Annotated in this window: 38 protein-coding genes and 5 pseudogenes (1 of these 43 running past the window's edge); 29 read left to right on the top strand and 14 right to left on the bottom strand. The window is 69.2% G+C overall.

What is annotated here, in order from left to right; all coding sequences use genetic code 11:
- Both ACFYWX_RS36720 and ACFYWX_RS36715 read left to right on the top strand, forming a co-directional pair.
- Positions 1-219: pseudogene (locus ACFYWX_RS36720) on the top strand (alkaline shock response membrane anchor protein AmaP); the annotation flags it as partial.
- 109 nt (positions 220-328) lie between these two features.
- On the top strand, positions 329-706 hold the full coding sequence (locus ACFYWX_RS36715) for a low affinity iron permease family protein (RefSeq protein WP_389429183.1): 378 nt from the start codon (positions 329-331) through the stop codon (positions 704-706).
- Positions 707-2187: 1481 nt separating this feature from the next.
- Here the strand turns inward: ACFYWX_RS36715 and ACFYWX_RS36710 are convergent.
- Positions 2188-3288, bottom strand: coding sequence for a hypothetical protein (locus ACFYWX_RS36710; RefSeq protein ID WP_389429182.1), 1101 nt, complete (start codon positions 3286-3288; stop codon positions 2188-2190).
- A 172-nt stretch (positions 3289-3460) separates the two neighbouring features.
- On the opposite strand from ACFYWX_RS36710, the gene ACFYWX_RS36705 reads away from it, so the two are divergent.
- Positions 3461-3802 carry a hypothetical protein gene (locus ACFYWX_RS36705; protein WP_389429181.1) on the top strand — a complete coding sequence of 114 codons (342 nt, stop codon included), beginning with the start codon at positions 3461-3463 and terminating at the stop codon, positions 3800-3802.
- A gap of 75 nt (positions 3803-3877) precedes the next feature.
- Here the strand turns inward: ACFYWX_RS36705 and ACFYWX_RS36700 are convergent, their stop codons facing one another.
- Positions 3878-5170, bottom strand: a complete 1293-nt coding sequence (locus ACFYWX_RS36700; RefSeq protein ID WP_389429180.1) for a cellulase-like family protein — start codon at positions 5168-5170, stop codon at positions 3878-3880.
- 159 nt (positions 5171-5329) lie between these two features.
- Between ACFYWX_RS36700 and ACFYWX_RS36695 the strand changes: the two genes are divergently transcribed.
- Entirely contained in the window at positions 5330-7372 is a 2043-nt protein-coding gene (locus ACFYWX_RS36695; RefSeq protein WP_389429179.1) for a glycoside hydrolase family 2 protein, read from the top strand.
- Positions 7373-7980: 608 nt separating this feature from the next.
- Here the strand turns inward: ACFYWX_RS36695 and ACFYWX_RS36690 are convergent.
- The 3 genes from ACFYWX_RS36690 to ACFYWX_RS36680 form a co-directional block, all read right to left on the bottom strand.
- Positions 7981-8910: a carbohydrate ABC transporter permease gene (locus tag ACFYWX_RS36690; RefSeq protein WP_389429178.1), complete on the bottom strand. Its 930-nt coding sequence runs from the start codon at positions 8908-8910 to the stop codon at positions 7981-7983.
- Entirely contained in the window at positions 8907-9812 is a 906-nt protein-coding gene (locus ACFYWX_RS36685) for a carbohydrate ABC transporter permease (protein WP_389429177.1), read from the bottom strand. Before ACFYWX_RS36685 ends, ACFYWX_RS36690 begins: the two co-directional genes overlap by 4 nt.
- Before the next feature lie 64 nt (positions 9813-9876).
- Positions 9877-11223, bottom strand: coding sequence for an ABC transporter substrate-binding protein (locus ACFYWX_RS36680; RefSeq protein WP_389429176.1), 1347 nt, complete (start codon positions 11221-11223; stop codon positions 9877-9879).
- Between the two features lie 168 nt (positions 11224-11391).
- On the opposite strand from ACFYWX_RS36680, the gene ACFYWX_RS36675 reads away from it, so the two are divergent.
- From ACFYWX_RS36675 to ACFYWX_RS36650, 6 genes are all read left to right on the top strand, one after another.
- The gene (locus tag ACFYWX_RS36675) at positions 11392-12135 is read left to right on the top strand and encodes an SDR family NAD(P)-dependent oxidoreductase (protein WP_389429175.1); all 744 of its coding nucleotides are present in this window, start codon (positions 11392-11394) and stop codon (positions 12133-12135) included.
- A gap of 70 nt (positions 12136-12205) precedes the next feature.
- Positions 12206-12961: a FadR/GntR family transcriptional regulator gene (locus ACFYWX_RS36670; RefSeq protein WP_389429174.1), complete on the top strand. Its 756-nt coding sequence runs from the start codon at positions 12206-12208 to the stop codon at positions 12959-12961.
- Positions 12958-14103, top strand: a complete 1146-nt coding sequence (dgoD, locus tag ACFYWX_RS36665; RefSeq protein WP_389429173.1) for a galactonate dehydratase — start codon at positions 12958-12960, stop codon at positions 14101-14103. Before ACFYWX_RS36670 ends, dgoD begins: the two co-directional genes overlap by 4 nt.
- Positions 14104-14144: 41 nt before the next feature.
- Positions 14145-14765, top strand: a complete 621-nt coding sequence (locus ACFYWX_RS36660; protein WP_389429172.1) for a bifunctional 4-hydroxy-2-oxoglutarate aldolase/2-dehydro-3-deoxy-phosphogluconate aldolase — start codon at positions 14145-14147, stop codon at positions 14763-14765.
- A gap of 32 nt (positions 14766-14797) precedes the next feature.
- The gene (locus tag ACFYWX_RS36655) at positions 14798-15718 is read left to right on the top strand and encodes a sugar kinase (RefSeq protein ID WP_389429191.1); all 921 of its coding nucleotides are present in this window, start codon (positions 14798-14800) and stop codon (positions 15716-15718) included.
- A gap of 15 nt (positions 15719-15733) precedes the next feature.
- On the top strand, positions 15734-16621 hold the full coding sequence (locus tag ACFYWX_RS36650; protein WP_389429171.1) for an SMP-30/gluconolactonase/LRE family protein: 888 nt from the start codon (positions 15734-15736) through the stop codon (positions 16619-16621).
- A gap of 73 nt (positions 16622-16694) precedes the next feature.
- Here the strand turns inward: ACFYWX_RS36650 and ACFYWX_RS36645 are convergent, their stop codons facing one another.
- The 4 genes and pseudogenes from ACFYWX_RS36645 to ACFYWX_RS36630 form a co-directional block, all read right to left on the bottom strand.
- Entirely contained in the window at positions 16695-17213 is a 519-nt protein-coding gene (locus ACFYWX_RS36645) for a beta-galactosidase (protein WP_389429170.1), read from the bottom strand.
- Positions 17214-17286: 73 nt separating this feature from the next.
- Positions 17287-17376, bottom strand: a pseudogene (locus ACFYWX_RS36640) (beta-galactosidase); the annotation flags it as partial.
- Positions 17377-17488: 112 nt separating this feature from the next.
- Positions 17489-18085 (bottom strand): annotated as a pseudogene (locus ACFYWX_RS36635) (helix-turn-helix domain-containing protein); the annotation flags it as partial.
- A 71-nt stretch (positions 18086-18156) separates the two neighbouring features.
- Positions 18157-18522, bottom strand: coding sequence for a VOC family protein (locus tag ACFYWX_RS36630; RefSeq protein ID WP_389429169.1), 366 nt, complete (start codon positions 18520-18522; stop codon positions 18157-18159).
- A gap of 92 nt (positions 18523-18614) precedes the next feature.
- Here ACFYWX_RS36630 and ACFYWX_RS36625 point away from each other — a divergent pair, with 92 nt between their 5' ends.
- Positions 18615-19580, top strand: coding sequence for a helix-turn-helix transcriptional regulator (locus ACFYWX_RS36625; RefSeq protein ID WP_389429168.1), 966 nt, complete (start codon positions 18615-18617; stop codon positions 19578-19580).
- A gap of 131 nt (positions 19581-19711) precedes the next feature.
- Here ACFYWX_RS36625 and ACFYWX_RS36620 read toward each other — a convergent pair whose 3' ends face one another.
- Entirely contained in the window at positions 19712-20215 is a 504-nt protein-coding gene (locus tag ACFYWX_RS36620; protein WP_389429167.1) for a hypothetical protein, read from the bottom strand.
- Positions 20216-20333: 118 nt separating this feature from the next.
- Positions 20334-21116, bottom strand: a pseudogene (locus tag ACFYWX_RS36615) (IS5 family transposase).
- Between the two features lie 91 nt (positions 21117-21207).
- Here ACFYWX_RS36615 and ACFYWX_RS36610 point away from each other — a divergent pair.
- Positions 21208-21447 carry a hypothetical protein gene (locus tag ACFYWX_RS36610; RefSeq protein ID WP_389429166.1) on the top strand — a complete coding sequence of 80 codons (240 nt, stop codon included), beginning with the start codon at positions 21208-21210 and terminating at the stop codon, positions 21445-21447.
- A 318-nt stretch (positions 21448-21765) separates the two neighbouring features.
- A complete protein-coding gene (locus ACFYWX_RS36605) occupies positions 21766-23781 on the top strand; it encodes an RICIN domain-containing protein (RefSeq protein WP_389429165.1) in 2016 nt (671 codons plus the stop codon).
- A gap of 115 nt (positions 23782-23896) precedes the next feature.
- On the opposite strand, the gene ACFYWX_RS36600 is transcribed toward ACFYWX_RS36605, so the two are convergent.
- Complete coding sequence (locus ACFYWX_RS36600; protein ID WP_389429164.1) at positions 23897-24952, bottom strand: LacI family DNA-binding transcriptional regulator; 1056 nt, start codon at positions 24950-24952, stop codon at positions 23897-23899.
- A gap of 449 nt (positions 24953-25401) precedes the next feature.
- Between ACFYWX_RS36600 and ACFYWX_RS36595 the strand changes: the two genes are divergently transcribed.
- The 9 genes and pseudogenes from ACFYWX_RS36595 to ACFYWX_RS36555 all read left to right on the top strand — a co-directional run bounded on the left by ACFYWX_RS36595 (position 25402) and on the right by ACFYWX_RS36555 (position 35427).
- Positions 25402-26811: an ABC transporter substrate-binding protein gene (locus ACFYWX_RS36595; protein WP_389429163.1), complete on the top strand. Its 1410-nt coding sequence runs from the start codon at positions 25402-25404 to the stop codon at positions 26809-26811.
- 5 nt (positions 26812-26816) lie between these two features.
- Positions 26817-27794, top strand: a complete 978-nt coding sequence (locus ACFYWX_RS36590) for a carbohydrate ABC transporter permease (protein WP_389429162.1) — start codon at positions 26817-26819, stop codon at positions 27792-27794.
- A gap of 4 nt (positions 27795-27798) precedes the next feature.
- The gene (locus ACFYWX_RS36585) at positions 27799-28707 is read left to right on the top strand and encodes a carbohydrate ABC transporter permease (RefSeq protein ID WP_389429161.1); all 909 of its coding nucleotides are present in this window, start codon (positions 27799-27801) and stop codon (positions 28705-28707) included.
- Positions 28708-28786: 79 nt separating this feature from the next.
- Positions 28787-30292, top strand: a complete 1506-nt coding sequence (locus ACFYWX_RS36580; protein WP_389429160.1) for an alpha-N-arabinofuranosidase — start codon at positions 28787-28789, stop codon at positions 30290-30292.
- A gap of 69 nt (positions 30293-30361) precedes the next feature.
- Positions 30362-31903 (top strand): alpha-N-arabinofuranosidase, encoded by a 1542-nt coding sequence (locus tag ACFYWX_RS36575; RefSeq protein WP_389429159.1) that lies wholly within the window; start codon positions 30362-30364, stop codon positions 31901-31903.
- Between the two features lie 75 nt (positions 31904-31978).
- Positions 31979-32182, top strand: a pseudogene (locus ACFYWX_RS36570) (transporter); the annotation flags it as partial.
- A 653-nt stretch (positions 32183-32835) separates the two neighbouring features.
- A complete protein-coding gene (locus ACFYWX_RS36565) occupies positions 32836-34464 on the top strand; it encodes an MFS transporter (RefSeq protein ID WP_389429158.1) in 1629 nt (542 codons plus the stop codon).
- 118 nt (positions 34465-34582) lie between these two features.
- Positions 34583-35104: a hypothetical protein gene (locus ACFYWX_RS36560; RefSeq protein ID WP_389429157.1), complete on the top strand. Its 522-nt coding sequence runs from the start codon at positions 34583-34585 to the stop codon at positions 35102-35104.
- Between the two features lie 125 nt (positions 35105-35229).
- Positions 35230-35427, top strand: a complete 198-nt coding sequence (locus ACFYWX_RS36555; protein ID WP_389429156.1) for a hypothetical protein — start codon at positions 35230-35232, stop codon at positions 35425-35427.
- 124 nt (positions 35428-35551) lie between these two features.
- Here ACFYWX_RS36555 and ACFYWX_RS36550 read toward each other — a convergent pair whose 3' ends face one another.
- A complete protein-coding gene (locus ACFYWX_RS36550; RefSeq protein ID WP_389429155.1) occupies positions 35552-36028 on the bottom strand; it encodes a potassium channel family protein in 477 nt (158 codons plus the stop codon).
- A 397-nt stretch (positions 36029-36425) separates the two neighbouring features.
- Between ACFYWX_RS36550 and ACFYWX_RS36545 the strand changes: the two genes are divergently transcribed.
- The 6 genes from ACFYWX_RS36545 to ACFYWX_RS36520 all read left to right on the top strand — a co-directional run bounded on the left by ACFYWX_RS36545 (position 36426) and on the right by ACFYWX_RS36520 (position 43750).
- Positions 36426-37781, top strand: coding sequence for a hypothetical protein (locus tag ACFYWX_RS36545; protein ID WP_389429190.1), 1356 nt, complete (start codon positions 36426-36428; stop codon positions 37779-37781).
- 117 nt (positions 37782-37898) lie between these two features.
- Positions 37899-38321, top strand: a complete 423-nt coding sequence (locus tag ACFYWX_RS36540; RefSeq protein WP_389429154.1) for an SHOCT domain-containing protein — start codon at positions 37899-37901, stop codon at positions 38319-38321.
- 14 nt (positions 38322-38335) lie between these two features.
- Positions 38336-38824 carry a hypothetical protein gene (locus ACFYWX_RS36535; RefSeq protein ID WP_389429153.1) on the top strand — a complete coding sequence of 163 codons (489 nt, stop codon included), beginning with the start codon at positions 38336-38338 and terminating at the stop codon, positions 38822-38824.
- A gap of 2 nt (positions 38825-38826) precedes the next feature.
- A complete protein-coding gene (locus tag ACFYWX_RS36530) occupies positions 38827-39660 on the top strand; it encodes a class II glutamine amidotransferase (protein WP_389429152.1) in 834 nt (277 codons plus the stop codon).
- A 70-nt stretch (positions 39661-39730) separates the two neighbouring features.
- On the top strand, positions 39731-41719 hold the full coding sequence (locus ACFYWX_RS36525; RefSeq protein ID WP_389429151.1) for a CHAT domain-containing protein: 1989 nt from the start codon (positions 39731-39733) through the stop codon (positions 41717-41719).
- 69 nt (positions 41720-41788) lie between these two features.
- The gene (locus tag ACFYWX_RS36520) at positions 41789-43750 is read left to right on the top strand and encodes a CHAT domain-containing protein (protein ID WP_389429150.1); all 1962 of its coding nucleotides are present in this window, start codon (positions 41789-41791) and stop codon (positions 43748-43750) included.
- Between the two features lie 3 nt (positions 43751-43753).
- Here ACFYWX_RS36520 and ACFYWX_RS36515 read toward each other — a convergent pair whose 3' ends face one another.
- Positions 43754-44548: a hypothetical protein gene (locus ACFYWX_RS36515; protein WP_389429149.1), complete on the bottom strand. Its 795-nt coding sequence runs from the start codon at positions 44546-44548 to the stop codon at positions 43754-43756.
- 347 nt (positions 44549-44895) lie between these two features.
- Here ACFYWX_RS36515 and ACFYWX_RS36510 point away from each other — a divergent pair, with 347 nt between their 5' ends.
- Positions 44896-45456, top strand: partial view of a HesA/MoeB/ThiF family protein gene (locus ACFYWX_RS36510; RefSeq protein ID WP_389429148.1) — the 5' portion only. The gene runs 540 nt beyond the window's last position; only the first 561 of its 1101 coding nucleotides appear in the window; its start codon is at positions 44896-44898; the stop codon falls past the right edge of the window.

The raw sequence follows: 45456 nt of genomic DNA, 5'->3' as shown, positions 1-45456 counted from the left end.
GACGGGGTCTCGCGGGCTCATGTCCGGCTGACGGGCCGACGTACGGCTCCGACCGCACGCGTGCGGCTGCTGCTGGAGCCTCACGCGGATCCAGCACGGACTCTGGAGAAACTGAGCCGGGAAACGCTCGCACACGCACGGGACTCGGCCGGCCTGGACCGCCTCCCGTCGAACGTTCGTCTCCGGGAAGTCCGTCATGGCGCCGATCGCGTCGACTAGAACCCTTCGCCGCACACCAGGACGGAATCTCGCCGAACCCGCGGGGAGGAGAGTCCGCAGCCTGGCCGGGCGTGGCAGCCCTCGGGCATGCCACCGTCCGCTGTAGAGAATGAGCATGATTCTCAAGCATCCGTCCGACCGCGGGGGCTCACGGAGTCAGCCGTTTGAGAGGCTGGCCGAGAATGCCTCACGGTTCACCAGTTCAGCAATGTTCTTCGGGATCTGCCTGATCCTGGTTGCCGTGGCTGTCACGTTGCACGTGATCGGTCTGCCGATTACATGGCTTCTGTTCATGGGCGAGGCAATGTCGGCGGTGACCCTGCTCCTGGTGGCGCTGCTGAAGAACTCTGAGCTGCGGGCCGAACGCGCCGTCGAGCGCAAGCTAGACGCCATCGCAGCTGCCCTGCTGGAAGGGCAGGAGGGCAGCGGTCCTGGAGAAGCACACCAGAAGCTGCGGTCCGCCCTCGGCAGGGAAGAGAACTCCTGATCGCCTGGTTCCCGCTAGCGCCCCTCCATGGCCCGTGAAGTGGCCAATATGACCGTCGCTGACCGATCCGCCTAGAGCCACGGATCAGATGTTCTCCGTGTGAGTCCGCGATGGCAGATCAGTGCGTAGGCGACACTCCTCGCACCTCAGCTACGACGAGGTACCGCCCCTCATTCAGGACGCCGACCCGCGCGTCCTGGTGGCCGAAGCCGACGAGACGGGGCTTGGCTGGGTGGCAGGCATTTCCGCATCCCGGCCTTCGGCGAGGTAGACGATGGGCTGCCCGGTCTCGTCCGTTGCCTGGACGACCTGGGCGAGGCGGTGCGCCATCGGGAAGAACAAAGACTTTCTGCGCTTCCGCGACCGCGTGACGGCGCACAGCTGCGAGACACCGATCATCCCGGAGATCGATCTATCAGAACCTTGATCTCCATGGATAAGCACTCAGTTCCCTCACCCGTGGGAATTCGCCGCCCTTCGCTGGTCGGGATCGTCAACATCACCACGGATTCGTTCTCGGACGGGAACCAGGGCTTCGATGCGGTCGGGTGGCGTCCGATTTGTGCTCAAGCGAGGCCGACTTCGACAAGATCAAGACCGTTCGCGCGACGCCATGCCATGGTAGGGGCGGCGCCCACCCTCCACCCGCCCACCAGCCCGTGGCACGGCACGTGGACCGCATGGACGTGGATCGCCGACACCCGCAGCACCGCCCCGACCCCGTTGGGCAGATTCCGGTTGACCCGCACCGCACCGTCCTGGTCGACGATCGCGACCTGCGAACGTGACCCCCCACCGCAAACCCTCGTCCTTCCAGCCCGGCTGCGCCGCCTCCTGCGATCGGATCGCTGAGAGGTCTGATATTCGCCAGGCGGCCTGCCCCGGCACGGCGTGCGTGCGGGACAGGCCACTGCGGCCGTGGCCTGCTACTTGATGCCGATCTCGGCCAACTGCAGGCGGTACGTTGGTGCTCTCATCGGAAGCCGGAGTGTCGACTCTGGGCCCACCGCCGGCCGATCCCGCCCATCACCGTTCCTCGAGATCTCCGGCTGTAGTGACGAGTGGGCCGTGATGAACGCCGTTGCGGCGAAGCTGGGCACCGGCGCCGCAGAGACGGTGCGGATCCGCGGACACACACAGCAATTGCGAGATCGAAGCAGAAAACACCATGTTGCCGACTCCGCGACCATTGGCACTGCGAATCACCCGTCCGTGCCGTCGTCACCGCTCCGCCCGGCCTCCGGCTCCCTGGTGAGCCGGGTCGCAAGGTGGTAGGCGACGGTGACGTCCTGGTATTCCTGACCGGGGATGACCGGGTCCGGTAGGTGGGTGCGGTCGCTGTGGCTCGTCGACTCCCGCTTCCCGGTGCCGGGGAAGCGGACGGCTGTCAGGGGTCCCTGCGTGAAGCGGAGCCGTTCGGCGTGGACCGTCGACCGGAACAGGATGTCCCCCGCCGCGCTCCCGGCTCCCGCCCCTCGCGTTCAGGGCGGCTCCTCCGGCTCCCTGGAAGCGGTACGTGGGCGACTGGACCTTGGCGGCAGCTTCCCGTCCTCTCCGCGCACCCGGCGCGTGCGGGTGCCGCCTTGACTCCGGCCGACCCGGCCCCGCTCTCCCTCCGCGCCCCTGCGCGCCGCACGCGGCTCGGCCGGCTCGGCCGGCTCGGTCCGTTCAGCGGTGGGCTTCGCCGTCTCAGCAGCGTCCGCGACGGCGTGGCCGCCGTCCCGTACCGTGTCGCCTGCCGCTTCCGTCACACCCGCGGCCTGTCCGGCCACGCTCCCGGCGGTGCTGCCCACCGCCTCGCCGGCGCTTCCGACGGTCCGGCTCGTCTCATGGCCGGCGTCCTCCACCGCGCGCCCGGCACCACCGCCCACGTCCTGAACGGCCCTCCCGGCTCCCTGGCCGACATCCTGCGCCACGGAGCCGACGCCCCGGCCCACGTCCTGGACAGCAGACCTGGCGCCCTGCCCCACGTCCTGAACGGCCCTCCCGGCTCCCTGACCGACATCCTGTACGGCGGCTCCGGCGCCCCAGCCGACCTCCTGGACGGCCCTTCCGGCACCCGTACCCAGCTCCCCCACGGCCTGACGGGCTCCGCCGCCGACATCCTGCACGGCGGACCCGATTCCACGCGCCAGCTCGTGCAGGATCTCCGGGTTGCGGTCGAGAGTGGTGAGCACTCGGTCGATGATCTTCGCGACGTGGTGGAGACGCACCTCGAGCTGGGCCTGTGCCTCGACGCCCGAGATGCCCAGGTGCACCCGGCCGAGCGAGACGTCGGCGCCCACATTCAGTCTGAGCAGATCCAGCACCTCGGCCTGCAGCGAGACATGCGCCCGCAGATCCTCGACGTCCAGGTCGATCTCGTCGACCTTCAGGATCGGAACGTCGAGGAAGACGTCAGGGCTCGCACCGGCTGCGTCCTCCTCGTCGTAGGACGCCGGTTCCTCTTCGAACGTTGCCGACTCCTCGTCGTAAGCCTCGGGATCGGCGTACTCGTCACTGTCCTCGGCGTCGAGTTCGTCACCGTGCTCGTCGTCGTAGTCCTCGACGGAGCCCTCGTCGTTCTCGGCGTTGCCACGCATCGCCACGCCTCCGCGGTTTCGGCGTATGTTTCGACCATTTTCGTCCATTGCGGTGATTAATGCGCGATAGGTGCCGTCCGTCCAAGCGAAGGCGATGGCCGCCAGGCGTGCTCGGATGGATTCGTCGGACTATGAGGTCATCTCATTTGGTTGCCTCGGTAGGCTGTGGGTCGTGGTGGTCGAGCTGCTGCACGTCGGCGTTGTTGAGGGACACGGCGCGGGCGCGTACCAGAACCTGGCCGGGGCCGGGTTCCGGCACGCGAATCTCGCGGGTCTGGCACTGGGGTGCGGTGCCGCCGAAGAGCGCGGTCATTGTCGTGGTCACCCCGACCACGAGACCTACCGCTGGAACGTCCACGACGACCGCCGCCGCGACTTCTGGGGTAACGCCGTGATCGAGTCCTGGTACAAGGAGGCCACCCCCGTCCTCGGCCTCGAAGGGAGCCCACAGCCCGTCTCCCACGCCCTGCTCGACGAGTCCGCCGTGATCGTGGGAGCCGACGGCCTCGGCTGACTCGCCGTCGTACTGACGTGCGGGTCGACGCAGCAGCGCGCGAGGAGGAACTGCGGGCCCGCCTTCGAGTCCCGTTCAGCCCGCGGTGATACGGGAGTTGACGCGCCGCATCCAGTCCCGGTCGGTGTGCCACATGGGGTGGTGCGGGGCGGCGTTTGATGTCAGGACGACGCCGTGGAAACCGGCGGCGAGGCAGCGGTCGACGACGAACTCGGCGATGTCCTTGCCGACGGCGTCCTCCTCGAAGCGCGTCAGCAGCGGGGTGTAGCCCACGACGCCTTCACCGAGGACGGCGGGAACACCGCGCAGGCGGGCGAACTCGGCCACGGAGTCGACCCACGAGGCCAGCGTGTCCCGCATGGCCTGGCGGTGCGCCGGATAGTTCTCGTAGAGCCACAGGTCCCAGCGGTCGGGGTCGACCCAGTCGTGCGCGTAGAACAGTTCGCGCGGGATGCCCGTGGCGGCCAGGCGCCACGGTTCGTCCGGCTGGTAGTCGGCGAAGGCGGGCGCGTCGGGGCGCAGCATGGCGGCCAGTCCGGGGGTCGGCCAGGAGGTGGTCTCGGGCGCCGATTCGGTGCCGTGGCCGAGTCCCACCGCCTCGTAGAGCGCGCCGAGGACGCCGTAGACGTAGAAGTGGAAGTGGGCGATCTGTGCCTGCTGGGGCAGGTCGTCGAGTTCGTCGGGCCAGGGCTCGCCCAGCGAGTAGGTGACGGTGATGGCGGGGTGGCGGGCCTGCAGCAGCTTCACGGCGCGTTCGAGGGGACCGCGCAGCCGGGCGTAGTGGCCGGGAGTGCCGTCGGCCGGTACCAGGTCGCAGTTGTCGACCTCATTGTGCACCTCGACGTAGGCGACCTGGTCGGCCAGTCCGCGCTCGGTGAGGAAGTCCAGCAGGTCGGCGAGGGCTTCGGCCACCGCCTCGGCGCGGTCCGGGCCGGGGACCGCCGCCAGGGCGCGGTGCCAGGCGTCGGTGTCGGCGAAGCTAGGGGACTGCTGGTACTCCCACGAGGAGACGATCACCTTGCAGTCATGGCGGGCGGCCGCCTCGAACAGCTCGACGAGCCGCCGGTGGCCGTCCAGCGGGTATCCGCCGCGCACGTCGTACCAGCGGGTGCGCTGCCCGAACTGCTCGCCCAGGCCCCGGACCTGAAGGGATTGAGGGGCAGAGACGCGTCCGGAGAACAGCAGGAAGGGCATGGCGCAGATCCGCACGGTGTTGAAGCCCCGATCCACCGTCTCGGCGAAGGCGCGGTCGAGGTCGGCGAAGGGCTCACCGGGTCCGGCCTGTGTGTACCAGCTGAAGTCCCACAGGGTGATGGCCAGTCGGTCGGTGGTCTCAGGCGTCGTGTCTTGCTGCGGTGCGGTGGTCATGGGGTCACCCGTCGTTCGTGTACGGAAAGGCGCCGTCGGCGGCTCGACGGCACCACGCCAGCTCAATTCATTATTTATGAATAATCCTTGACGAGAGTGGGCGGCTTGTCCAGGCTGTGGGGCGGACTAACGCGTACGTACCTCGAGGAGCCGCCCGTTATGACCGAATCCATCCATCCGTCCCGGCGCACCGTCGTCACGGCGTTCGGCGCGGCCGCCTTCGTCGCCCTGCCGGCCTGGCCTCAGACGGCGCGAGCGGCAGACGGCACGGCCGCCGCGAACGGCCCGGTGCTCGACACCCACCCCGCTACCGAGCCCTCCAACACCCATGTGCGCGACGTCGGCGGCACCAATGTCGTCTTCCAGTACGGCACGGTGCTCCCGGCCTTCGACGGCTGGCGCACCCATGAGCCCACACGTGACTACCTGTCCCTGGACAAGCGGTGGCGTTTCCGCTTCGACCCCACCGACCAGGGGCTCGACGAGGGCTGGCAGTCCCCGCACCACGACGACACGGCGTGGGGCCGCATCGACGTCCCGGCGGCCTGGGACCTGCTGGACACCCCCGGCTTCGGCTCCGAGACCGCCCCCTTCGGCAAGGGCACGGCGTTCAACGACGGCTACGCCTGGTACCGCACCACCGTCGACGTACCCGCTTCCTGGCGTGCCCGGCACGTACGCATCGCCTTCCTGGCCGCCGGCTACAGCGCCGAGGTCTGGCTCGACGACACGCACCTCGGCAAGCACGAAGGAGCCAACTCGCCCTTCGCGCTGCCGGTCGCGGGGGCACTGAAGCCCGGAACGCGCCAGATGATCGCCGTGCGGGTCTTCCGCCGGGCGAGCTACACCGACTACACGGGCGCGCCCCCTCAGCCGGTCACCGACGACCACGAACTCCCCTACAAGCCCGTCGACTACTGGCCCTACGCGGGGCTGACCCGCTCGGCCTGGATCGAGGCGGTCCCGCAGGTCACCATCACCAAACTGCTCGTGTCCGCCGCGAACGGGCGCCTTGAGGCACACGCGGTCATCGAGAACCACGGGACCTCCGACTTCGACGGCCGGCTCACCCTCGATCCCGGCCGGAAGAGCGTTGGCGGTCCCGCCGTGGTCGCGGCCCGGATCGCGGCCCGGTCGGCGGGCGTCGTACGGGTCGTACTCCGCGTGCCAGGCGCCCCGAGATGGAGCCCGACTTCGCCCCACACGCTCACCGCCCGCGCCACCCTGACCGCCGGGAGGCACTCCGGCCCGCGGGTGGACACGCTGTCCACCGTGTACGGCGTGCGTGAACTGACCCTCGGTAATGCGCAGTTGCAGCTGAACGGCACACCCCTCTTCCTCAAGGGGCTCAACTGGCACGAGGAGACGGCCGCCCACGGCAGGGCGATGACGCCCGCCGAGTACGACCGCGAACTGGGCCACATCACGGCACTGGGCGCCAACTTCATCCGCAACTGCGTCTACAACCGCCACCCGTACGTCTACGACTGGGCGGACGAACACGGCGTGCTGGTGATGGACGACATCGACACCATGTGGCTCAACACCGCCCAGGAGAAACTCCAGACCGAGCGCTACGGCCTCGCCCGCGCCCTGGCCCTGACCATGGCGTGGAACCAGCACAACCACCCCTCGGTGATCCTCTGGGGACTCCAGAACGAGTCGGAGATCGACGCCGACGGCGCTCCCGTCTACCGGGCCTGGCTAGCCGACCTCAAGGCGGCCGTGAAGACGGTCGACCTCACCGCCCGCCCCGTGACCTGGGCATCCAACACCAGCAACGATCCCGCCTTCGACCTCGCCGACGTGATCGGGTTCAACGAGTACTTCGGCTACTTCTACGGCAAGGACGCCGACCTCGGCCCCACGCTCGACGCGGTACACGCGAAGTACCCCGACAAGCCCATCCTGATCACCGAGAACGGCACCTGGGCCGTGGCCGGCACCCACGGCCCCGGCACCACGCAGGGCACCGAGGAATGGCAGGCGGCGAGCTTCACGGCCCACTGGGCGCAGGTGACCGCACGCAGCGAGTACGTCGCCGGCTTCACCTACTGGGTCCTCAAGGACTACAAGGAGCGCGCCGGCTACAACCAGGACTACAACGGCATCTCCGTGATGGGCCTGCTCACCTTCGACGAGGAGCGGCCCAAGCTGGTCTACGACGTCTTCCGGAAGGCGACAATGCCGGGCGGCCAGTGAGCGTCGAACGGCTGGAGGGGGGAGGGGCGGACCGCCCCTCCCCCCTCCAGCCGTCGAGCTCTCGCCCCTTGACACTGCCCTGCGTCAGCCCGGATCGCCAGCAGCGCCGCGGCACGAGCATCGCGACGGCCGGCGAGCGGACCGAGAGGAACGCGCCGCCGACCGGAGGATCAGTACGGCCCAGTAGGTGTTGGTCAGGCCCACGGTCACGAAAACGGTACACGGAGAGGGCGTACCCGGCGGCGCACGCCAGCAGGGTCGCCGGCGCGCCCAACCCCTGAGGGGTTCGTCGCCCTCCACGACCCCGCCACGACGGCTGCCGGACTCGCGGTCGGACGGGCGGTGGTCGTGGTCGACACGGTCTGTCTGCTGCCGGGCGTGATGGCCACCGCCGGCGGACACGGGCGACCGCAGCGCTGCCCACGTCCTGCTGTGGCACCTGCCGACGCGTACCACCGGCCGACCAGGCGGGCGAGGAGGCGCTCGACGATCCACCTCGGGCAGCAACACGAAACCACGCAGGGTCGCTCCCTCGGCATCGACTCAAGCCTGGAGCAGAACGGCGACTCCGTCCGCCGCAACGGGCAGGACCATCCGGTCCGGCGGCGTCAGCCCTTTACGCTGCCCTCGGTCAAACCGCTGCGCCAGAAGCGCTGCAGGGCGACCATGGCGATCATCAGAGGGACGACGGAGACGAAGGCACCTCCAACGGTCATCTGGTAGAGCTGCGGCTGGCGGTCGGCGAAGGACTGCCACGACGTCAGACCAAGGGTGATGGGGTACAGCTTGGAGTCGGAAAGCATGACCAGCGGCAGGAAGTAGTTGTTCCAGATGCCGACGAACTGGAAAAGGAAGATCGTCACCAGGGCGGGGGTCATGATGCGCAGGACAACGACCGTGAAGATGCGGATCTCTCCCGCGCCGTCGATGCGGGCTGCCTCCAGCAGCTCGTCCGGTATGGATGCCGCGGCGTAGATCCGGCACAGGTACACGCCGAAGGGGCTGACGAAGCTCGGCAGCAGTACGGCCCAGTAGGTGTTGGCCAGGCCTGCCTGGCTGAACAGCAGGTACATGGGCAGCGCCAGCGCCGTGGCAGGGATCAGGACGCCACCCAGCACGATGTTGAAGATCGTGTCGCGGCCGGCGAAGGAGAACTTGGCCAGCGCGTAGCCGGCCATCGCGGCCAGAAGTGTCGCCACGCCTGCGCCGACGCCCGCGTACAGCACGCTGTTGGCGGCCCAGCGCAGGTAGATCGCATGGTCGTAGGTGACCACCTGGTGCAGGTTGCTCAGGAACTGGGGATGGGAGAACCACAACCCGAAGCTGCCGAACAGGTCGCCGGTGGACTTGGTGGACGCCACGGCCAGCCAGTACACCGGGAGCAGGAAGTACCCGGCGGCCGCCACGAGCAGGCCGGTGACCAGGATGCGACTGCGCGTGGTGACCCCGGTGATGCCGCTGCGCGGCGTCGTGCCGTCGTCGGAGGCCGGCGTCCCGCCCTTCGGCGGGACCGTACGGGCCGGTGTCTGGAGACTCACGCGTCCCCACCTCTCTTGTTGATCAGCCGCAGGAAACCGAAGGAGAGCGCGAACGCGGCGAGGGCGAGCAGCACTGCCTCGGCGGCGGCGAGGTGGTAGTTGTCGTTGGTGAACGCCTCGTTGTAGGCGCTGAGGTTGGGGGTGTAGGCGCTGTCGATACTCGATGAGACGGGCTTGAGCACCAGCGGTTCTGCGAACAGTTGCAGCGTGCCGATGATGGTGAAGACCGTGGTGAGGATCAGCGCCGGGCGCAGCAGCGGCAGTTTGACGTGCCGGACCGTCATCCACGCACTGGCGCCGTCGATGCGGGCGGCCTCGTACAGCTCCGCGGGGATGGTACGCAACTGGGCGACGAGAACCAGAACGTTGTAGCCGGCGAACTCCCAGGTGACGATGTTCGCGATGGACCACAGAACCGTGTTTCCGCCCAGCAGGTCGACCGACACCCCCAGGTGGCGCATGCCGTCCACGAGAGGGCTGACTCCCGGAACGTACAAGAAGCCCCACAGGATGGACGCGATGACCCCCGGAACACCGTAGGGCAGGAAGAAGGCGGCGCGGAAGAACCGCACGCCTCTGGCCGAGGCGCTGTCCAGCAGCAGCGCGAGCCCGGCGGACAACGCGACCATCACCGGCACCTGGACGGCTGCGAACAGCAGTACGCGACCGATGCTGCGCACAAAGGCGTGATCGGACAACGCGTCGGAGTAGTTGCTCAGTGCTACGAAGACGGTACGGCTGCCGCCGAGCCCCAGGGCTCCGGTGTGCTCGACATCCATGACGCTCTGGTAGACGGCGTAGCCGATGGGGAGGGCGAAGGTCAGTAGGAACAGCAGGAGGAACGGCGCGACGAAGACGACGGGCGCCAGGTTTCTGCGGCGGCGGGGCGCTCGGGTGGGCATCAGGGTTCCTTCTGGAATCCGGAGGGGAGAACGGCGGCGGCCGTGTCGCGCCCTCCGGAGGTGGTCACTGGCCGGTGGAAACCTTCAAACCCTTCTTCTTCAGGTCCTCGACGGTCTGCTTCTGCGCCTGCTGGACCGCGGAGACGAACGTGCCCTTGCCGGCCAGGGCGGCCTGGAAGCCGTCGTTGAGGTGCTGGTAGGTGGCGTCGATCGTCGGTATCCACTTCCACGAGTTGTCGATGTTCTTGTCCGCCTGCGCGAAGACCTCGTTGTACTTCTGGCCTCCGAAGAACGGTGACGGCTTGTCCAGCGAGGAGCCCTTGTACCCGTCGGCCGCCGCGGGCCAGCCGTATCCGCCCTGCAGCAGCAAGTCGACGCTCGTAGGGTCGGTGTTGAGCCATTCGGCGAACTTCAGGGCCTCGGGGATGTGTTTGGCGCCCTTGAGGACAGCCGTGGAGGATCCTCCCCAGTTCGCGGACACGTTCGAGCCCTTCGTCCACTGCGGCATGGGTGCGACCGCCCATGTGCCGGTGGTCTGAGGAGCGTTTCCGCTGATGATGGCGTCGCCCCACTGGGCACTGACCCACGAGGTGATGGCACCGCTCTGCAGATCCTTGTACCAGCCGTTGGCGAAGTCGGGTTCGGTCTTGATCACTTTCTTGCTGCGCAGGTCGTCCCAGAAGGCGGCGACCTTGAGGGTCTGCGGGGAGTCGATGTTCACCGTCCAGGTGTCGCCGTTCACGCCGAACCACTTGGCGCCGGCCTGCCATGCGAGTGCGGTGAACCAGGCGGAGTTGCCGGCGGGGAAGGTGCTGATGTAGGCCTTCGGGTCGGCGTTGTGGATCTTCTGTGCGGCCTGGGCGAACTCGTCCCAGGTGGCGGGCGGCTTGATGCCCCATTTCTTGTACAGGTCAGAGCGGTAGAACAGGCCCATCGGACCGGACGCCTGGGGGATCGCGTAGACAGCGGAGTCGAAGACTCCCTGCTGCCACTGCCAGTCCACGAACTTCGACCGGTCCTTGTCCGCGCCGTACTGGGACAGGTTCACCAGGCCGTTCTCCAGTAGGAATGAGGGGATCTCCTGGTATTCCACCTGTGCCAGGTCGGGCGCGTTGCCGCTCTTGAGCGCGGCGCGCATCTTGGCGTAGCCGCCGCTGCTGCCCGCCGGGATCTTCTCCAGTTTGACGTGGATGTCCGGGTGGGTGGCGTTCCACTTGTCGACAGCCTTGTCGACACCGGGAACCCACGACCAGAAGCGCAGGTCGACCTTCTGGCCGGGCTTGACAGGTGCCTGGACTGCGGGGTCCTTCGAACCGGTCGAACCCCCGCAGGCGGAGATCAGCAGGGAGGCGGCGGCAAGGGTCACTGCGAGTGCGCCCCGGCTTCTGCGGAGGTGCGTGGTGCGGCTCATGGGAGGAGGTCCTTCCTAGCTTCGTACTGAAGGTGCCTGTTGCATGCCGGTCAGTTTCGGAGCGGTATCACCACCCCGTCAAGATATATTCATAATTAATTGAAACAGCTATGGTGGGTGCGTGGACAGTCACGAGGGGAGACACACGCGATGACGGAATGCCGCAGGATGAGCGGGCGCGTGGCGGTGATCACCGGCGCCGCCCACGGGATCGGCGCGGCCACGGCTCACCGACTCGCGGCCGAGGGGGCCCTGGTGGTGGTCACGGACGTGGACGACACCGCGGGCAAGGAGGTCGCGGCCGCCATCACCGGCCAGGGAGGTCACGCGGAGTACGTACGCTGCGACGTCACCTCGGCCGCCGATTGGGAGCACCTAGCCCGCCACGTCGAGCAGCACCACGGACGGCTGGACGTGCTGCACAGCAACGCCTACGCCCAGCTCAACAAGCCCGCCCACGAGTTGAGCGAGGCCGAGTGGGACGGTCAGATGGCCGTGCTGCTCAAGCCGGCCTGGCGGGGGATGAAGACCTTCGCGGCCATGCTGCGTGAGGCGTCGGGGTCCGTCGTGCTCACCTCCTCGGTGCACGCGGTCATCGGCCTGCCCGGCCACGCTGCCTACGCCGCCGCGAAGGGTGCGTTGTGCTCGCTGGGCCGGCAGTTGGCCGTCGAGTACGGGCCGGACATCCGGGTCAACACGGTGCTGCCCGGACCCATCCTCACCGCCGCGTGGGAGGGCATCCCCGAGCCCGACCGGCAACGCAGCGTGGCGGCCACCGCGGCCCGGCGCTTCGGGCAGCCGGAGGAGGTGGCAGCCGCCGTCGCTTTCCTGGCATCGGCCGACGCCTCCTATGTGACCGGAGCCAGTCTGGTGGTCGATGGAGGATGGAGCGTCATGAAGGAGTCCTCGTGAGCGCCGCGCACCGCGCGGCAGGCCGCCGTGCGCGGCCTCCGCGAACAGGACCGATACGGAAACGGAGAACGTGGTGAGCCAACCCGGCAGGGGGCTGCACGGCCAAGCAGTGGAAGAACTGGGCCGGCGCATCATACGCGGCGACTACCCCCCGGGCTCCGTGGTGGACCCGGCCAAGTTCGAAACCGAACTCGGCGTCAGCAAGACCGTCGTGCGCGAGGCACTGCGGGTGCTGGCGGCCAAGGGCCTGCTCGAATCACGGCAGAAACGCGGGACGACCATCCGGCCCCGCGCCGACTGGAACCTGCTCGACAGCGACCTGCTGCGCTGGCAGGGCAGCAGCGCTCCCACCGACGGCTTCCTGGAAGATCTCGCCGAGGTCCGCGCGATCGTCGAGCCCGCCGGAGCCCGGCTCGCCGCGACCCGCCGCACCCCATCCGACCTGGACGCGTTGCGCCACGCGCTCGAGGCGATGGCCGCGGCGGGCACGGACGCGGACGCGATGGTCGAGGCGGACCTGGCCTTCCACCGCGCCCTGCTGGACGCCGCGCACAACGAACTCCTCAGCCGCATGGAGGTCGTCATCGAGGCCGGACTGCGCGTGCGCGACCGGATCGTCCACGGCGCCCGGCACTTCGCCGACTCCATCCCCGTGCACCAGAAACTGCTCGCCGCCGTCGAAGCCGGCGACCCGGACGCCGCCGTGGCCGCCGTCGAGTCACTCCTGGCCCAGGCCACCGACGACCTGCAGGCCGTACGAGCCCGGGAAGACAAGGAAGACCGCGCCGACGTCGCGACCAACACGCCGCCGAAGGAAACTCCTTGAAGATAACCGGACTTGAGACGTTCCTGGTGGCCCCGCGCTGGCTGTTCCTGCGCGTCACCACCGACGAGGGAATCACTGGCTGGGGCGAGCCCGTGATCGAGGGCCGTGCCGAGACCGTCCGCGCCGCGGTTCACGAACTGGCCGACTACCTCGTCGGCAAGGACCCCCTGCGCATCGAGGACCACTGGCAGGTGCTCACCAAGGGCGGTTTCTACCGGGGCGGCCCCATCCTCTCCAGCGCCGTGGCAGGCATCGACCAGGCCCTGTGGGACATCGCCGGCAAGACCTACGGCGTCCCGGTGCACCGCCTCCTCGGCGGCCCCGTACGCGACCGCGTCCGGATGTACGCCTGGATCGGCGGGGACCGCCCCAGCGAGGTCGCGGAGCTGGCCGAGGAACAGATGAAGGCGGGCTTCACCGCGGTGAAGATGAACGCCTCGGCCGAGCTCACCCCGATCGACACCCCGGCACGCACCGCCGAGGTCGTCGAGCGCGTCGTGGCCGTCCGTGAGGTCCTGGGCAACGAGCGGGACATCGCCGTTGACTTCCACGGCCGGGCCTCCACCGCCATGTCCCGCCGCCTGCTGCCTCAACTCGAACCACTGCACCCGCTATTCGTCGAGGAACCCGTCTCGCCTGAGCACTCCGGCAACCTGCGCAGCCTGGTCGAATCCACCAGCATTCCGCTCGCCACCGGCGAACGCCTCTACTCCCGCTGGGACTTCCGCGAGGCGATGACCAGCGGCATCGCCGTCGCCCAGCCCGACCTCTCGCACGCCGGAGGCATCTCCGAGGTCCGCCGCATCGCCGCCATGGCCGAGACGTACGACGTCGCCCTGGCCCCCCACTGCCCCCTCGGCCCGATCGCCCTGGCCGCAAGCCTCCAGATCGCCTTCTCCGTACCGAACTTCCTCATCCAGGAACAGAGCATGGGCATCCACTACAACCAGCAGTGCGACCTGCTGGAGTACGTGATGGACCCCGAACCCTTCCGCTTCGTGGACGGTTACGCCGCCCTGGGGTCCCGCCCGGGTCTCGGCGTCGAGATCGACGAGAAGGCCGTACGCCGCGCAGCCGAGGCCGGACACCGCTGGCGCAACCCCATATGGCGGGGCGCCGACGGGGCGTTCACCGAATGGTGACCGCTGCCCGTATACCGAACCCGCAAGGAGAGCCCGCTCCCATGAACCTGGTGGAATCGCTCGGCGCCCACCGCCTGTTGGCGATCGTCCGCGGCAAGGATCCCGCCGCCGCCCTGAGCACTGTACGTACCCTCTCAGAGGAGGGCATCGCGGCCATCGAGGTCTCGCTGACCACCGCCGACGCCCTGACCCTGATCCGGCAGGCGCGAACCGAACTCGGCCCCGACGCGCTGCTCGGCGCCGGGACCGTGCGCTCGGCCGAGGACGCCGCCCGCGCGGTCGACGCGGGCGCCTCCTTCCTCGTCACCCCGGCACTGGTCGACGGCCTGGAGCCCTACGGCGTACCCGTGCTGATGGGAGCCCTGACACCGAGCGAGATCGAAGCCGCCCTCGCACGGGGCGCCGACGCGATCAAACTCTTCCCAGGGTCTCTCGGCGGCCCCGGCTATCTGAAGGCTCTGCGCGACCCGTTCCCCGAGGTGCCCTTCGTGCCCGTCGGCGGAGTGGACGCGCAGGCCGCCCGTGACTACCTGGACCGGGGCGCCCTCGCCGTCGGCGTCGGCTCACCGCTCGTCGGGGACGCGGCCGACGGCGGTGACCTGGAGCAACTGCGCGCCCGCGCGGCCGAGTTCCGCAAGACGGCTGCGGGGGAGAGGCCGTGACACCACCTGAAGTCGTGACCTTCGGCGAGACGATGGCAGCGCTCAGGGCCCACGGCGCGCTGCGGATGGGCGGCAGCCTCGGCCTGTCCGTCGCCGGAGCCGAGTCCAATGTCGCCATCGGCCTCGCCCGGCTCGGCCACCGGGTGCGCTGGGCCGGCCGCGTCGGTGCGGACGAACTCGGCGCGCTCGTCCTGCGCACGCTGCGCGCCGAGGGCGTCGCCACCGACCACGCGGTCACCGACGACACCGGCCGGCCCACGGGACTGCTGCTGACCGAACCTCGTCTGGGAACGCTGACCCGAGTCAGTTACTACCGGGCGGGTTCTGCGGGTTCGGCAGTCGCACCGGACGACGTACTGCTCGCGCTGGCCCCCGGGTCCCGCGTTCTGCACCTGACCGGCATCACGCCGGCGCTCGGTCCGTCGGCGGCCGAGGCAGTCCTGGCCTCCGCCAAGACCGCCCGCGAGAGCGGTGTCACCGTATGCCTCGACGTCAATTACCGCTCCCGGCTGTGGACGTCCGAGCGCGCCCGCACCGCACTGCGACCGATCCTGGACCATACGGACCTGCTCATCGCCTCCGAGGACGAGCTGCCGCTGGTGCAGGAAGTGTCTGGTGCGGGCGAGTCCGAGGCCGTGCACGACGTGCTGGCGGCAGGCGTCACCGAGGTGGTCGTCAAGCGGGGCGCACGCGGCGCGACGGTCTTCACCGCCGACGGCGCAACCGACCGTGCCGCGCGAGAGGTTGACGCCGTCGACCTGGTCGGCGCGGGCGACGCCTTCGTGGCCGGATACCTCTCCGGCCTCCTGGACGGCGCGGACATCCCCGCCCGGCTGCACCGGGCGGTCACCACCGCGGCCTTCGCCGTCGCCACCCGGGGTGACTGGGAGGGCCTGCCGACGCGGGACGAACTCGGCCTGTTCGACGAGCCCGACGGCACGACCATTCGCTGACCCGGAGAACTGATCATGACATCTGCATCAGCGCCGACGGCGGTCGTCGTGGACGGCGCGTACGAACTCGCCGAGGGCGGCCGCTGGATCGACGGCCGGTACGTGTACGTCGACATCCTCAGCGGCCGACTCTTCGAACTCCGCGACGGCGCCGAGTCGGCGATCCCGCGCCAACTGGCCCGGCTGGACGTGCCGTTGGGCGCAGTCGCGCCGGTGGGGGACCGACCTGGAACGTGGATCGCCGCCGCGGGCACCGGCATCGCGCTGCTCACCGCCGACGGCGCACTGCAATGGCTGGACCGCCCCGAGGGCCGCACCGCCGTTCCCAGCCGCATGAACGACGGTGTCGCCGACCCCGCAGGCCGCTTCTGGGCCGGCAGCATGGCCTACGACGGCACCCCCGGCGCGGGCTCGCTCTACCGGACGGACCCCGACGGCACGGTGGTACGCGTCCTCGACGGCCTGACCATCGCCAACGGCCCGGCGTTCACCGCCGACGGTACGACCCTGTATCTCGCCGACACGGCCGTCGGCACTATCCTGCGCTGCCGGGTCGACCCCGTCTTTGGCGACCTCTCCGGCAGTCCGGAGACCTTCGCCCGACTGCGCGACGGCGAAGGCAGCCCCGACGGGATGACCGTCGACGAGGAGGGCTGCCTGTGGGTCGCGATGTGGGGTGCCGGGACAGTCCGCCGCTACCACCCCGACGGTCACCTGCTCCACACCCTGACCGTGCCCGCCCCGCATCCCACGTCGGTGTGTCTGCCCCCCGGCGACAACCGCCTGTACGTCACCACGGCCCGCTACGGGGTGAAGAACCCGACTGCGGCCTCGGGCGCGGTGCTGAGCGTTCCCGTACCGGTCAGAGGAACGGCGGCCTGTTCCTGGCGGGTCCGGCACTGACGCACTCTCGCCGGTGAAGAGACGGCGAGAGTGCGTCAGTGCCGACTGAGTCCGGCCACCACCGGCAGGTGGATCAGCGGGGCTCGCGGATCACGGCGACGCCTCCCGGTGGGACGGTGACGGTTCCGGTGACCGGTGCGCCGGTGAGGAGTTCGACGCCTTCGGCAGGTGCTTCGGCGCCCTTTCCGGTGTGGTCGATGAGGAACAGGTAGTCGGCCTCCGCGCCGCGGCGCCGGACGACCTCCATCCCGGCGGGTGCGTCCTGCTCCGGTGTGACGCCGGCCTCCTGTCGGATGCGGTCGAGCAGGGCGGCGAGCGTGTCCTGGTCGGGGTGGGTGGCCAGATACCAGGCGGCGCCGGTCGAGTGCTCCATGAGGAACCACGGGCCGCCCGCGAGCGACCGCATGAGGTCGCCGTTCGGCGCGATGTCGATCTCGGCTTCCGGGTCGTCGGACATCAGGTAGTGGTCGTTGGAGAGGATGTCCAACTCCGGTGCCCAGCGCCAGTAGTCGAGGGCGTCGATGGTGCGCAGGACCAGGAAGTTGGTGGTCGCCGGGGTATCCGGAGCAGTACCTCGCGTTCGGCGGTGCACAGGGAGAGCACCACTGGCTCCAGAAGGTGGTGCCCCAGGCGTGGTTGAGGGCGTCCAGATCGTTGCCGTAGCGGGCGCGCAGCCAGATGCGGAAGGCGGCGGCTCTGGTGTCGCAGTAGCACGCGGGGTTGTGGCATCCGTATTCGTTGTGGATGTGCCACATGGCGACGGCCGGATGGGCGGCGTAGCGTGGATGTTCCACACTGTGATCGCGGCTGACCGGGCGTCCTCGCTGGTGAACTCGCGGGCGTAGAGGACTTCCTCGGCCATGATGCTGTGTAGGCGAGCCGTGAGAAACCATCGACGACGGAGTGCAGGGAGACGTAGCCACGCTTCGCCCCGGCCGACTTCGCCCGACTAGCGACCTTGGCCTGATCGCTGTCCCGGCCGTGGATCCGCCCCCCGCCGCCATGGATCCGGCCGACCTTGTTCACATCCAGGTGCACCATGTGTCCGGGCCAGCGGGCGATGATCTTCCCCGGCTTCCGGTTGTGCTCACCGCCTGGGTCGATGAAGCGGCGTTCGCCGAGGCCGAGCCGGGTCAGGTGTCGGCTGACAGTTCTCCGGTTGATCACAAAACCGATACTCACAAGTTCGTCGGTGATCCGTTGCGCGGACCACTTGTGCTCGCGGCGCCAGGACTCGATCTGCTCGATGACCCATGCTGGAGTCGCGTTCGGACTCCGGTGCGGACTCGACGGCCGGTCTTGCAATCCCGCATCACCGTGTAGCCGCCGGCGATTTACCCACTTGCTGGCGCATGCGCGAGAGATGCCCATCTCAGCGGCGACGTGGGCGATGGGACGTGTCTGGCACCGCTTCACGAGCCGCCTACGGCCCTCGACGCTCAGGGGCGCATTCGCGTGGGGCACTCGTCGTCCTCTCGAAGTCAGACGACGGCAGGCGCGACACCTGTCGTGCGCGCCTGCCGCATTGCGGCCTTTCAGTCCTGCGGTGCGACGCGGATACGGTTCCCGTCAGGATCGGCTGCGAGGAAGGTCAGCCCGAACCCAGCATCATGAGGCTCGCGCAGGATCGTGACCCCCTTGGACTTCCACTGCTCAAAGGTCGCGTTGAGCTCGTCGGGTCCACCGCCGATGGCCAGGCACACCTCACTGGTGCGCGGGACGTCCGGTGACAGATCCTCGAACTGGCCAGACCACACACCGAGGTCAGCGCCTGGCCCGAGATCGAAGGTGATGTATCCCGAAGTCTCGAACGAGGGGCTCATGCCGAGGAGGTCGCCGTAGAAACGAGCTGCGGCGGGAGCGTCGTTCACGTAGACGATGGACACGACGGATGTGGTCATGGTTGTTCCTTCTCACAGGTCGTAGGTGCGCATCCACCAGCCTGACCGGGATATGCGCCGCATCGTGTCGCAATTCCTGAAAAAATTGGTGTGTGACCCCAGATCGCTTCTTCACCCTGATGCTGCTCCTCAAATCGAGCCATGCCGTGACCACACAGGAACTTGCCTCAGCGCTCGGGGTGTCCCTTCGAACCATCACCCGAGACCTGAACTGGCTCCGCGACGCCGGTCTGCCGGTGACCGCACACCGGGGCCGCCTCGGTGGCGTGACCATGCTGCCCGGGTCCGGGCTCGACCTCACGCGACTCACACCGGGCGAGCGTGATCATCTGTCGCTCACCGGGCTCGATGAGAAGCAACGTGCGGAGCTCAACGCATCGGTCGAAAGCCGGCGCGCGCTCTCCAAGATCGTCGCTACACAGCCACGTCGAGTTCATGAGCTCTTGCCGCTCACCGACGTAGTGCACGTGGACAGCCGTCCCTGGCGTCAGGCACGAGCTTCCGGCACGACTCCGGCTTCGCTGATCGGCGCAGTGCGGCGAGGTCGCCGGCTACGGATCGAGTACGACAGCCCACGCGAGTCATGCCCACGCGACCTGGTCGTGGATCCCTACGGGCTGTTCGCCAAGGCCGGCATCTGGTACCTCGTCGCCGACTGTGCCCGAGCGCCACGGATGTACCGACTCGAACGGATCACGACGTGGAAAGAAGTCGACCAGCCACGACGGATCCGCGAGAGCCAGACCCTGGCCACCGTTGCTGCAGCGCTCATTGATCAGTGGGAGCACAACCACGCGATAGAGGTCAGCGCCACCATCGACCAGACCCAGATCGAGCGAGCGCAACGGATCTTTGGCCTACGACTCGTCCCGGACGACCATGAAGAATCCGCCACTGGCCGCAAGGTAACGATCCGCTTCCTGCATCTGGAGGACGTGCGAGCACTACTGCCGTTCGGGAGCGCCATCACTGTGCACGGCCCCACCGAAGCCAGGGCTCACCTCCGCGACCTCGCCACCAATCTTGCCCACCACTATGCGCCGTCACCAACGTCCTGACCTGCAACACCTAAGAGGTTGCGCGGATAGGCGTGGTGGGCATGCCGAGGAGTTCGTGAAGCTCTCGGACTCGGAACTCCTGGCCGGGTACTGGATGAAGGCGTTGACGATGGCCTGGTAGGCGGCGGTGGTCATGCCTGGCGAACGGTGACGTCCTCCGGCTCGACCGGGGGCTCCGTGCCGTCCGCGTCAGCCGGGACCGCGCCCACCCATCGCCGTACCCCCGCCACGACCCCCGCCGCCACGGTGAGCGCGCAGACGAGCAGGCCGCCGTAGATCACCGGGTTGACCCAGACCGGCACCAGCTCGGTGCCCCCGTTGCCCTGGGTGACGCACAACGCGCTGACCGGCAGCGACATCCGCGCCACCACGTGAACGCCGACAACGTCCCCGCACACCTGGTCCGGGTGCAGGACGTAGAAGCCGGCCATGATGCCGGTCGCGTACGCGCCCAGAGCCGCCGCGCCCGCCAGGAGCGTCACCAGCGCGCATGAGCCGACGTTCGGAGTCTGCCAGCCCGCCCCCCACCTGCGGCGGCGCACCCGGAACACCAGCGTCAAGGCGGCGCCCGCCACCACCAGCGGCGTCACATACGGCGCCAATACCAGTGTGATGATGAGCAGGAGATCGATCACACCTCCCTGGACGCCGGCCGCGTACGACTGGTTCCGCCGCCACTGACGGCCCCGCCCGGCGACTACTGATGGGCCATTCATTCAGGTGGCGGTAGAGATGAAGCGGATAGACGTGCTGTCATGGCCGGCGGTCCGGGCGTTCGTCCCAGCGGTGGGTGGTCCACGCCCGTCGGATCAGGCTACGCACGGTGATGATCGTGTCGGCGAGGTCGAAAAAGGCGTCGATGACGGTGGTGCGCCGCTCGTAGCAGCGGGCGAGCCGGTAGAAGGCGTTTTGCCAGGCGTGGGTGCGTTCGACGTACCAATGTCGACTGGCCTGAATCGGTGCCTTCTCGCCTTTGTGCGCGATGCGGCCGTGCAAGCCGCGTTCATTGAGCAGAGCACGGGTCTTGTCCGAGTCGTAGCCGGCGTCCAGGTGCACGGTGATGTCGTTGGGCAACGGCCCCAGGTCGTCCAGGCGTCCAGTGTGGGGGCGAGCAACGGGGAGTCGTGGCGGTTGGCACCGGCCAGGACACGCCCCAGGGGAATGCCGTATCCGTCGGTCATGCCCGAGCGTTTGAGGCCCTGTTTGCCGCGGTCGACCGGAGAGCGACCGGCGGCCTCGCCGCCTCCGGGAGCCTTGGTGATGGAGCCGTCCACGGCGATCTGGTCGAGGACGAGGCCGACGATCCGGTCGTAGGACTCCAGCGCGATCCGCTTGAGCCGGGCGAAGACGCCGAGTCGAATCCACTCGTCGCGACGGGTGCGGATCGTGGTGGCCGAGCAGGTCGTGTCGGCGATCGCCTCGTAAGAACAGCCGAAGCGCAGCAGTTGCAGGAGCTTGTCGAAGATGACCCGGCTGCTGGGGCAGCAGGGCCGCGAATTGGTCCCAGAGCGGTTCGGTCAGCCGAGCCTTCCTCAGTACCCTTCCCTGACGGACAGAGCGCGGTCGCGCAGCCGGCTGACCTGTATGCCTCCCTCATCGTCGGAAGCGCGTCCAGGAGGCTCAGCGCGTGGTCCTCCGCCTCATGCAGAGTGATCAACTGCTCGCGCCGCAGTTGGCGTGGAACATCCGGGTGGTGGGACGAGGTGATCCGCAGGTGCGGGCACAGGACGCTCTTCCGTCGGGCGCCGCAGTCGCCCGCACCCACGACGGGTCGGACCGTCGGCTCAGGACGAGGACGCACGCCCGCTCCTCCAGCCTGAACAGCGAGGCCGAATCCACGACCTCCCCTTCGTGCGGCAGTGGCTGATCGACGCCCACCGCCCCATGCCCGCTGGGCATCATGAGCCCCTCGTCCCTCCGTGGATCGGGTGCAGATCTATTGACGCCCACCGGCCTGATGGGTACAACGTTGGAACCAGACGTGGTGGTCGGGTGATCCTCGCCCCCGCGCCGCTGTCGGCCCGGGTGGCACCGTCCACCGTCGGCCGGAGCCCCTGCGGAGCGCTCCGCAGGGGCGCATCCACCCAACCCACCTCTGATGAGGACTCGTATGCGCCTGCCCGAACGTGCATCCCTTCCCTTGGGGCGGGCCGCCCTGCGGTGGCTCCTTCTCCTTGTGTCCTGCGTGGCGTTGGTCGCGGTGCCCGGCACTGCGTGGGCCGTCACCACAGGCAACGGCTCCCTTGTCTACTCGCCCACCGCGGGGAGCTCCTTCGACCCCGCCGGCACGACCTATGCGAAGACGATCGTGCTGAAGCACGGCGGTTCCGGCAATGGCCGCATCCTGGTGACCTATGACCAGTTGGTCTGGGTCAACGGCAAGCAGGTGTACCCGATCTACTCCAGCGACGACAACGGGGCGACCTGGACGCATCTGAGTGACGTGGTACCGGGGAACAACTTCGCTTCCCTGATCAAGACCTCGCAGCCGTTCCTGTACGAGGTGCCGCAGGCCACGGGAGGTCTCGCGGCAGGAACGATCCTGCTGGCGGGCAACATCATGCCGTCGGACAAGTCCAGCAGCCGGCTCGTGGTCTACAAGAGCACCGATCATGGCGCGACCTGGTCCTACCTGAGCACTGTGGACAGCGGCGGGCCGGCCGTCTACGACCCGAGCCCGACCTCGACCACGACCACGGTGTGGGAGCCGTCGCTCGGTCTGGACGCGGCCGGAGACCTGGTGTGCTACTTCTCCGACGAGCGGCAGAAGGCCAACGGTGTTCTGCAGGCGGTCTCTTATCGCGCGTCGACGGACGGTGGAGCCACCTGGGGCACGGAGGGCAACGTCGCCGCGATCCCGAACAGCAGCGACCGCCCTGGCATGATCACGGTCACCGCCCTGCCGAACGGGAAGTACATGGCGGTCTATGAGGTCGTCAACCGCCCGTCGCAGTCGCTGAACACCGCGGTGGTCTACTACAAGTTCTCCGATGACGGCATCACCTGGACCGCGGGCGACCTCGGCACACCGATCAAGCTCGCCAACGGCCGGGGCATCGGGTCCTCGCCCTACGTGAAGTGGGTACCGGCGGGCGGACCGAACGGCATGGTCATCGTCTCCGCGAAGTGGGGGCTGGACTCGTCGGGCAACATCAGCGGCGGCCAGAACTTCATGGTCAACTACAACCTCGGTCAGGGGCCCTGGGAGCGGTTGCCGTATGCCGTGACCTACGACGCGAGCGACACCCAGGGCGGCTACTTCTCCGGCTTCGCCCAGGCCTTCGACACCAGTGTGGACGGGAACACACTGTTCCAGGCCACCGATGTGGAGAACCCGACCACCACCTACAACGACATCCGGGTCGGATCGATCCCGCTCAACGCGCGCCACTACGAGGCCGAGCGGGCCACCCTGACCGACGCCTCGGTGGTCTCCCAGGTCGACGCGGACGCGGGCGGCAAGGTGGGCAACATCAACTACTCGGACAGCAAGGTCTCGTTCGCGCATGTCAACGTGCCCACGGCCGGGACCTACACGGTCAACGTCCGCTACGACAACGGGACCGGCGCCACCAGCAGCCACACCGTGAGCGTGAACGGGGGCACCGCCACCACGCTCAGCTATCCGGCCACCGTCGACTGGAACCGCTACCGCTGGGCGCAGTTCACCGCGAGCCTGAACGCGGGGAACAACACGATCACCTTCGGTTACAACGGCACCTACGCGGAGCTCGACGCCATCGACGTCTACCAGTCGGGCGTGGCCGCGGCAGGGGAGTTCAAGCTGGTCAACCGCACCAGCGGGAAGTACCTGGAGACCCAGTCCGCCCTGACGACGGAAGGCGCCCCGACGGGGCAGTGGGGGGACACGAACAACCCGACCCAGGTCTGGCGGATCGCCGCGTCCGCCTCGGGCGGCTACACACTCACCAACCTCAACAGCGGCAAGCTGCTGACCGTGAGCGGGGCGTCCACGGCGAACGGCGCTGCGGTCGTGCAGAACGCGTCCACCGGGTCCTCGTCCCAGCGCTGGAGTCCGACAGCGACCGACTCCGGCTACGCCACCTGGACGAACGCCAACAGCGGCAAGCTGCTGGAGATCTACCAGAACTCCACGGCGGACGGCGCGATCGCCGACCAGTGGGCGTCCACCGGGTACAACTGCCAGCAGTGGCGGTTGGTGAAGGAGGGCGTTCAGTAGCAGTCGACGGCGGTGGGCCGTTCGCGGCACGCTGTGGGCCCGAGGACCGCCGGACAACCTGTGTTCGCCCCGCCCGGCAGCCCCTGGGCGGGGCGGACGCGCTCGTTGTCGCCGCTCAGCTCGGGGACGACGCGGCCTGTGTGCTCTCGCGGACGACGAGGTCCCAGCCGCAGGGGATGTCGCGAGGCGGGACAGGGTCCTCGGAAGTCATCCTTTCGACCAGGGCGGACACCGCCTGCCGCGCCATGTCGGCGTAGTCGGGACGGATCGTGGTCAGGGTCGGGATGGTGAACCGCCCCTCGTCGATGCCGTCGAAGCCGGCCAGCGCGAAGTCGTGCGGCGCGTGCAGACCCTGGTCGTGGGCGGCGCGCAGGGCTCCGATGGCCAGGACGTCGGCGAAGCAGTACAGCGCCTCGGGACGCTCGCCCCGGGTGAGGATCTGCGCGGCGGCGCGGGCTCCGGCCTCCTTGCTGTAGTGCGCGCCGGGGACGGCCGGGGCCAGGGATTCGTCGAAGGTCAGTCCCCGCTCCGTCAGCGCCTGCCGGTGCCCCTCCAGACGTTTCAGTGCGGTCGCGGTGGCGTACGGGGCGTGGTCCTGGCGACCGATCACGGCGATCCGGCGGAAGCCCCGGCCGAGGAGGTGGCCGGTCAGCGCGCGCGAGGCGGCCGCGTTGTCGATCGAGACGTGGTCGACCGAGAGGTGCCCGTATTCGGCGTCGGGTTCACGCTCGCCGAGTAGCACGATGGGCATCGACCTGGTGCGTTGTGCCAAGGCGTCACCGCCGAGGGCCAGTGGCGACATGATGACCCCTTCGATGAGCGGGTCACGCAGGTGCTCGGCGGCACCGAGCTCGGCACCCGCTTCGCCTCCGGTCTCCTCTATCAGCAGTGTGTAGCCGGCCTCCCGGGCCGCGCCGATCATCGCGGTGGCGACTTCGGCGAAATAGGGGTTGCCCAGGTCGGGCACGGCCAGCGCGATCACATGGGAGCGTCCGGTGCGCAGCCTGCGGGCCGACAGGTTCGGGCTGTATCCGATCTCCTCGATCGCCTGGTGCACCCGGGCGGCGGTCCGGGCGGACACCTTGCCCTCGACGCCGCGGAGCACGTTGGACACCGTCTTGATCGACACCCCTGCCCGCGCCGCGACATCGTGCAGGGTGGGCTGGGCCATCTGGTCCTCCGGACTCGTCTTCGGTCGTGACACTGCAGTGGCCCTGCTGCCAGTGGCTGCGGCCCGGTTCTCTCGGCGGCTGCGGTTCGTCCGTCCGCCGCCCCTGACCGTACCGCCGCGCCGGCATACCGAGCCGCATGTTGCCGCAATGCGTCGTCCGAGTGACCACGGGCCATTGACGCAGCTGCCGCACCAAGGGTACAACGTTGGAACCTGATTGGTCGCCCACTGTTCCCACCGGGCCACGGGCGGCGAAAAACCCAGGTACGGGCCGCTACTACGGCGCTGGAGCCGCACCACCCCAGCACCCCTCGCCAGTAACCGTGCCGTCCACCCGCCTTGCCTGCCTCACCCAGCGGTCTCCGCCAGTGCGCGTGCCGCTCACTCACCCACCCTCACTCCTCACGCGCTTCTCCTGACGAAGCCGGTAGGAGTCAAAGGAGACCCGCATGTCTTCTACCAGCTCCGACCACAGAGCCGCCGTACCCGTCGCTCACTCTGCCGCCGGTACCTCCCGCCGTTCCCTGCTGCGCCTGCTGGGCGCGGCCGGAGCCGGGGCCGCCGCGACCGGTGCCCTCAGCGCCTGTGCTCCCGGCTCCTCGGCGGCCCCGAAAGCTCTCGGCTCGACCGCACCCGCGAACGCGAAGGGCACGGCCACTCTCTGGTTCCGCGACGATGACCTGCTGAAGGTGTTCCGCGGTGTGGTGCCCTCGTTCAACAAGAAGTACCCGAACGTGACCCTGAAGCTCGTCGGCGTCGACATCGACACCAAGCTGCCCCCGGCGCTGATCTCCGGTGCGGGCGTGCCCGACGGCTCGTTCTTCGGCGACGGCAGCGTGCTGGGCCAGGCCGAGCACCTGACCGACCTCACCCCGCAGATGGCGAAGTACCGCGCCGACACCGTCCAGTACAAGCTGGACAGCAACACCACCGGCGGCCGCCTTGTCGGCATCCCCTGGGACACCGACCCGGGCCTGCTCTACTACCGCGAGGACATCCTGGCCGCCGCCAAGGTCGACCCCGCCCAGCTCACCTCGTACGACGCCCTGCTGGACGCCGCCCGTGAGATCAAGGGCCGTGACGCCAAGGCCCGGCCGATCCCGCTGGAGCAGGATCCGAACCTGGCCACGCAGTGGCTGATGATGATGGTCAACCAGCAGCAGGGCACCGGCCTGGTCGACGCCAAGGGCAGGCTCACCCTCGACACCGACGCCTTCCGCACCGCGCTGACCTGGATCAAGAAGGTCGCGGACGAGGGGCTGGGAGCCCGCAGCAAGTTCGCCAGCTCCGCACAGATCGCTCAGGCCGACGGTGGCACCGTCTCCCTGGTCCCGTGGGCGATCTGGTACAACTTCCTGGTTCAGGGCACCTTCAAGAAGAGCACCGGCCACTGGCGGGTGACGCAGCTTCCCGCGTGGACGAAGGGCGGGGCGCGCTCGGGTGTCATGGGCGGCAGCTCGTTCGTCATCCCCGCCAAGGCGGCCAACCCGGATCTCGCCTGGCTCTTCTACGAGCACGCGGTCTACAGCCCGGAGGGCTACCGGGCCGTGTTCGGCAGCAACAGCGTCTACCCCAACGGTCTGAACACCGCCCTGCCGTCGGTGAAGTCCGCGCTCGTCCCGCAGACCTCGCTCTTCAAGCCGCTGGCCGGCCTCGGCAACCAGAACCTGTGGGAGGTCGGCACCCGGGCCTCGCTCGCCATTCCGTCGGGCTACCGCGTCCCGTCCTGGTTCAACCAGGCCGCCACCTCCTACCTCGGCGCGAACCTGCAGAAGCTGATGGACGGGAAGATGAGCGTGGACGAGGTCATCAAGAAGTCCGCGTCCGACATCCAGACCAACCTCGTCGACCGGGCCTGACCGGCATGACGAACCTGACATGGAACACCCGGGCGCCGAGGACCGGGGAGCAGGCCCCGGCCTCCCGCCCGGCCCCGGGCGGCCGGCGTCGGCGCCTCGGTCCGGGCCCCGGCTCGGTCCGGGCGCGGCGGGAGCGCTGGTGGGGGCTCGGCCTGGTCGCACCGTTCCTGCTGCTCTTCGCCGCGTTCACGGCCTACCCGCTCGGCTACGCCCTGGAGCTCAGCTTCAGCGACTGGCACGGCGCGGGCGACCTGCGCTGGGTCGGCTGGTCGAACTACACCTACCTGCTGACCAACCACGACTTCTGGGATTCGCTCGGCAACACCGGGATGATGTGGCTGCTGATCGTGCCGGCCCAGACCCTCGGCGCGGTCGCGGTCGCCAGCCTCCTGACCCGCTCACACCTGCGGTTCAAGAAGGCCCTGCGCACCGTCGTCATCCTGCCCTACGTGACACCTCTGGCAGCGATGGCGCAGGCATTCCTCCTGATCTTCGACGACCACTTCGGCATGCTGAACCGGATCCTCGACGTGCTCGGCGGGCCGCAGATCGGCTGGCTGACCACGACCACCTGGGCGAAGCCGGCCATCGCCCTCTTCGTTCTCTGGAAGACCAGCGGATTCGCCCTGATCATCATGCTGGCCGCGGTGCAGGGCATCCCGCCCGAGGTGTACGAAGCGTCGGCCCTCGACGGGGCCGGCCCGGTGCGCACCTTCTTCTCCGTCACCCTCCCGCTGGTGCGCCGCGCCGTCGGCTTCTTCCTCGTCATCTCCACCCTCGGCATCTCGCAGATGTTCCTGGAGCCGTTCATGTTCACCAAGGGCGGTCCGTACAACTCCTCGACCACCTCGGGCCTGTACCTCTACAACCACATCTCGGCCTCCGACCTCGGCACGGGTGCGGCGAACTCCTTCCTCCTGGTGGTCCTCGTCCTCCTGCTGTCGCTGGTCGCGATCCGTGTCCTGCGAGCCAAGGAGGACTGAGCCGATGACAAGCACCCTGACCGGCTGCCCGCCCGCCGTCGCCACCACCGCATCGGTCACCGGGTCCGCCTGGCGGCGCGTCCGCACCGTGGCCGGCTATGCCTGCATGCTGCTCGCCGCGGTCGCCTTCCTGTACCCGCTCATCTGGATGGTCACCTCGTCCTTCAGACCGGGCGCGAGCATCCTGAACGACCCTCTGGGCTTCGATCCCTCCGCGGCGACGTGGCGCAACTGGACCGGCATGTTCGCCAACACGCCGATCCTGCACGCCCTGGCCAACACCGCCATCGTGGTCGCGGGCAAGGGCGGGATGCTGCTCGTCTTCAGTCCGCTGGCCGGCTACGGATTCGCCAAGTTCCACTTCCCGTTCAAGAACGCGCTGTTCGGGCTGGTGCTGCTCACCCTGATGCTGCCGACCCTGGTACTGATCATCCCGCTGCTGCTGGAGATGAGCCAGCTGAACTGGATCAACTCCTACCAGGCGCTGATCCTCCCCGGCGCGGTCGACGCGTTCAGCGTGTTCTGGATGCGGCAGACCATCAGCGAGATCCCGGACGAACTGCTGGACGCCGCGCGGATCGACGGCTGCGGACCGCTGCGCGCCTTCTGGTCGGTGGTGGTCCCCGTGCTGCGACCGGCCCTCGCAGCCCTCGCCGTCCTGTCCCTGTTCAACATCTACAACGATCTGGTGTGGCCGATCGTCGCCATCAACGACCAGCAGCACCAGACCCTGGCCGTCCTCCTCGCGGGCATGTCCTCGAACGTCAGCGGCGCGCAGGCCGGCGTCAGCAGCGCCGACATGTGGGGCCAGTTGATGGCCGCCTGCACCTTCGCGACCATCCCGACCGTGCTGCTCTTCGTGTTCCTGCAGCGCCACTTCATCCGTGGCCTGCTCGCCGGCAGCAGCCGCTGACCGCTCGCGGGCGTCCGTCGTCGAGACCGTCCCTCTGCCCCTCTGCCCCCTGTCCACCGCCGAAGGAATGGCTCCGAACGTGACCACACGGCAGCACGCCCACCTCACCGTCCATCCCCTGTTCGACGTCGGCGAGATCGATCCGCGTATCTTCGGCAGCTTCGTGGAGCACATGGGACGCTGCGTGTACTCAGGGGTTTTCGAGCCCGGCCACTTCACCTCCGACGAAGCCGGCTTCCGTGGCGACGTCACCGCTCTGATCCGTGAACTGGGCGTCAGCGTCGTCCGCTACCCGGGTGGCAACTTCGTGTCCGGCTACGACTGGCGCGACGGCATCGGCCCGGTTGCCGACCGCCCGACCCGCCTCGACCTCGCCTGGCGCTCCCTGGAACCGAACCTGGTCGGCATCGACGAGTTCCTGCCCTGGGCGCACAGGAACGGCATCGAACCCATGATGGCCGTCAACCTCGGCACCGCCGGGCCGAAGGAAGCCGCCGAACTGGTCGAGTACTGCAACCTCGCCGACGGCACCACCCTCGCCCGCGAGCGCGCCACCAACGGGAACCCCGCCCCCCACGCGGTGCGAACCTGGTGCCTGGGCAACGAGATGGACGGCCCCTGGCAGATCGGCCACACCACGGCCGCCGAGTACGGACGCCGTGCCGCCGAGGCCGGCAAGGCCATGCGCCTGGTCGACCCGAGCATCGAACTGGTCGCCTGCGGCTCCTCGTTCCGTCACATGCCGACCTTCGGCGCCTGGGAGGCGACCGTGGCCGAGCTCACCCTGGACGTCGCCGACTACATCTCCATGCACGCGTACTACGACGGTACCGCCGACCGCCGCGACTACCTCGCCTCCGGGCAGCGCCTGGAACGCTTCATCACGGACGTCACCAACACCTGTGACGCCGTCAGCGCCAGGCTGGGCTCCTCGCGGAAGATGATGATCTCGCTCGACGAGTGGAACGTGTGGTCGTCGGCTGCCACCGCCTCACCCGTCGGCGAGGGCCAGAACCACGAGATCAGCCACGCGCCCCGGATCACCGAAGACCCCTACCGAGCCCTGGACGCCGTCGTCCTCGGTGACCTGATCATCGGCATCCTCAACCACGCCGACCGCGTCAAGATCGGCTGCCTCTCCCTCCTCGTCAATGTCAGCGCGCCGATCCTCACGGAGCCGGGCGGCGGTGCGAGCAAGCAGGCGATCTTCCATCCGTTCGCCGCCGCCGCACAGGCCGCCCGTGGACACGCCCTGCGCACCCGGCTCACCGCGCCCCTGTTCGAGACCCTGACGTACGGCGCCGTCCCCCAGGTGGCGACCGCCGTCACCTACGCCCCGGAGAGCGGCCAGTCGGCGATTTTCGCCACCAACCGGGGCAGCGAACCGGTCGAGCTCACCATCGACCACGCCGCCTTCGGCGCCTTCGACATCAAATCCGCGCACACCCTCACCGCGGCCGACGCCCGCGACCCCCGCGATCTCGCACTGGAACCCCTCCAGCAGATCCACCCCGGCGAGCGCATCTCGACCCTGCTCCTGCCGCCCGAATCCTGGACTTCCGCCGAAGCCGTCGCCCGAGCCTGATCCCACCGGACACCCCCGTTCCGCTGATCACGCCTGTCCCGCCGCCATGCCCGCGCACGAAAGGCCGCCATGTCCCACCCGCCCACCGCTCCCGCCCGTTTCACCCTCGACCCCGCGTTCACCGTCGGCAACGTGGACCCGCGCCTGTTCGGCTCCTTCGTGGAGCACCTGGGGCGCTGCGTGTACACCGGCATCTACGAACCGGGCCATCCCGCCGCCGACGAGGCAGGACTGCGCACCGACGTCCTGGAGCTGGTCCGCGAGCTGGGAGTGACCACCATCCGCTACCCGGGAGGGAACTTCGTCTCGGGCTACAAGTGGGAGGACAGCGTCGGCCCGGTGGAGCAGCGACCGCGCCGGCTCGACCTGGCCTGGCGCACGACGGAGACCAACGCCTTCGGCCTGTCGGAGTTCATGGGCTTCCTGCGCAAGCTCGGCCGCGACGGGGAACCGATGATGGCGGTGAACCTCGGCACCCGAGGCGTGGCGGAGGCCATCGAGCTGCAGGAGTACGCCAACCACCCCTCCGGCACCGCGCTGTCCGACCTGCGCGCGGCGCACGGCGACAAGGAACCGTTCGGGATCAGGCTCTGGTGCCTGGGCAACGAGATGGACGGCCCCTGGCAGATCGGCCACAAGAGCGCCGAGGACTACGGCAAGCTGGCCGCCGCCACCGCCCGCGCGATGCGCATGGTGGACAAGGACGTGCAACTGGTCGCCTGCGGCAGCTCCAGCCAGAGCATGCCGACCTTCGGCGCGTGGGAGTCCACCGTGCTGGAGCACACCTACGACCTGGTGGACTACATCTCCATGCACGCCTACTACGAGGAGAGCGGCGGCGATCGCGACTCCTTCCTCGCCTCGGCGGTCGACATGGAGGCGTTCATCGAGAACGTGGTGGCCACCTGCGACCACGTGGGCGCCCGACTGAAATCCAAGAAGAAGATCAACATCTCCTTCGACGAGTGGAACGTCTGGTACATGTCCCGCTTCCAGCAGGACTTCGACGAGAACCCGCCGGACTGGCCCGAGGCGCCGCGGCAGCTGGAGGACAGCTACTCGGTCACCGACGCGGTGGTCTTCGGCTCGATGCTGATCGCCTTGCTGCGCCATGCCGACCGCGTCTCGGTGGCCTGCCTGGCGCAGCTGGTCAACGTGATCGCCCCGATCATGACCGAGCCCGGCGGGCCCGCCTGGCGGCAGACCACGTTCTTCCCGTTCGCGCAGGCGTCGCGACACGGCCGCGGCCGGGTGCTGCAAGTCGATCCGCGAAGCCCCGTGCAGACGACCGCCAAGTTCGGAGAGGTGCCACTGTTGCACGCCACGGCGGTGCTGGACGAGACCAGCGGGGCGGTGACCGTGTTCGCCGTGAACCGCAGCCAGACCCGGTCGCTGCCGCTGGAGGTCGTCCTGCACGGCACCGACGTGTCCCGGGTGGCCGAGCACAGCGTGCTGGCGGACGCGGACCCCGACGCCCGTAACACCCTGGCCGAACCCGACCGGGTCGTCCCGTATCCGGCCACGGGGGCCAACATCGACGGCGAGATGCTCCGCTGCGAACTAGCTCCTCTCTCCTGGAACATGATCCGGCTGCTGCCGGACCATGACTGAGGAACGTGGCGGACGCGGACGCGGCAGCTCCGGGCCACGGCGGGTGCGACCGCGGATTCCTCCCGTTGCCAGGCCGCCTGCCTCTGCCCACCGCAGCGCAGCTAGCTGCTGGTCTACCTGAAGGTCGATCCGCAGGACGTCGACCTCGTTCCGGGTTTCACCCGTGACGTGTCCGGTCTCGGTCACCACGGGACGGGTGATCTGGAGGTGCAGCTGCGTACGCCGCGAGACGTGGAGCGGGCGCACGATCTGTTCCGGGCCAGCTACGCGGCGGCGTGATCGTCTGCCGGCCTCTGGCTGCTCTGTGGTCGTGGGGTGGTGCCTTTCGATGTGCGAGCAGGGCGTGGCGGTGGACTACCAATGATGCGCGGGATCACCAACACATGGAAGCCGGCCCTGGCCGAGGTCGGCGTCATTCCACCGCGCCCCAAAGGGGCAAAACCTTGGCAGTGGCAGGCGGCGCCGAGGGACGGGCTTCATGTGCTGCGGCACACCTATGCCTCGATCATGCTGGAGGCGGGGGAGTCCGTGGTGACTCTGGCGCGGTGGCTCGGTCACTCTTCGCCAGCTGTAACGCTTGGTTACTATGCCCACTTCATGCCGGAGGCCGGGAGTAGGGGGCGCGCCGCCATTGACGGCCTGCTCGGGAGGCAGGGAAATCGGCCTGGCAGTCGAAACTCCCCAGATTCTCCCCCCGGGGCTCATCGTGATCGACTCCCGACGCGGTGCGTGGGGCACGTGAGCTGCGATTGCCATGACACGTTCGGCTTCGCCAGTCTGTGATCATCGGACACGTGGTAGCAGACTCGCCCGTGGCGGGTGAGGCACCCGACAGGCTCCTGAGCTGCGATGGAGACGGCGGCCGGGCGGCGGCGGTCGCTGCCCGACCGATGCCCACCGGCGTCCCGGGCCGACTCGGCGAGGTGGAGACGGTGAGGCATTGGCGGCCACTGATCGTCCTGGGCACGGCCCAGTTCCTGATGGTGCTGGACACGTCCGTCATGAACGTCTCCATCAGCCAACTGGTCGAGGACTTCGACACCGAGGTCACCGCCATCCAGGCCGTCATCACCCTCTACGCACTGGTCATGGCGGCCTTCATGATCACCGGAGGCCGGTTCGGCGACATCCTCGGGCGCCGCCGCCTCTTCTTCCTCGGTCTCGTCGTGTACGCCACCGGGTCGGCCCTGACGGCCGTGGCCCCGACGCTGTGGGTCCTCGCGCTGGGCTGGTCGGTGATCGAGGGGCTCGGTGCCGCGATGGTGCTGCCGGCCATGGCGGCCCTCGTCGCCGAGTCCTACCGAGGCCGCGACCGGGCCGTCGCCTACGGCGTCATCGGCGGGCTGGCCGGTGCGGGCATCGCGGTCGGTCCGCTGCTCGGCGGCTGGGTGACGACGTACCTCACCTGGCGGCTGGTCTTCGCCGGTGAGGTGGTGATCGTGCTGGTCGTCCTGTGCTTCCGGCGGGTGATCACGGAGCCCCCGCGGACCGGTCCGCGCCCCCACCTGGACGGCGTCGGCGCGGGCCTCTCGGCGGCCGGTCTCGGGCTCGGCGTGCTCGGTGTGCTGCAGAGCGGGACGTGGGGGTGGGTCCAGCCCCGCAACCCGCCCTTCACCGTCATGGGCTTCGCGCCGACGCTGTTCGTCATCGGCGCCGGAGTGGCCGTACTGGCCCTCTTCGGGCGCTGGGAGCGGCGCCGGGAGGCCCACGGCACCGACCCGCTGGTGCACCTGACCCTGCTGCGCAGGCCCGTCCTGCGGTCCGGTCTGATGTCGCTGCTGTTTCAGAACCTCATCCTGCTGGGACTGTTCTTCACCATCCCGCTGTACCTCCAGGTGGTCCAGGGGTTCGACGCCTTCCAGACGGGGCTGCGGCTGCTTCCCGTGTCCGTCGCCATGCTCGTCGCCTCCCTGGTCGCCGCCCGGCTGGGACGGGCGGTCGGCGCGCGCCGGATGGTGCGGTCGGCCCTGCTGACCCTGGCCGCGGCCATCGTGTGGCTGCTGGCCACCATCGAGCCGGACATCGACGACGCGCAGTTCGCCGGAGCCATGGCCCTGCTCGGCGTCGGCATGGGTCTGCTCGCCTCGCAGCTGGGCAACGTCGTCCAGTCCAGCGCGGGCGAGGAGGAACGCAGCGAGGTCGGCGGGCTCCAGTTCACGGCCCAGAACCTGGGCTCCGCGCTGGGCACGGCGCTCATCGGATCACTCCTCATCGGCGCACTGGCCCACGCCTTCACCGCACAGGTGGAGGACAACCCACAGTTGTCGGACGAAGCCCGCCGGAAGACGAGCGTCGCCCTCGAAGCCGGGATCAGCTTCGTGCCCACCGAGCAGGTGCGCTCGGCGGCCGAGAGCGCCGGGCTGCCGCCGGCCGAGGTCGACGCCCTGACGGACTCCTACGCCTCGGCACAGCTGGACGGCCTGAAGGCGGCGATCCTCGCCACCGGGGGCGTCACGCTGGCCGCCTTCCTCGTCACACCCCACCTGCCGGCCGGGCGAGCGAGCCGCAAGGACCCGTCCGACACGGGCGCGGCGACCGACACGGTCGGCCGGAGGCACTGATCCGGGGGAGGCCGGGATGTTCACCCGGGGGGCGCGGGGCGTGAGGGTCTGTCCGGCGTCGGTTTGCTCGGTCGAGAGCACTCACCCTGGGGGAGGCCGCTGCGCGAAGGAGGCCGTGATGCCGACGACCGGGCGCCCCACGTCTCGCGCGGTGCGGACCGCCGAGCGTCGGGCCCGTGCCGACTACACCGGTGGGGTCTACGGATCCATGCTCGCCACCTCCGTGATCATCGGCGCCGGAACCTTGGGCTCGTTCCCGCGTCTGGAACTGGTGGCGCTGCTGCTGCTCACCGGCGTGGCGTTCTGGATCGCGCACGTGCACGCCCAGCTGTTCGGCGCGCGCCTGGCGCAGCAGAGCCTGGACCGCCGGATCGTGCTGCATGTGTGCCGCGACGAGTGGCCGATCGTCAAGGCAGCCGTCCCGCCGGCCGTCGCCGTGGCCGCCAGCCCCTTGCTGGGCCTCGACGTGCAGGGGGCGCTGTGGCTCGCGCTCGGAGTGGCCGTGGCGGGACAGGTGGGCTGGTCGGCGGCCGCGGCCCGACGCGCCGAAGCCACCTGGCGCCTGGTGGCGGCCACCGCCGCGGTGAACCTGCTGCTCGGTCTGCTGATCGTTTCCTTCAAGCTCTTCCTGAAGCATTGACGCAGGCGGCGCGCCGGGCGGCGGTATCACCTCCCCAGGGTGAGGCCACGCGGTGCGCCGGGGCGGACGATCGCAGGGAAAGGGCGCGGCCCGCCTGTCCCAGGCCACCCGGCGGAGAGCACTCCATGCGCTATGAGATCCGCGTCGAAGGACACCTGTCGGAGACGCTGACCAAAGCCTTCCCGGAGCTGGACCACGTGGTGATGTCCGGTCAGACGGTCCTGTTCGGCTCCGTCCTCGACGAGGCGCACCTGTACGGGCTGCTGGCACGCTGCCAGTCGCTGGGCCTGCGGGTGCTGGAGATGCGCCAGCAGCCGGAGTGAGGGAGTCCTGGGACCAGCGCCTGCTCCCGAGTCCTGGGACCAGTGCCTGCTCCCGAGTCCTGGGACCAGTGCCTGCTCCCGAGTCCTGGGACCAGCGCCTCTCCCGGTGACCGGTGAGGTGTCCTCAGTCCGGTGGCGTCTCCCGGCCCTGTCGCCGTAGGCCCGCTCGGACCGCGCCCGCGAGTACGCGTGCGGCGACACCCACGATCAGCAGCCCGCCGGTCATCTGCAGCATCGTCAGCACCCGCCCCGTCTGGGACCGGGCCGTGATGTCGCCGTACCCGACGGTGCTGAACGTGGTGAGCGTGAAGTACAGGGCGTCCGTCCGGGTCAGCGGTTCGCTGAAGGAGCCCGGGGAGGAGTGCTCCAGGAGGTAGTACATGCCGGCGAAGAGCACCAGGTAGAGCGCGAGCGTGGCGGTCAGGGCCTCGACGGCCCGCAGGCGGGGGTGAGGCGAGCGCACGATGGCCCGCAGTTCCCACAGGAAGACCAGGACGACGGCCAGCAGGCCGCACGCGAGCAACGCCGAGTCGCCGGTCTGGTCGGCCCTGTCCATGGGGAGCAGGTAGTACGCGGTGACGAGACCTACCGCGACGCCCACGGCCCGCACCATGGACACGACCGACGCACGCGGTCCCGGTCGCTCCGGACGCTTCACCTGCCCTTGCCGGGCGGGCTCGGTCCGGGCAGCCGATGGATCGTTCATCTCGTGTCTCTTCGTCCGTTGCGCCGCGCGCCGCCGCGCGGCTCCGGGCACCAGTTCACCGCCCCCCGCGACGCACAGGGATCACCCGCCTCGGGTGACCCGGTGGCGGACGGCCCGCGGGACGCTGGCGTTGGCGAGCCGCACCGGGCAGGTCACGCACCGCTCGGGCGCCGCGCGCCACGCCGAGACCGTCCGAGACACCTCCGCTCGACGCCGTGCCCCAGCCCTTCCGACCCCCGACGGCAAGGTGCCGGCCGCCTCCGGGGACGGCACGCACGACCAAGGAGAAGCCATGGTCCCCGGCAACACCCCAGGCCCGTCCGATCCCGGCGGAACTCCGGAGAGCGGTCATGACCTGACCCCGGAGGAACGCGCCGAGTACGAGCGGCTGCGCCGCGCCGCGGGGGTACGCCACCGGCGACTGCGCAAGGCGGGGGCCGCGGTTCTGCTGGTGGTGACCCTGCTGCTCGCGCCCTTGGCCGTCGTCGCGGCCTGGGTCGACGACCAGGTCGCCGACACCGACCGGTACGTGCAGACCGTCGAGCCGCTGGCGTCCGACCCCGACGTGCAGAAGGTCGTGATCGACAAGCTCACCGCGCGCGTGGTGGCGAACGTGGACGTCGAGGCGGTGACGGACTCGCTCAAGAAGGTGCTGTCGGACGCCGGGGCACCGCCGCGCGTGGTGGACGGCGCCGACGCCCTCGCCGGTCCGCTGCGCTCCGCGGTCCAGACCGTCGTCAAGCGCAACGTCACCCGCGTGATCACCAGCGACTTCTTCCAGCAGGCCTGGGTGACCGCGAACCGGCAGGCGCACGCGGCCGTGGTGAACATGCTCACCGGCTCGCAGGAGGGCGCCATCCGCGCCACGGGCGACAGCATTCAGCTCGACCTCGGCACCGTCGTCGACGAGGTGAAGCAGCGCCTCGTCGACGCGGGCTTCGACAAGGCCTCGGCCATCCCCGCCCCCGACAAGAAGGTCACCCTGTTCCAGACGGACAAGCTGGGCGAGGCACAGGACGCGATGCGGCTGCTGGACATCATGGGCACCTGGCTGCCCGTGCTGACCCTCGCCCTCGCCGCCCTCGCCGTCTGGACCGCTCCGGGGCACCGGGTGATGCTGCTGATCACGGCGCTGGGCGTCGGCGTGATGATGGTGGTGCTGCTGGTCGGACTGGCCGTCGTGCGGCGGGTCTACCTGGACGCGGTTCCCTCCTCGACGCTGCCCCAGGACGCGGCCGCGTCGATCTTCGACACCTTCGTCCGCTTCCTGCGCGACAGCACACGCACCCTCCTCGTCGTCTCCGTGATCACTGCCCTGGCCGCCTACCTGTACGGCCCGGGGCGTGCCGCACGCGGCGTACGGGAGCTGTCCCAGCGGGGGGCCACGGCGGCCGGGGAGGCGCTGAGCGGCGCCGGCCTGCGCACCGGAGCGACCGGCCGCTGGCTGGCCGCCCACCGGTCGTGGACGACCGGCGTCGCCATCGGGGCGGGCGCCCTCGCACTCGTGCTCTGGAACCGCCCCACGGTCGGTGCGGTGGTGCTCGTCGTGGGCCTGGTCCTGGTCGCGCTGGCCGTCATGGCGGTGCTCGCGGCCGCGAATCCCACCGAAGGGGAGGGCGCCCACGCACCGGGACGAGCGGGGCCCTGACTCACCCGCCTCGGGTGAGGACGGTCGCCGCTTGCCGTGCGCACGCTGAGAGTGGCACGGAACGGCTGCCGGGCCACCGGCCCGGAACGGGCCACCGGCCCGGAACGGAGGAGAGAGATGAGTGGGATGTACCTCGCCTACGACTATCCGCTGCTGAGCGTCTTCTGGTCCATGCTGTTGTTCTTCCTGTGGATCATGTGGTTCGTCCTGCTCTTCCGGGTCGTCGTCGACATCTTCCGAGACGACGACCTGAGCGGCTGGGGCAAGGCCGGCTGGCTGGTGTTCGCCATCGTCCTGCCCTTCCTGGGCGTCTTCGTCTACGTGATCGCCCGCGGCAAGAACATGGGCCGCCGAGAAGTCGCGCAGGCGCGTTCCCAGCAGGAGGCCTTCGACTCCTACATCCGCGAGACGGCCCAGGGCGGCGGCGGACCGTCCAGCAGCGTCGACGAGCTCGCCAGGCTCTCCGAGATCCGTGCCCGCGGTGACATCTCGGACGAGGAGTTCCGCCGCGCGAAGGAACAGGTCCTCACCCGACACTGAAACGAGGCAGCAGGATGACCGCGACACACACCGGGCACCCGCACACCGCGCAGCGGGAGTGGGCGCAGGGCCTGACCGTCTTCGCGGCAGTCATGCTCATGATCGCAGGCTTGCTCGCCGTCTGCCGGGGCGTCATGGCCATCGCCGAGGACGACGTCTTCGTCACGACGAGCAACTACGCCTTCGAGTTCGACCTCACCGGCTGGGGCTGGGTCCACCTGATCCTCGGCGCGCTCGCCGTGATCGTCAGCTTCGGGCTCTTCCAGGCGGTGTTGTGGGCCCGCGTGGCCGGAGTGGCCATCGCCGGGCTCGTCATCATCTCCAACTTCCTGTCCCTGCCGTACTACCCGGTCTGGTCGGTCGTCATGATCGCCCTCTCGGGATTCATCATCTGGGCGCTGTGCGTGGCCCGGCAGGACGAGTCCTCCGACCCGTTCGACGCCCGCCGCCGGGCAGACCGTGAACACCGCCCGCACGCAACAAGTGAACCGGAAAGGCGGTAGCCATGTGCCGGTGGCTGGCGTACTCGGGAACCCCCGTCCTGCTCGACACCATCCTGTACAAACCGGAGCACTCGCTGATCGACCAGAGCCTGCACTCCCGACTCGGCGTCGAGACGACCAACGGTGACGGATTCGGCATCGGCTGGTACGCGTCCGAGCTCGACACCCCCGCCGTCTACCGGGACATCGGGCCGGCCTGGAACAACCGCAACCTGCGGGAGATCGCCGACCACGTCCGCTCCCCGCACTTCTTCGCGCACATCCGGGCCTCGACCGGTACCGCCGTGCAGCAGACCAACTGCCACCCGTTCCGCCACGGCCGCTGGATGTGGATGCACAACGGGTCGATCGCCGACTTCCACCTGATCCGGCGCGACCTCGCCGTGGCCGTCGACGCCGAACTCTTCCCCGGTATCGAGGGTTCGACGGACTCCGAGACGATGTTCTACCTGGCGCTCACCTTCGGCCTGGAAGAGGATCCGCCGGGCGCCGTCGCACGGATGGCCGGCTTCGTGGAGGCGACCGGTCGCCGGCACGGAGTGGAGTTCCCGCTGCAGATGACGATCGCCGTGACCGACGGGGAACGGATGTGGGCGTTCCGCTACTCCACCCAGGGAGCCTCGCGCTCCCTGTACTACAGCACCGAGGTGGAGACCCTGCGCGCACTCCACCCAGACCTGACCTTCCTGCGCGAGGTGTCGGACGAAACCCGCCTCATCGTCTCCGAACCCCTGGGCGACCTCCCTGGCGCCTGGAACGAGGTACCCGAGAGCAGCTACGGCATCGTCCAGCCCGGCGTGGACGAACTGCTGCCCTTCACTCCGCAGCCGGTGTAGCCCGGCGCACCGGCACGCCGGTCCGGCGTTCCCTGCCCTGGCGGAAAGGCCGTTGTGGCACGATGCGCGCGTGACCGCGGACGACGTGCCCATGGCTGCACTGGCTGAACTGCTGTGCCGTCAGTGTCTGGATCGCGGACGTCGGGGGGACGGCGAGACCGCCCGGCGTCTGTTGCTCTCCGTCGTGGCCCAGAAAGTGGATACGGAGCTGCTGGCCGCGGCCTCCGGAGGTGTGTCGGCCGCCTTCCGGTCCACCGACGACGTGCATGCCGAGTCGGCGGGGGCCGCCCTCGACGCGGCATACCGGTTGCTCCCCACCGCACTCGGGGACACCGAGCGGCTTCTCGTCTCCGTGTCGCTGGCTCTGTTGGCGAAGCAGGGGCTGAGCAACCGGTCCGCGGCGGACTTCGTGGCGGTCGCGATGTCCGCCCAGCGGATCGACCAGGACCACCTCGGCCGTTGGGCCGCACAACGGGCGTTGTCCGCCAGGGCCGATCTGACCCCGTCCCAGGAGACCGCGGCCCGTCTGGTTCTGGCGCTGATCTCCCAGGACCGGTCCGACATCCGACGAGCGTACGCACTCGCGGAGTCGCTGCCTGCGGACGATCCACGCGCGCAATGGGCCCGATCCGTTCGCCCGTACCTGTATCCGGCAGCCCCGGAGAGCCTGTCTTCGGCAGGTGACGCCGTTCGGACCGGTGACAGACGGGCGGCCGCGCTGTCCCTGGCACGGGAATTCGCCGAAACCGCCCGTGAGACCGGTGATCCCCTGGTCACGGCCATGCACAGGGCCATGGTCGCCCTGTCCCAGCCGGTGGTCGACGTGCGGGGCGCCCGTAAGGCGCTGGTCGACGTGGTCGGCCTGTTACGGGGACGTCAGCGCTACGGCCAGGTGCCACCCACCGTGAAAGCCGGCATCGACATGGTGACGGACCTGCTGCACATCGGCGCGACGCCCGAATCGGTGGATGTGCTGGCCGAGTTGTTGGAGGCCCTCGCCGACGCGGGCCTGTCGGAGATCTCTTTCCCGGACGCGACCGACGACCTGCCCGCCACGACGCAGGCCAGGCTCGCGGAAGCGGCGACAAGGCGCCCGGCCTGGCCCGATCTGCGGGCCTGCGTCGACGGGCTCCGGGGCCGTCCCGCCCTCATCCTCCGCAGGCAGCGGATGCTGTCGACGCGGCACGGTTCCGTCCTGAGCATGTATGTGGAGCCGCCCGACTCGGTCGCGATCAAGTCGACCCTGCTGAAGCCCGAGGACGCCGCAGTGCTCGGCGCGTTCGGCAGGGGGCACCCCGGGAACGTGTCGTCCACGGCGGTCGACGACGTCGAACGGTTGGTCCGATCACTGCTTCCGGCTTCCTTGCTCGACCGCCTGGCTTCACAGCGGCTTCCCTCATTGGTCATCGTGCCGGACGGCGAGCTGTGGTCGGTTCCCTGGCAGGCTTCGGCACTGCTGCGGTCGACCACGGTGAGCATGGCGCCGTCGATGTCGGTCCACGCCCGGCTACCGCCTTTCGACGGCACCGTGCACAGCGTCACGGCGTTCGTGGACGAGGAACTGCCGTACGCCGACGTCGTGGTCACGGCGTTGGAGAAGGCGCGTGCGGTGCACGGCCTCACGGTCCACGGTCTCAAGGTCAGTGATCACACCGGCTCGGAAGCGGGCGAGCACAGCGACCTGCTGCTCGTCTACGCGCACGGGTCCGGTTCCGGACTGACCTTCAGCACGGGTTCCGCCACCCGGCCGCTGTCCGTCCTGCGTCTCGCCACGACTGCCCGGGCCAGAGCCGCGCTGGTGGCGGCGTGCAGATCACTTGCGGCGCCGCCGGTCTCCTTTCCGATCAACCTGCCCGCCGCGATGCTGCTGCAGGGCATGTCGACGGTCGTCGGAGGATTGTGGCCGCTGCCCCATGAGTCGACGGCGCGGATCATCGCGGAGGTGATCTCGGGCGTCGCGGCCGGTGGGCGGCTGATGCCGGTACTGGCCGAGGCACGCGAGCACGTGCCGGACGGCTACGTGGACCGGTGGGGCCTCGCCGTGCACGGGATCGTGTGAGTCATGGTCCCTCCACACCCGCCTGGTGACCGCTCATCGGATACCGAGGACCTCGAGCACGACCTCGTGATGGCGATCACGAGCGTCCTCAGCCGGCTGTGCTTGGGTCGACCCCGCGCCGGGGACCGGGATCTCGCCGTCGCGCTGCTGACCGAGTTGCATCAGCCGCACATCGACAGGATGACCAGGGCCGCGGCGGCCGGCGGCGTCACCGTGGCGTTCACACCCGCCCGACTGACCGAGCGCCAACTCGTCCTGGCCGTACGGATCAGCGCGCGCGACCTGTGTGCGACAGACCAACCGGAGCACAGGGTGCTGCTGGGAGCTCTGGTCCTGGCCCTGATGGCACGAACGGGCCATTCGGACAACGGCGGGGCGGACTTCCTCGCCGCGGCGACAGCCATGCGTCGCGTCGAGCAGTACGACCTGGCCGCCTGGTCGGCCCGTTGCGCGATCGCGGCCGGTGGGCTCACCACGGAAGAGACCGCCAACGCCTGGATGCTGGTGGCACTGACGACCGGGGACTCCGACGCCGAAGCTCGGGCTCGCGGGTCCGCGGCGCTGCTGCCCGTCGACAACCCGGTTCGAGGATGGGTCGAGTCGAACGCACCGACCCGGACGGCTCCCCCCGATGCGCCCACGGTCCCGCGTACGCCTCTGAGAGACCGCGGGGCCGCCGCCCGACGTGTGCTGGTGGACCTCGAGGAGGTCGCCGAGCAGGGCCACGAGGACGACCTGCTCACGGGTCTGCGCCTTGCCATGGAGGCGTACGCGGCGCCTGAACTCGACCTGCCGGCCGCGAGGAAGGGCCTGGCCACCGCACTGCGTCACTGGCGTTCCCGGCGCGGGCTGGGGCAGGTGCCGTTCGCCGCGACGGCGGGGCTGCACGCGGCCATCGACCTCCTCCTCATCGACGCGTCCTCGGACGAGGTCATCCTGTTGTGCGAACTCTTCGAGGCGCTCGTGGACGCGGGCCTCACGCCGGGTGAGATCCCGTGGGCAACGGACAGCACGACACCGTCCGTTCTGCAGGCGGCGCTCTCGCGTCGTGCCGCACGGCAGCCGGCCTGGCCGGATCTCGAAGGGCTCCTGGCCTCTCTCGACGGGAGCGACCTTCTCCTCCTTCACCCGCGCCATGACCTCCACGGCGTCATCGTGGACATCACGTCCGTGTACCTGCGGACACCCGCCGGGTTCTCCCTGCGCCGAGCGCGACTGGACGCACAGGACCGGTCCACACTCGGGGCGTTCAGCGGGGGCGCGCTCGCGGATCTCTCGAAGGTCACCCGTGAACAGATCGACCGGCTCGTCACGGGCGTTGTTGCGAAGCACGTCGCGGACTCCGTCGCACGGTCCGACGCCCGGTCCGTCGCCCGGGAGTTGATCATCGTCCCGATGGGTCGACTCGCCGCGGTGCCCTGGACGACCGCAAGGGTGCGCGGGCACTCATGGGCCGCCGCACCCGTCGTGCTCGCTCCGTCGATGTCCGTCGCGGGCGCGCTGCCCCGACCGAGGACGGGGTGGACGACCGTGCACACCATCGTGGACACGCGGCTCCCGGGCGGCGAAGAACTGCTGGCCGGGTTGTGCGGTCCGGTCGTAAGACACCGCGGACTCGGCAGCCTCCCCGCTGATCCGGGCCCCGGCGATCTCCTGCTGATCCTCTCCCACGGTGGTGGGGAGGGGCTCGAGTACCGGCTGCATCTGCCTGACGGCCCGGTGGGGATGAGCGACCTCGCGCGCGCACCCCTGCCCCGCCGGGTGGTGATCGGCGCATGCCGGTCCGGCGGGCCCGCGCCGACGGCGTTCCCCCTGGCCGTCCCGACCGTGCTGATGCTGGCCGGTGTCAGCACCGTGGTCGCCGGGCTGTGGCCGCTGCCCAGCGAGCCCACCGCCCGCATTCTGTCGCAGGCGCTGCGTCACCCCGGCGCAAGCTTGTCCTCGGCGGTACGGGAGGCGATCGACCGGAACGGCCACGAGCCGGTCGTCAACCACCTCGGGCTCGCGGTGTTCGGCCGGGACGACAGCTGAGCCTCACTCGAAGCAGGAGTCGAAGGTGAAACGCTTCGAGGTCGAGGTGCGGTCACGGTTGAAGTGCACGATCAGTTCCGCGGTGAACATATGGCCGATCTCCTGTTCCGCGAACCCCAACGTGAGGAGAAAACGGTCCACTTCGTCCGGGCCGAGGCCATGGGCCACGCCGCCCTCGTTGTGGTCGCCGTCGATCAACAGGTCGTACTGAGCGCTGGGCGCGTACGCCGTCAGGAACCGCTGCCGCTCGACGATCCGCACCACGGTACGCGTGATGTTGGCCGCCCGGACACCGGAGTTGCGCACCCTGACATCGAGTACGACGCTGTCGTGTCGCTGATCGACCAGAACATCGTCGATGACCACCTCGGCACCGTCCGGAGGGGCGGGTGGTGCGTCGACCGTGGTTCCCGGGCGCTCGCTGTCCGTCCGAGCCTCCGCCAGAGAGACGTCCGACTCGGCGCGGCGTACCTGGGCTCGAGCCTCGTCGAGAGCTCGACGAAGTCGAGCGAGCTGGAACTCGTTCGCGGTGAAATCATCGATCGCCTGATAGGCGATGGCGCCCTGAGGTTTCCAACTTCCGTCGTCTTTCTGCGGGTTCAGCTTGCTCAATGCCGATGGCGTCATCGACATCTGCTGGGCGAGTTTCCTGAGCGGCAGCCCCGCCCTCTCACAAGCCTCGTCAATCGCGCGTCTGGCCCGGATACTCGCTTCCCTGAGTTCCGCGAAAGCCTGTACCTCGCGTTTCACAGCCGCCTCGTGAGCCGTGCGTGCGGCACGCAGATCCACTTCGGTCACGTCACCTTCCCCGCCCAGAGCCACAACTTTCCAGAAAGGAACCGAAACACCCGGAAAAACGGAAGCGCCGAGAAACACTGGGAAGGTCTCCACGGTTGCCGCCCGCGCTGTGGACGCGTGGGCCCAAAGTGGCTTTGGAGAAGACCACGTGCTCCCCGCCCCGCACCTCGTGAGCTCCCGCTCGCGTCAGAACCCCGCGGACGTCGCCGCGCTCCGGCCTCGGTCAGCGTACCCCTCGCGTCAGGATCCCCCCGCGTCTCAACCCGCTTTCGTGATCCTCGAATTCTTCGAGCCGCAAGGTGAGACGGAGTTCTGCCACGACTCGATCGAGGCATAGGGAGCGCGTGATGCACCGGCCGAGGATCAAGTTTCCGCATCGTCCCGTGCGCTACGGCAAGGAACACGTGCGGATCGGCGGAATCGTGCCCGGCATCCGGGGCGACCTTGTCGACCGTGATGGCTGGGTATGGGCGCTGCTCGAACTCCTGGACGGCTCGCGAACCGTCGACTCCGTGGCAGCGGCCATGACGAAGTCGTTTCCGCACAAGCCCGCGCACATGGTGCGCGCCGCCATCGACGACCTCGTGATCGCCGGCTATGTCGAGGATGCCGACGAACCTCCGAGTGGTCTCGACGAGGTCACCGAGGAGCGGTACAGCCGGAGCAGGGCGCTGTTCCAGTGGATGGACCGTTCTCCGCATCGCTCCGGTTGGGACGCCCAGGTGGCGCTGGGGCAGGCGAGCGTGGTGGTGATCGGCCTGGGCGGAGTCGGCTGCACGGCCGCCCTCGCCCTTGCCCTCTCCGGCGTCGGACACCTCCACTGTGTCGATCGCGACGTGGTGGAGTGGTCCAACCTCAACCGTCAGGTCCTCTACGCCGAGGCGGATGTCGGTCAGCCCAAGGCCGAC

This window comes from Streptomyces sp. NPDC002888 (assembly GCF_042888465.1).
Taxonomy (GTDB): domain Bacteria; phylum Actinomycetota; class Actinomycetes; order Streptomycetales; family Streptomycetaceae; genus Streptomyces.
The sequence above is the reverse complement of the archived record's forward strand: the minus strand, read 5'-3'. Positions and strand labels throughout refer to the sequence as shown.

Bases quoted from the DNA above. Each gene is read 5' to 3' on its own strand.
- ACFYWX_RS36715 (WP_389429183.1), top strand. From the start codon at position 329: ATGAGCATGATTCTCAAGCATCCGTCCGACCGCGGGGGCTCACGGAGT.
- ACFYWX_RS36710 (WP_389429182.1), bottom strand. From the start codon at position 3,288: ATGCGTGGCAACGCCGAGAACGACGAGGGCTCCGTCGAGGACTACGAC.
- ACFYWX_RS36700 (WP_389429180.1), bottom strand. From the start codon at position 5,170: ATGACCACCGCACCGCAGCAAGACACGACGCCTGAGACCACCGACCGA.
- ACFYWX_RS36695 (WP_389429179.1), top strand. From the start codon at position 5,330: ATGACCGAATCCATCCATCCGTCCCGGCGCACCGTCGTCACGGCGTTC.
- ACFYWX_RS36685 (WP_389429177.1), bottom strand. From the start codon at position 9,812: ATGCCCACCCGAGCGCCCCGCCGCCGCAGAAACCTGGCGCCCGTCGTC.
- ACFYWX_RS36680 (WP_389429176.1), bottom strand. From the start codon at position 11,223: ATGAGCCGCACCACGCACCTCCGCAGAAGCCGGGGCGCACTCGCAGTG.
- ACFYWX_RS36675 (WP_389429175.1), top strand. From the start codon at position 11,392: ATGAGCGGGCGCGTGGCGGTGATCACCGGCGCCGCCCACGGGATCGGC.
- ACFYWX_RS36660 (WP_389429172.1), top strand. From the start codon at position 14,145: ATGAACCTGGTGGAATCGCTCGGCGCCCACCGCCTGTTGGCGATCGTC.
- ACFYWX_RS36655 (WP_389429191.1), top strand. From the start codon at position 14,798: ATGGCAGCGCTCAGGGCCCACGGCGCGCTGCGGATGGGCGGCAGCCTC.
- ACFYWX_RS36650 (WP_389429171.1), top strand. From the start codon at position 15,734: ATGACATCTGCATCAGCGCCGACGGCGGTCGTCGTGGACGGCGCGTAC.
- ACFYWX_RS36630 (WP_389429169.1), bottom strand. From the start codon at position 18,522: ATGACCACATCCGTCGTGTCCATCGTCTACGTGAACGACGCTCCCGCC.
- ACFYWX_RS36600 (WP_389429164.1), bottom strand. From the start codon at position 24,952: ATGGCCCAGCCCACCCTGCACGATGTCGCGGCGCGGGCAGGGGTGTCG.
- ACFYWX_RS36595 (WP_389429163.1), top strand. From the start codon at position 25,402: ATGTCTTCTACCAGCTCCGACCACAGAGCCGCCGTACCCGTCGCTCAC.
- ACFYWX_RS36590 (WP_389429162.1), top strand. From the start codon at position 26,817: ATGACGAACCTGACATGGAACACCCGGGCGCCGAGGACCGGGGAGCAG.
- ACFYWX_RS36585 (WP_389429161.1), top strand. From the start codon at position 27,799: ATGACAAGCACCCTGACCGGCTGCCCGCCCGCCGTCGCCACCACCGCA.
- ACFYWX_RS36575 (WP_389429159.1), top strand. From the start codon at position 30,362: ATGTCCCACCCGCCCACCGCTCCCGCCCGTTTCACCCTCGACCCCGCG.
- ACFYWX_RS36560 (WP_389429157.1), top strand. From the start codon at position 34,583: ATGCCGACGACCGGGCGCCCCACGTCTCGCGCGGTGCGGACCGCCGAG.
- ACFYWX_RS36555 (WP_389429156.1), top strand. From the start codon at position 35,230: ATGCGCTATGAGATCCGCGTCGAAGGACACCTGTCGGAGACGCTGACC.
- ACFYWX_RS36545 (WP_389429190.1), top strand. From the start codon at position 36,426: ATGGTCCCCGGCAACACCCCAGGCCCGTCCGATCCCGGCGGAACTCCG.
- ACFYWX_RS36540 (WP_389429154.1), top strand. From the start codon at position 37,899: ATGAGTGGGATGTACCTCGCCTACGACTATCCGCTGCTGAGCGTCTTC.
- ACFYWX_RS36535 (WP_389429153.1), top strand. From the start codon at position 38,336: ATGACCGCGACACACACCGGGCACCCGCACACCGCGCAGCGGGAGTGG.
- ACFYWX_RS36530 (WP_389429152.1), top strand. From the start codon at position 38,827: ATGTGCCGGTGGCTGGCGTACTCGGGAACCCCCGTCCTGCTCGACACC.
- ACFYWX_RS36520 (WP_389429150.1), top strand. From the start codon at position 41,789: ATGGCGATCACGAGCGTCCTCAGCCGGCTGTGCTTGGGTCGACCCCGC.